Raw genomic sequence first — 57,030 nt, forward strand, 5'->3', positions numbered from 1 at the left:
CACTGTCACGCAAGTGTGCACTGGGTCGCATTCCACATGGAGTGCGCTGCAACGACACGGTTGCGTCCGCGACCTAGTTGCGCGGCATTGCGCAACGCGCGTGACAGGGTGCAAATCACCGTTGGCGGGCCTGCCCTGCGCATAGCGCGCAGCAAGACCTTGCCCGGCGCCTCAGCAATGCCTCGAACGCCCGCACCAGATCGAACAGCGGCAAATGTGGGGACATAAAAAACCCCGCCTTTCGGCGGGGTCCTTTGTGATGCAACAGCCAAGTGGCCTGGATCAGAAATCCATGCCGCCCATGCCGCCCATGCCACCGCCGGCCGGCATCGCCGGCTCGTCCTTCTTCGGTGCATCGGCCACCATGGCTTCGGTGGTGATCATCAGGCCGGCGATCGAGGCGGCGTTCTGCAGCGCCGAACGGGTGACCTTGGTCGGATCCAGGATGCCGAACTCGACCATGTCGCCGAACTCGCCGTTGGCCGCGTTGTAACCGTAGTTGCCGGTGCCTTCCTTGACCTTGTTCAGGATCACGGACGGCTCTTCGCCGGCATTGGCCACGATTTCGCGCAGCGGGGCTTCCATCGCGCGCAGGGCGATCTGGATGCCATGGGTCTGGTCTTCGTTGGCACCGGTCAGGTTGCCGACGGCCACCAGCGCACGCACCAGGGCCACACCGCCGCCCGGGACCACGCCTTCTTCGACGGCTGCACGGGTGGCGTGCAGGGCGTCTTCGACGCGCGCCTTCTTTTCCTTCATTTCGATTTCGGTCGATGCGCCGACCTTGATCACGGCAACGCCGCCGGCCAGCTTGGCCACGCGTTCCTGCAGCTTTTCACGGTCGTAATCGGACGAGGTGTCTTCGATCTGGGTCTTGATCTGGCCGACGCGCGACTCGATCGCGGCCGAATCGCCAGCACCGTCGATGATGGTGGTGTTCTCCTTGGAGACCTGCACCTTCTTCGCACGGCCCAGGTCCTTGATCGTGGCCTTCTCCAGCGCCAGACCCACTTCCTCGGAGATCACGGTGCCGCCGGTCAGCACGGCCATGTCTTCCAGCATCGCCTTGCGACGGTCGCCGAAGCCCGGTGCCTTGACGGCCACGACCTTGACGATGCCACGGATGGTGTTGACCACCAGGGTCGCCAGCGCTTCGCCTTCGACTTCTTCGGCGACGATCAGCAGCGGCTTGCCGGCCTTGGCCACGCCTTCCAGCACGGGCAGCAGGTCACGCACGTTGGAGATCTTCTTGTCGTGCAGCAGGATGAACGGGTCGTCCAGGTCGGCCGACTGGCTCTGCTGGTTGTTGATGAAGTACGGGGAGAGGTAGCCGCGATCGAACTGCATGCCCTCGACCACGTCCAGCTCGTTTTCCAGGCCCGAGCCTTCTTCAACGGTGATCACGCCTTCCTTGCCGACCTTCTGCATCGCTTCGGCAATGATGTTGCCGATCGATTCGTCCGAGTTGGCCGAGATGGTGCCGACCTGGGCGATCGCCTTGTCGTCGGTGGTGGGCTTGGAGATGTTCTTCAGCTCGATGACGGCGGCCTTGACGGCCTGGTCGATACCACGCTTGAGGTCCATCGGGTTCATGCCGGCGGCCACAGCCTTGGCGCCTTCGCGGATCAGGGCCTGGGCCAGCACGGTGGCGGTGGTGGTGCCGTCGCCAGCGTTGTCGTTGGTCTTGGAAGCGACTTCCTTGACCATCTGCGCGCCCATGTTCTCGAACTTGTCAGCCAGTTCGATTTCCTTGGCGACGGAGACGCCGTCCTTGGTGATGGTCGGCGCGCCGAAGCTCTTTTCGAGCACGACGTTGCGGCCCTTCGGGCCTAGGGTGGCCTTGACGGCATTGGCAAGCACGTTGACGCCACGAACCATGCGGGTACGTGCGTCTTCACCGAAACGAATGTCTTTAGCAGCCATTTGTATGTAACTCCGGAAATGGGGAATAGGGAATGGGGAATCGGTAGATCAACCGCGTGAATCGGGGCGGGGTGGGATGGCGAAGGGCGTTAGCCGCTTTGCCCATTCCCGATTCCCAACTCCCGATTCCCGGCGCATAGCGCCTGATCAGCCGATGACGGCCAGAATGTCGTCTTCGCGCAGCACCTTGTACTCGACGCCTTCGGACTTGTAGCTGCTGCCGGCGTACTGGCCGTAGATGACCTTGTCGCCAACCTTGACCACCGGCGCGCGCAGGCTGCCGTTGTCCAGCGGCTTGCCGGCGCCGATGGCGACGACTTCACCCTTGGTGGACTTTTCCTTGGCGGAGTCCGGGATCACGATGCCGCCGGCGGAAACTTCGTCGGCTTCGATCGGCTTGACTACAACGCGGTCGTGAAGCGGCTTGATGCTCATAGAGAAAGACCCTCTTAAGTGATTGATTGGTCTGGAAATTATCGGCGATGTTAGCACTCGCACATGACGACTGCCAGCACAGCGCGCGGAAAAAACCCGACAGAGCGGGTGCGGGCCAGAGATTGTGCTGGGCGGGCAGGTTTCAAGGGCCGGGCGCAAAAAATTTTCATCCGCTCGACACGCACGGGCCACCGTGCAACCGGGCAAGGCATGAAGAATCGGGCCGGGTGCATGCGCCGCGACGTGCCGGGCACAGCCACGCACGGGCGATCGCCTGGAGCGCGGCCGGCGCCGGTGATCGAGGCGGCTCGGCGCACTGCACCGATGTCGCGCCACGCACCGCACCCTGCCCTCCCGCGCGTTTATTGCCCTGAAAATGGAACCAGGTTCCATCGGCTGTCATGCACAGGCTCTACAGTCGCCAACGCATTCCCCGATCACAAGGAGCTGTCGATGAGGTTGCCGTTCCGTAGTCTTCCGCTGGCCTGCGCCGTTGCCCTGGCCGTCCCCACCGCCCACGCCGCGGTGTTCATCAACGAACTGCATTACGACGACGCGGGCGCCTCCGGCGACACCGGCGAAGGCGTGGAAGTGGTGGCCACCGCCGGCGAATCGCTGAGCGGCTACCGCATCCAGCTCTACAACGGCAGCACCCCGGGTGCGGCCACGGTCTACGCCACCACCGCGGTACCGGCCGGCAGCCTGGTCAGCTGCGGCAGCCAGGTGCGCGTGGCCACGGTCGGCTACGCCAGCAACGGCGTACAGAATGGGCCCAACGACGGCGTGGCGCTGGTCGACCCCAACGGCCAGCTGGTGCAGTTCCTCAGCTACGAAGGCGCCATCACCGGCAGCGGTGGCGCGGCGGCCGGTGTCACCAGCCAGAACCTGCCGGTCAGCGAGAGCAACAGCAGCGCGGTCGGCAGTTCGCTGCAACTCACCGGCACCGGCAGTGCGGCGGCCAACTTCAGCTGGGCGGGCTCGGCGGCGCAGACCTTTGGCGCCTGCAACCGCGGCCAGACCTTCAACGGCAGCGGCGGTGGCGGCACGACCGGTGCACCGACGATCACCAGCACCACGCCCACCCAGGGCGCGAGCGGCTTCCCGGCGGCCGGCGATCTGGCGGTGGGCTTCAGCGAGGCGGTGACGCTGAGCAGCGGCGCCTTTGCGCTGAGCTGCGCCGGCTCCGGCACGGTGGCGCTCAGCTATCCAACCAGCGGCACCCGCTTCACCCTGTCCACCAATACCGCACTGGTCGGCGGCGAGCGTTGCACCCTGGCGATCACCGCCAGCGCCATCCGCGATGCCAGCGGGCTGAGCCCGGCGGCCAATCAGTCGATCGCCTTCACCGTGGCCACCGCCAGCGGCGGCGGCACCGGCTACTACTCGCGGGTGAACACCACCAGTCCCAGCCAGCTGCGCTGCTCGCTCAACGCCACCATCCGCGGCCACACGGTCTACCCGTACAGCGGCACCGGCACCAGCACCTGGACCATCCTGGAGATGGCCGACGAAGACCCCAACAACAGCGGCCGCATCCTGGACGCCTACCGCAACCGCAGCTACGCCAAGGGTAGCGACCGGGCCGGCACCGGCAGCGGGCTGACCTACAACCGCGAACACACCTGGCCCAACTCGCTGGGCTTCGGCAGCGCCACCGGCGACCGCGGCCTGCCGTATGCGCCCTACACCGACACCCACATGCTGTATTTGACGGACACCACCTTCAACGCCGACCGCGGCAACAAGCCCTACGCCACCTGCACCAGCAGCTGCGGCGAACGGGTGACCGAGGTCAACGACGGCAGTGGCGGCGGCAGCGGGCGCTATCCGGGCAATTCCAACTGGGTGCGCACGCCAGACGGCAACGGCGGCACCTTCGAGGTGTGGGGCAAGCGCAAGGGCGACATGGCACGCGCGGTGATGTACATGGCGATCCGTTACGAAGGCGGGCTTGATGCGGCCACCGGCCAGTCCGAACCGGACCTGGAACTCACCGACGACCGCAGCCGGATCGTGCAGACCGCGTCCTCGCCCGCCTACATGGGGCTGCTGTCCACGCTGCTGGCCTGGCACCAGGCCGACCCGCCGGACGATGCCGAGCGCGCCCGCAACCAGGTGATCTTCAGCTTCCAGGGCAACCGCAACCCGTTCGTCGACCACCCCGAATGGGCCACCGCCGGCCTGTTCACCTCGGCCAAACCGGCCAGCTGCCAGCTGGCCAACTGAGCGATACCGGCCCGGCGCGGGATGCGTCGGGCCGGTGCGCTGTGTCTGCGGAGCTGTGCTTGCGATGACTACGCGCTGCCACGCCGGCAACGCATGCACCCGAGTCAACCACCGCAGGCTGATGACCTTCAGTTTCTGCCGGCCTTTCGCACCCCACTGGCACGCCAACCGCGGGCGAAATGGATGCCGCGTTCCGGAACCCGCGGTCGATCCCCCGCAGGCAGGGGATTACACTGCCGGGTCCGATGACTGCCTCTTCCCTCCATCTGTTGCTCAGCACCTGCCCGGATGCCGACAGCGCCGACCGCATCGCCCATGCCCTGCTGGACGAGCGCCTGGCCGCCTGCGTCACCCAGCTGCCCGGCGTGCAGTCGCTGTATCGCTGGAACGGGGTGATCGAGCGCAGCCAGGAAGTGCAGTTGCTGATCAAGACCTGGGAAGACCGCCTGCCGGACGCCATCGCGCGGCTGCAGGCGCTGCATCCGTATGAACTGCCGGAGGCGGTGGCGGTCCAAGCCAGCGCCGGGCTGCCGGCCTATCTCGATTGGGTCCGGGCCGAAACCCGCTAAGGAATCCTGACGTCCATGAAGTTTCTGTCCCGCTGGATCGCCCGCTGCGCACGGCTGTCCGCCCCTGTCATCGCCGCCTCGCTCGCCCTGGTGGCACCCGCCGCGCAAGCGGTCAGCGAAGCCGACCTGCTGCCGGTGGACCAGGCCTTCGTGCTGAGTGCGCAGGCCGAGGGCCGCGACAGCATTGCGCTGCAGTGGAAGATCGCGCCGGGCTATTACCTGTACCGCCACCGCATCAGCGTCAAATCCGGCCAGGGCTTCAGCGCCGGCGAACTGGCCCTGCCGGAGGGCGAGAGCAAGCACGACGAGTTCTTCGGCCAGGTGCAGACCTACCGCAAGCTGCTGCAGGCCACCCTGGCCGGCAAGGCCGAGCCGTCGCTGCAGACCGCGGTACTGCAGGTGCAGTACCAGGGATGCGCCGACGCCGGCGTGTGCTACCCGCCGCAGCGCCGCGAGATTCGCGTCACCCTGCCCGGCGCAGTAGCCGCCGATGCTGCCCCGCCGCGCGAGAACCTGGGCGCACTGGTGCCGCGCAACGCCTCCGGCCCACGGCTGTTCGGCGCCACCGGCCAGCCCGCCGGCATGGAGGCGCTGCCGCTGCCGGCCGAGCAGGCGTTCACTTTCGAGGCCATCGTCGGCGATGGCAACAGCCTGCTGCTGCGCTTCACCCCGGCGCCGGGCTACTACCTCTACCGCGACCGCACCTCGCTGGCGCTGGAAGGCAGCAGCGGCGTGCGTACCGGCCTGCCGCGCTGGCCGCAGGGCAAGACCCACCGCGACGAGCACTTCGGCGATGTGGTGGTGTATTTCGACCAGGCCGAAGTCACCCTGCCACTGCTGCGCGAGCGCGCCGACCCGGCGCGGGTGACCCTGGTGGCCACCTTCCAGGGCTGCCAGACCGATGGCATCTGCTATCCGCCGATGACCCGCCGCGTGGCGCTGGAGCTGCCCGCCGGCACGGTGTCGCCGCAAAACCAGGCGCAGGCCGCGCCGCTGATGATTTCGCCGCTGGCCGCCGGGCAGACGCCTGCCGAACCGGCTCCGGCCCAAGCCGCGCTGGGCGCCGCGCGCGCGACTGCCGACGCCTCGGCCGACAACCCGCAGCGCACCCAGCCGCCGCATACCGACAAGGGCCTGTTGGCGATGCTGGCGCTGGCCCTGCTCGGCGGGCTGGTGTTGAACCTGATGCCGTGCGTGCTGCCGATCCTGTCGCTGAAGGTGCTGGGCCTGGCCCATAGCGGCGAGAGCCGTAGCCACGCGCGCAGCCATGCCATCTGGTATTCGCTGGGCGTGCTGGTGTCCTTTGCCGCCATCGGCGGGCTGGTGATCGCCCTGCGTGCGGCCGGCCAGGCGGCCGGCTGGGGTTTCCAGCTGCAGCAGCCGTGGTTTGTGGCGGCACTGGCGTATCTGATGTTTGCGGTAGGCCTGAGCCTGTCGGGCGTGTTCACCCTGGGCAGCAACCTGGGCGGCATCGGCCAATCGCTGGCCGCGCGCAATGGCCCGTTGGGCGACTTTTTCACCGGCGTGCTGGCCTGTGTGGTCGCCAGCCCCTGCATCGCCCCGTTCATGGGCACCGCCCTGGCCTATGCGTTCACCGCGCCTGCACTGCTGGCGATGCTGGTGTTTCTGGCGCTGGGCCTGGGGCTGGCGCTGCCGTTCCTGCTGATCGGCTTCATCCCCTCGCTGGCGCGGCGTCTGCCCACGCCCGGCGCGTGGATGGAAACACTCAAGCAGGTGCTGGCATTCCCGATGTACCTCACCGCGATCTGGCTGCTGTGGGTGCTGGGCAAGCAGCGCGGCGTGGACGCCGTGGCGCTGATGCTGGTGGGCGCCACGCTGCTGGCGCTGGGCCTGTGGTGTTTCGAGCGCAGCCGCTGGAGCAGCAATCGCCCCGGCATGCGTCTGGCCGCGGTCATGCTGGTGCTGGCCATCGTGCCGGTGGTGGGCGTCACCCGCCTGCGCCTGCCAGCGGCCACCGCCGCCAGCGACGGCGTGGTCGCCTTCTCGCCGCAGTTGCTGGACCGCCTGCGCGCCGACAACCGCGTGGTGTTCGTCAACATGACCGCCGACTGGTGCGTGACCTGCAAGGCCAACGAAAAGAACGTGCTGGGCAGCGCCGACTTCCGCGACGCGCTGCGCCGGGTGGATGCGGTGTACATGAAAGGCGACTGGACCAATGTGGACCCGGCCATCAGCACCTTCCTGGACCAGCACCAAGCCGTGGGCGTGCCGCTGTACGTGGTCTATGGCCCCGGCGCCCCGCCGGCGATCCTGCCCACCGTGCTGACCGGCGCGATCACCGAGGATGCGTTGCTGCGCGCGGCGCGGTGAACGACCTCTTCGACGCCCGATGCATGCGTCTTGCGGGGGGCGCTGCACACGCATGAGGGTCGTGCCTGCAAGGCGATCTGAAGAACATGCGCGCCTTGCTGTCGCCGGCAGCCCGCCCCGCTCGCCGGCGCACGGCTGATGCTACAAGATGCCGACGACCATCATCCATCGCGATCGATCCCGGAAACGATTAACTCGGCCGCATCCGGTTATTTTTATTTTTGTATAGAGTCACTGCAGCGCGAACGGATTTTTCTCGGCGCACATTTCTCAACATTACTCACCACGCGGTCACAACGCGATATTCGACTTTATGCTGTCGCCCCCTCTCGGCGATGGCAATATGATGCCCCCCACGTCCAGCCTTTTCGGCGCAGCGTTGTTTCTTGCCGGCATTGCAGGTGCCCATGCAGCACCTGCGACACCCGGCATTACGGCTACCGCACCCACCGCCACCACCGCAGACCCGTATCTGTGGCTGGAGGATGTCACCGGCACAAAAGCGCTCGACTGGGTAAAGCAACAAGATGCACGCACCGAGAAACAACTGGCCGACACGGCCGAGTTCAAGCAGCTGGAAACACGGATCCGTGAAGTCATGGACTCGGATGCGAAGATTCCCGACGTGCAGAAGATCGGTGACAGCTATTACAACTTCTGGCAGGACAGACAGCACAAGCGCGGCATATGGCGACGGACCACGCCGGCCGAATACCGCAAGCCTGCGCCGAAGTGGGAAACCGTGCTGGATCTGGATGCCCTCAACCAGAGCGAGGGCAAGGATTGGGCATGGCAGCACGAGGACATCGACTGTCTGCGTCCGGCCTATCGCCGCTGCCTGATCACCCTGTCGCGCGGCGGTGCCGATGCCGACGTCACCCGCGAGTTCGACCTGGTCGACAAGCAGTGGGTGCAGGACGGCTTCGTCCGCCCCGAAGCCAAGGGCGAGCTCTCCTGGATCGACCAGGACACCGTCTATGTCAGTACCGATTTCGGCGCTGGCACCACGACCGACTCGGGCTACGCGCGCGTGGTCAAACAATGGAAACGCGGCACCGCCCTGGACACCGCCACGACCGTCTACGAGGGCAGCCCGCAGGATATGCGCGTGAGGGCCTTCCATGACGACACCCCGGGGTTCGCGCGGGACATCGTGATTCGCGAGTTGGGCATTCGCAACAAGCGCTGGTATCTGCGCGACCGCAGTGGACACCTGGCCCAGATCGAGGTGCCGGACTCGGCGACCAAGCAGTTGCATCGCCAATGGCTCACGCTGGAGTTGCGCGAGCCGTGGAGCGTCGGCGGCAAGACCTACGCAGCCGGCACGCTGCTGGCCACCCGGCTCGACGATTTCATGGCGGGCAAGCGCGCCTTCGAGGTGGTCTTCCAACCCACCGACACCGCCTCGCTCAGCAGTGCGGTCTGGACCCGCTCGCACCTGGTGCTCAACATCCTGGATGACGTCAAAACGCGGCTGAGCGTGCTGACGCCCGGTGCGCAGGCTTGGAAGCGCAGCGCGTTCGTCGGCGCACCCAGCTTCGGCGCTGCAGAGATCAAGGCGCTGGACAACGTCGATAGCGATGCGGTGTGGCTCACCGTCGCCGACGACCTCACTCCGCCCACGCTGTCGCTGGCGCAGATCGGCAAGCAACCGCAGCGCCTGAAAGCGCTGCCGGCGTTCTTCGATGCCAGCCGCTTCCTCATCGAGCAACACTTCGTCACCAGCAAGGACGGCACCCGCGTCCCGTATTTCCTGGTCCGCCCGAAGGCGCTGGCATTCGATGGCAGCGCACCGACCCAGCTCTATGGCTATGGCGGGTTCGAGATCCCGATGCTGCCGTACTACTCCGGCGTCATGGGACGAGCGTGGCTGGAGAAGGGCGGGGTGTTCGCGCTGTCCAACATGCGTGGCGGCGGTGAGTACGGCCCGCGCTGGCACCAGGCCGCACTCAAGCAGAACCGGCACAAGGCCTACGAGGACATGGCCGCCATCGCGCAGGACCTGATCGCGCGCAAGGTCACCTCGGCCAGGCATCTGGCCGTGCGCGGCGGCAGCAACGGCGGATTGATGGCCGGCAATATGCTGACCCAGTATCCGCAGCTGTTCGGGGCGGTCGTGATCGAAGCGCCGCTGCTGGATATGCGCCGCTATAACCACCTGCTGGCCGGCGCGTCATGGATGGACGAGTACGGCAACCCGGACACTGCAGACTGGTCGTTCATCCAGACCTTTTCCCCGTATCACCTGTTCGATCCGAACAAGACCTATCCGCCCACGATCTTCCTGACCTCCACCCGCGACGATCGCGTCCACCCCGGGCACGCACGCAAGATGGCCGCCAGGATGCTGGATGCCGGCAAGGACGCGGTGTTTTACGAAAGCATGGAGGGCGGCCACGCCAACCCTGGCGACAATGCCCAGGCCGCGCATCGTGCTGCGCTGATGTACACCTTCCTGTGGCGGCACCTCGGACGCGACACCGCGACAACCGAAGGCAGGTAGGGGCCATCGTCGGCGGGGCGCATGCTGCGCCGACGCTCGCCGGCGCGGGCATCCGGCTGGAAACGGCGTCCATCGTGCACGGTGGGTGCGCGCGGCCAGCGTGGATCCCGGTCACGGTGGCAGGCCGCTCCGGCAGCGCAGCCTGACCGATGGCGCCTCGCACGCGTGGGCGGGAACGGCCGAACTTGCTGCCGCGGGCACAGAACCCTGACGCGCGGCAGTGGAAGATGCACAGACCGGTCCCTGGACCGGCGCTGCACCACCGCCGCTGCCGGCGCCCCGGTGCGCACTGGGCGCGCGCCCGCCCGGTCAGCGGTCGGGAGGCTGCGGCCCGGCCCTGCAGGTTGCCGCAGCGGGCCGCCTGGGCAGACGTCCTGCGTACCTGACCGCGCCGACCATCGCCGCAAGAATTCAAGCACTTGTTTAAAACAGCTATAACTTCTGCTATCTGGACAGCATCGCCCACATCGCGCAGACTTCCGGCCTTTCCGCTCCGCTGGATCCCATGGCCCACCTGCTGCTGTTGCACGGCCCCAACCTCAACCTGCTCGGCACCCGCGAGCCAGAGGTCTACGGGCGCACCACGCTGGCGCAGATCGATGCGGCTCTGGTGGACCGCGCGCAGGCGGCCGGGCATGCGCTGAACTGCCTGCAGTCCAATGCCGAGCACGTGCTGGTGGAGCGCATCCACGCCGCCCGCGAGGACGGCACCGCCTACATCCTGATCAACCCGGCGGCCTTCACCCATACCTCGGTGGCGCTGCGCGACGCGCTACTGGGCGTGGGGCTGCCGTTCGTGGAGATCCATCTGTCCAACCCGCATGCGCGCGAGCCGTTCCGCCATCACAGCTATCTCAGCGACAAGGCCGATGGAGTGATCTGCGGCTTCGGCGCCGACAGCTACCGGTTGGCGCTGGAAGCGGTGATCGCGCGCCTGGAGCGCGACGCATGACAGGCGCCCTCCCCCCAGCGGCCACCGCGCCGAGGGTCTGACCCCATTCCGTCGGCATCCGCCGGCACTCTCCACCGATTCACCACAAGAGGCCCTTATGGATCTCCGCAAAATCAAGAAACTGATCGACCTGCTCGAAGAATCCAATCTCGCCGAAATCGAGATCAAGGAAGGCGAAGAAAGCGTGCGCCTGGCGCGCGTGCCCAAGGGCACCCAGGTGATGAGCGCGCCGGTGCAGCAGTACGCACCTGCGCCGGCCATGCAGGCGCAGGCCCCGGCGGCGGCCAGCATGCCGATGCATTCGCCCACCGAGGCCTCCACCGGTGGCGCCAAGCACGCCGCCGCGTTGCCGGAAGGCCACGTGCTGCGCGCCCCCATGGTGGGCACCTTCTACACCTCCCCGTCCCCGGACAAGCCGGCCTTCGTCAGCGTGGGCCAGGCCGTCAAGGCCGGCGACACCCTGGCGATCATCGAGGCGATGAAGATGTTCAACCCGATCGAAGCCGACGTCTCCGGCACCATCGTGGCCATCCTCGGCGAAACCGGCCAGCCGGTGGAATTCGATCAGCCGTTGTTTGTGATTGGCTGAGAGCCGGGAATCGGGAGTGGAGAATCGGGAATCGGCAAAGCGGCCTCATGAGCGTCTGGAGGCGTGGTGCGATTCCATGGAACTGGTGGAAATGATCTATCGGTTCACCGAGGGCTTTCCCGAGCACGAACGCTACGGCCTGATGGCGCAATTGCGCCGTGCGGCCGTCAGCGTCCCGTCGAATATCGCCGAGGGTGCAGCGCGGCGATCCACTCCCGATTACGCGCGGTTTCTCTCGATTGCGCGCGGCTCGCTCTCCGAGCTGGATACACAGGTTCAGATCGCCGTACGACTGGGCTACAGCAACATCGAAGACGAAGACATTGTCAGCCAGCAGGTCGACCAGGTCTTCGCCAAGCTCACTGCATTGATGAATGCCTTACGCAGACGTGGAGCCGCACCATGAGCCCGCATCTACCCATTCCCCATTCCCGACTCCCTATTCCCATGCTCGATAAAGTCGTCATCGCCAACCGAGGTGAAATCGCGCTGCGCATCCTGCGCGCGTGCCACACGCTCGGCATCCGCACGGTCGCGGTGCATTCCACGGTCGACCGCAACCTCAAGCACGTGGCCATGGCCGACGAGTCGGTGTGTATCGGCCCGGCCGCGTCCAGCGACAGTTACCTCAACATCCCGGCGCTGATCGCCGCGGCCGAGGTCACCGATGCGCAGGCCATCCATCCCGGTTACGGTTTTCTCTCGGAAAACGCCGATTTTGCCGAGCGGGTGGAAGAATCCGGCTTCATCTTCATCGGCCCCAAGGCCGACACCATTCGCCTGATGGGCGACAAGGTCGAAGCGATCCGCGCAATGAAGGCCGCCGGCGTGCCGTGCGTGCCCGGCTCGGGCGGCCCGCTGGGCGATGACATCGTGGCCAACACCAAGGTGGCGCGCGAGATCGGCTACCCGGTGATCATCAAGGCCGCCGGCGGCGGCGGTGGGCGCGGCATGCGCGTGGTGCATTCGGAAGCGGCGTTGAAGGCGGCGATCGAAACCACCAAGTCCGAAGCCAAGGCCGCTTTCAGCAACGATCAGGTCTACATGGAGAAGTTCCTGGAAAATCCGCGTCACGTGGAAATCCAGGTGCTGGCCGACGGCCAGGGCGGTGCGATCCATCTGGGCGAACGCGATTGCTCGATGCAACGTCGCCACCAGAAGGTGGTGGAAGAAGCGCCGGCGCCGGGCATCACCGAGGAGCTGCGCAACGAGATCGGCAAGGTCTGCGTGGATGCCTGCATCCGCATCGGCTACCGCGGCGCGGGCACGTTCGAATTCCTGTTCGAAGGTGGGCGCTTCTACTTCATCGAAATGAACACCCGCATCCAGGTGGAGCACCCGGTCACCGAGCGCATCACCGGCATCGACCTGGTGTGCGAACAGCTGCGCATCGCTGCCGGCCACAAGCTCAGCATCAAGCAGAGCGACATCGTGCTGCGCGGGCATGCGATCGAGTGCCGCATCAACGCCGAAGACCCGGAAACCTTCATGCCCAACCCGGGCCTGATCACCGCCTTCCATCCGCCGGGCGGCCCGGGCGTGCGCGTGGATACGCACATCTACAGCGGCTACAAGGTGCCACCGAACTACGACTCGATGATCGGCAAGCTGATCGTGCACGGCCCGGACCGCGAGACCGCCATTGCACGCATGCGCGTGGCCCTGAGCGAGATGGTGGTGGACGGCATCAAGACCAACATTCCGCTGCAGCAGCGCATCATGCGCGACAAGGGCTTCCAGGCCGGTGGGCAGAACATCCACTACCTGGAAAAGCGCCTGGCCGAACGCAAGAACAAGTCGATCGCGTTGACCTGATCGCAAGCGCCATGGCACGCAACAAAAAGCCCGGGAAACCGGGCTTTTTGTTGTCTCCGCGGTGCATCGCGCCGACACTGCGTCGCGCCGCCAGCCCTCTAGCCAGCCGCTCCATGCGCAGGGCTCTAAACATCGGGCCCGGTCGCGCCCGGGCGCGCTCCTACAGAGTCTGAGGGCTCAACGCCCGGATGGCGCAGCCAGCGCCGGATCCGATCTGCAGGCCCTCGGTCGTCTGCACAGTTGAGAATGGCGAAGCTGCAGCCCCACCTACCAGCCGTTGCCGCCTGCGCGACCGGAGACGCTGCGGCTGTGCCCCTGTCGGCACGCGACACGCTGCATCGCTCAACGCCGCGGCGCAGGCGCCTGCTGGCTGCCCGGCACCGGCACGATGCCGCTGGACGAGGAGGGATCGACCACAGTCATGGTTTCGATGGAACCATCCGGCCACACCACCTGGAAGGTAGAGCCCGCCGGCAGCGTGGAAAACGGCATCGCACTGCCTGCGCGATACACCGCAGCCACCTGGCTGGCGCCATGCCGTCGCTGCTGTTCGTCGGCGCCGACGGTGGTGGACCTGATCGACAAGGGCTGATAACGGTGATCGGCGGTATCGATCATCACGATGCCCACTGCCGCAGCCGAGTACGCCACGAACAATGCCACCCACAACCAGAACTTGGCGCCATGCGCCAACCGACGGTAATTCATGACTGCGCTCCCGGATCGGACACCAATCTATCGACCATCTCATCCACCCTGTCTGCTCCCTGCCGCGGTACCGCGGCATCGAATACGAACGACACAAAATCCTGTGCGCCTTCGCGCGAGCAGATGCCCGCGTTGGCGCAGTAACTGGTAACCAGCGTGCTGTCGGCGCTGCAGTCCAGGCCCAGGCGGCATGCGGCCACCTGCCAGGCAAGCTCGGCGAACTGGTCGCCAGCCACATACCCTTCCAGACTGTCGTCGCCGCTGGCGCGCGCGCCCATTGCAGGCGACAGCGCCAGATACGCCTCCGGGTCGCGCGAGGCCAGCACGCGCTGCACCAACGCGCGCTTGTAGGTGGGCGTTGCCTGCAGCGGTTCGCCCAGGGCCAGCAAGGCTGCCTCGGCGGCCAGGCTGCCGCCGCGCGCGGCGCTTAGCCGTTGTTGCGCGACCAGGCGTGGGCCTAGGCCATCGCTGGGGACAAAGCCGGCACATCGCTGCGCCACCCGATCGCGGGCGGCGTGCATGGCTGCCACGCCTGGCGTGGCGTGCGCGGCGATCCACCCGCTATCGGCGGCATAACCGGCCGGGCTGGCGGCGTACGGCGCGCAATAGTCGTACACCCGGCTCAAGCGCCACCCGGCCTGCGCATCGCCGGCGCGCACCTGCTGCTGCAACTGCTGCGCGTAGCGGTACAGATCCGGCTGCGCATCCACCGCATCGCGATAGTTCAGTTGCAGCGCGTTGCCGCGTTCGGAAGAGGGGTGCCGCACCGGTGTTGCCGCAGGCTGGTGCACGGCCCCGACGCTGGAGGGCACGGTAGTGGCGCGCGCTGCCGGCTGCGCGCGCAGATGCCACCACCCTGCCGTCGCGAGCGCGACGGGAGCGAGCAACAGCCAGAGATGGCGGGCACGGACAAGCGGCATCACAGCGGCGACCCAGCTGCGGAAGACGCCCGCAGCAACGGCGCGGAGTCTAGCACCCGGCCGTCCACGCGGCGGCCCGCAAGCGAGCGCTGCCGGTGCGCACTGCGCAGTTGGGCGATGCCTGCAGTGCCGGCGCAGATCGGGCGATAGGCGACCGCACGGTCACCAGGCAGGCGCGAGCGTTGCCAGGAGTCGGCATGTAGCACGCGAACGCCGCAGGCCACTGCAGTGCAGTGCAGTCGATCATCGTCGATACGGCGGTCGCCTGACAGTCGCTCGCCACGTGTTGTCAGCGCTGCTGTGCGATGCGCACTTCGCTTGGGGCGCTGCGTGTGCATGGTCGCATCGCATGGCGTCGCGGTGTGGGTGTGGGTGTGGGTGTGGGTGTGGGTGTGGGTGTGGGTGCGGGTGCGGGTGCGGGTGCGGGTGCGGGTGCGGGTGAAGCGTAGCCAGTGCATGTGGAGACCTCGCAATGCCGCCAAGCTCGCAGACGTCTGCCCGACACACGGAATACGCGGCGGTCTGCGCACGAGCACTCTGATCGCAATGGGCGTATCGCTTGTGCGATATGCGCCTGGTCGCATCGCGCTCCGGGTACTGTCTCCGGCGTAGGCCTTCCATGTGGAGACGGCGCGATGCGGGGACGCTCGCGGAGGTCTGCCTGACACACGGAATACGCGGCGGTCTGCGCACGAGCACTCTGATCGCAATGGGCGTATCGCTTGTGCGATATGCGCCTGGTCGCATCGCGCTCCGGGTACTGTCTCCGGCGTAGGCCTTCCATGTGGAGACGGCGCGATGCGGGGACGCTCGCGGAGGTCTGCCTGACACACGGAATACGCGGCGGTCTGCGCACGAGCACTCTGATCGCAATGGGCGTATCGCTTGTGCGATATGCGCCTGGTCGTATCGCGCTCCGGGTACTGTCTCCGGCGCAGGCCTTCCATGTGGAGACGGCGCGATGCCGGGACGCTCGCGGAGGTCCGCCTGACAGACGGAAGGGGGTCTGCGTCGGCGCGCGAGCGCTCCTGTGGGAGGCACCCTTCGCGTGCGTGCTTCGTGCGTCTGGCAGCTTCGCGCTCCGCGTCTGGATGCAGCGTGCGTCTGGCATGTCGACACGTCTCTTGCGCATCGGCGCTTGATCCCGCCCCCGGCATCTTCCACCACGCCATGCCCCCGGCCGGGCGCGATGCCTCAGCCCGCCGCCGCGAATGGTCTACGATGCACGCCTTGCTGATTGCCGACTGCCACGATGCCGTTTCTTGAACTGACCCTGCCCTGCTCCGATACCACCCAGCCCCGCTTCCAGACCGCGCTGGAGGAGGTCGGCGCGCTGGCGGTGACCCTGCTCGACGCCGATGCCGATACCAGCAACGAGCGCGCCATCCTGGAGCCTGGCGTGGGCGAAATGCCGTTATGGAATTCGCTGGTGCTGACTGCGCTGTTCGATGGCGAGAGCGATGCGCTGGCGGTGCTTGCGGCGCTGGAAGCGTTCGACCCGGAGCTGGACTGGAGCCAGGTGGCACTGCGCATGGTCGAAGACAGCGACTGGGAACGCGCCTGGATGGATCTGTTCAAGCCGATGCAGTTCGGCACGCGCACCTTCATCGTGCCGTGGAATCACGACCTGCCCGAGGCGGCCGACACGCCGCAGGCCGCCGTGGTGCGGCTGGATCCGGGCCTGGCGTTCGGGTCGGGGACGCACCAGACCACCGCGCTGTGCCTGCGCTGGCTGGACAGCCTGGCCGGCAGCGGCGAGCTGCAGGGCCGCAGCGTGCTCGACTTCGGGTGTGGCTCGGGCATTCTGGCGGTCGCCGCGCTGAAGCTGGGCGCCGCCAGCGCGGTGGGGGTGGACAACGACCCGCAGGCGCTGCTGGCAACGGCCGACAATGCCGAGCGCAACGCCGTGGCCGCGCAGCTGGCGGTCTATCTGCCGCAGGACGAGCCGGTGCAGACCTATCCGGTGGTGGTCGCCAACATCCTGGCCTCGGCACTGGATGCGCTGGCCGACACCCTGGCCGCACGCGTGGCCCCGGGCGGCCGCATTGCCCTGTCGGGCATCCTGCACGGGCAGGAGGACGAGTTGCTGGAACGCTACGCGCCCTGGTTCGAGCAGTTGCGTTGCGAGCGCGACGAAGACTGGATGCGCATCGACGGCGTTCGCCGCAGCTGATCGCCGGCTCGCTCACCGCTGCGGGCGGCTGGCGCGGATCTGCGCGGTGGTCACCGCATCGGCCACGCTGATCGCACGCAGGCGGGTCACCACCTGCCAGCCGGCATGCTGTAACGCCGCACTGCGCCAACGCCCGGCCTGCCGGGCCGCGCCCACACGCAATCCCAGCTCGGCCAGCAACAGCGCCACCCAGGCGCCCGCCGACCACGCCTGCGCGCCGGCCAGCGCCACGCCGGCAGCCAGCACCGCAAGCGCCGCCCCCATCCCCAGCAGCGGCCAATGCCGGTAGCGCAGCGCCCAGCCACGCGGTGCCAGCGCAGCTGACCAATGCATGCCCTCGGCGATGGCGTCCCACTCCTGATCGCGTCGCCAGACCTGGTAGCAGAGCGCTCCGCGAAAGTGCGCGACCGCCGGATCCAGCGGCGAATCGGCCGGCCACGGCGCGCTCGGCGGCGGTGTCTGGCCATGCGGTTGGTCAGGTTCTGGAGTGACAGGCTCGACCATGAACATCCTCCTTGAGTTCGCTGTGATCTCGTCATCAGTGACGTCGCGACAGTATCGCAAACATATGCCGATATGAAAGACATACGAACTATCCCCAAGCGCTGCTAGGGCTATATCTCCCGGCCCTGTCCGCCTCCCATCCGGTGCCGTGTGAGCAAGCTGTACGAACGAGTACGCGAAGCCCGCAGCTTCACCAAGCTGACCCAGGAAGCCCTGGCCGGCGAGTTGGGCGTCACCCGCAGCGCAGTGGCGCAATGGGAAATGGCCGAAGGCACCGCGCCATCGGTGGAGAACCTGATCGGCCTGGCCAAGCGCAGCGGCATGGCCTTCGAATACCTGGCCACCGGCCGCGGCGAACGCGTGTTCGGCCCGCCGGTGTCGGCCATTGCCGAAGAGCCGGCCCAGTACCGCCGCCTGGACGACCAGCAACGCGTGCTGCTGGCGCGCTTCGACAGCCTGGCGCCGCGACAACGCAGCGGGCTGCTGGATCTGTTGCAGGCCGAGGGGAAGACGCGGCGGCGACGGTGAGTTTCGGGATTCGGGATTCGGGATTCGGGATTCGGGATTCGGGATTCGGGAATCGGGAATCGGGAATCGGGAATCGGGAATCGTCAGGAGCGTGCGCCGGCAGGTTGGATGGTGCTGGCGGTGCGTCGGTCTCCGTGCCTAAAAAAAAAAGCCCTGTGCGGGAGTGATCTAGTCAGGGCGGCGAGCCGCGGGCTCGGAAGGACGACCTGCGCGGTGGCCGGCGTGTCTTCGGGTGTGCGGTATTTTGAAGTTGGCGCGCGGGGTTGCAGTGTTTTTTGCCGCATCGGCGCGAGGCAGCACCTCCTGGCAACGCTGCGCGCTGCACCAACGTGAGCTGCAACTGGTAGTCGAAGCACCGGATGCGATGAGGCGCGGCGCCGGGACGTGGACGTTCGCAGCTGCGGGCGCGCGTGGTTGAATAGGGTCTTCTCCGCTGCACGCCTGCCGATGTCCGAGACTCCGCCACCGCGCCGCCCCCTGGCCACGTTCCTGCGTGCCACGCCCGCTGCCCCTGCGCTGATTCCAACGCCGGCCGTGCCACCCACCGAGCCGCTGGAACAGGCGCCGCCCGCGCCGATGGCCGAGCTGCCCCCGGCACCTGCCCAGGAACCGATACCGGCACCGCTGGCGCCACTGGCCCCAGCACCCGGCACCGACATACCTGACACCACACACGATGATGGCACGCAAGGTGCGCCGGTAGCCGGCGTCGCCGCGGGTCCAGTCGCGGCGCAGCAGGCGATGGCCAACCCGCGCCGCACGACGACACCGCCGGCTACCCAGGCGCCCCCTGTGGCGCCAGCCATCAAGGCGTCGACTCCGGCTCCGACTGCAGACCCATCTGTAGCAACTGTGTCGCCTCTGGCTTCTGCTTCATCCCCCGCCTCGCCGTCGGCTTCTGCCGCATCCCTGACGTCTGCATCGCCAGCGGTGTCGGCCCAACCGCCCGCATCGGCCGAAGACGCCTCTACCGCAGACCTGCACGCCCCTGCGGCGACACCTGCCACCGGCCGTGCCGCCGCTGCGGCCGACGCTGATGCAGTCTGGGAACCGGATGCCGCTGCCATCCATGCCGGTACCCAAGCGCCGAGTGCCACGCCGCTGCTGCCGCTGCCCACGCCCAATGCCCCGGCGTTTGCGCGACGTGGTCTCAGCCGGCCGCGGCTGCGCGCCAGCGGCCGGCAGTGGGCACTGCTGGTCGGCCTGGTGGGCGTGCTGGCCCTGCAGATCGTCATTGCCGACCGCGCACACCTGGCCGGCGATGCCCGCTGGCGGCCGGTGGTGAGCGCCGCCTGCGCGGTGCTGCGCTGCAGCCTGCCAGCGTGGCGCGAACCGGCCGCGCTGACCCTGCTCAACCGAGAAGTACGGCCGATGCCCGGGATGCCCGGCGTGCTGCAGATCCAGGCCAGTTTCCGCAACGATGCCCGCTGGGCGCAGGCCTGGCCGTGGCTGCAGCTGTCGCTGTCCGACGCCGATGGCCGGGTGATCGGCACGCGCGTGCTGGGCCCGCAGGAGTATCTGGGGCAGGCGCCGGCCGAGCAGGACACGCTCGCACCCGGTCAGGCGGTGCAGGTGGCGTTTCGGGTGCGCGAACCGGCCGCAAGCACGGCTGCCTTCAGCTTCGATTTCCGCTAAGCGACCGCAACCTGCAACCGATGGCCACATGGGCGTGGCGAGCGCGGAGGTCACGCGCTAGACTCACTCCCCCTCGCCGGCCACGCGTCCCGGCTTCGTGACACTGGGAACTTCCTTTGAACGCAGCCCCCTCTCGTCCTGACAGCAGTCGTGGCGCCCCCAAGTCGCCGCTGCGCGAACACGTGGCGCAGTCCGTGCGCCGTTATCTGCGCGACCTGGACGGCAGCGATGCGGATGATGTCTACGAGATCGTGCTGCGCGAAATGGAGATCCCGTTGTTCGTCGAAGTGCTCAACCATTGCGAAGGCAACCAGAGCCGCGCCGCAGCGATGCTGGGCATCCATCGGGCGACGTTGCGCAAGAAGCTCAAAGAGTATGGGCTGACGTAGGACGGGAATCGGGAATCGGGAATCGGGAATCGTAAGAGCATGCCGTGGCGAGACGTGGCGTGCATCGGGTTCCCACTGCGATGGGTGAGTCGACGCGGCTCAACGTTGCGGTCGGCAAGACGCCGCTGTTGGCCGAGCGGTGGAGTACGGATCTAGATCTGCACATCGCCCCCTTCCCGCGGCGCGCGATGTACACACTGCGCTTTGCTGAGGATTGACTTTCAGCGCCCAGTTGGGCTGCAGTGCAAATGCTTACGCCCAGCCGTAGCGGATCAGATGGAAGAACACCGGGGCGGCGAAGCAGACCGAGTCCAGGCGATCGAGTACGCCGCCGTGGCCTTCGATCATGTGGCCCCAGTCCTTGATGCCGCGATCGCGTTTGATCGCCGACATCACCAGGCCGCCGAAGAAGCCCATCAGGTTGGCCACCAGCGCCAGCCCGAATGCATGCCAGGGTGCGAAGGGGGTGATCCACCACAGCGCCATGCCGAGCAGGCTGGCCGACAGCACGCCGCCGATGAAACCCTCCACCGTCTTGGACGGCGACAGCTTCGGCGCGATCAGATGCCGGCCGGCCAGCTTGCCCCAGACATACTGCAACACGTCCGAGGATTGCACCACGATCACCAGGAACGCGATCAGCAGCAGGTTGCGCCCGGCATAGCCGGGGATCTCAAGGTTCAACAAGGCCGGCACGTGCGAGATGCAGAACACGCAGATCATCAGGCCCCATTGCACCTTGGCGGTGCGCTCCAGATAGCGCGTGGTATCGCCGCCGATGGTGGCCAGGATCGGCAGCACCAGGAACGCGTAGACCGGAATCAGCAGCGTGTACATGCCGTACCAGCCGGTCCACACCAGCCCGTACTGCCAGGGCAGCACGATGTAGAACGCCGCCAGCAGTGCGTAGTAATCGCCGCGCCGGGTGGGCGTGAGCGTGATGAACTCGCGCAGCGCAAACAGCGACACCAAGGCGAACAAGCCGATCACTCCGGCGCGGCCGAAGACGAACGCGATACCGACCACCCCTGCCATGACCCACCACGCGCGAATGCGTGCGACCAGGTTGTCCAGCACTGCGCTCGGGCGTTCGCGTGCGCGCCAACGCAGCGTTTCGGAAATCAGCGTGGCAATGATCAGGACCAGCGCGATGCCGCTGAACAACCACAGTGTCTGCTGATGCATCGAAGACTGCTGCAGCTGACCGCTGTACAGATACAGGCTCATGCGCGCGCCTCCAGCTGGTCCGGCGACAACGCCAGCAGCGCCTCACGCGCACGCGCCAGAAACGCGTCCTTGTCTTCGTCGGCCTCCAGCCGCAACGGTGCACCGAAGGTGGTGGTGCACAACAGCGGCAGCGGCAGCCACTTACCCTTGGGCATCACCCGCTTGAGGTTGTCGATCCACACCGGCACGAACTCCAGTTCCGGGCGCTGCCGCGCCAGGTGATACAGCCCGCTCTTGAACGGCAGCACTCCTTCATCGGGATTGCGCGTGCCCTCGGGAAACAGGATAAGCGAATCGCCGGCGTCCACTGCATCGCACAGACATTCGATCGGGTCGCGGGTGCGACGCGCCGGATCGCGCTCAATCAGCACGCCATTGAACACCGCATGGATCAGATAACGCCGCAGCGCAGTGCGTTGCCAGTAATCGGCCGCGGCTACCGGACGCACTTCATGCCGCAGGCTGGCCGGCAACGACGACCAGATCAGCACGAAATCGCCGTGGCTGGCGTGGTTACCGTAATACACGCGGCGCTCGTTGGATGGCGCGCAACCACGCCACAACGCGCGTGCACCGGTGAGCGTGCGGATGGCGCCGCTGCAGGCGCGTGCGATCAAGCGGGCAATCATGTCTGCTCCAATGTGCGCACGATCGTGCGCAGCCGTAACACCACCGTCAGCAACGCACCGGCGATCAACACCGCTAAAGCGCCGCTCAGCAACCAGGCCGCACTGCGCGGCTGGCCCATCCATTGCAGCGGCACCGCCAGCAGGGCGGCGAGCGACAACCATTGCATGCGCTGCACGCGGCTCATCGGCCCCTGCCGCGGCTCCGGCGTGCCACAGGCCAGGCCCAGCATGCGCACATAGGCGGTGGCCACGCAGCACAGCGCCGCAGCCCATCCCAACTGCGCAGCCCACGGCAGGCCCGCCTGCAGCCCATACCCCAGGCCCACGCACACCAGCACGTCGGACAGGCGATCCGGCGCGTCGTTATAGACCTCTCCCGCGCGCGAGCACATGTGCGCCTGACGTGCCAGCACACCATCCATGCGATTGCACCACAGCCGCCCCTGCAGGCCGAGTATCGCCAGCAGCAGTGGCATCACGCCTTCGCGTGCGGGAGCACTCACGCCAACGTAGAACATCAGCCCTGCCATGGCGGCAAAGGCGATGCCCACCCACGACACGCCATTGGGCGTGGCCCCGCGCCCGCGCAAGGCGCGTGCCCACCGTCGCCGCCATTGCTGCTGTTGCTGTCCGCGCTGCATCAGTCGCCTCCTCCGCCGCAGCCACCGCAGCCGCCACCACCGTCGCCGCCCCCATCACCGCCGCTGTCGCCCCCAGCTCCACCGCCGCAACTGCTGCTGCCACTGTCACCACCGTGGCCATGCGGCGCACGCATGCTGTGGTAGTCCGCCCAGGGCGTGCCGATCAGCACCACCGTGCCGTACAGCGCCAATGCATCGCCAAAATTACCGGGATCCCCGCCAGTCTGCGCGGCATCGCGCGGCTGTGCCTGACGCAGCGCCTCCAGGCGCGCGTCGCCGGTCAGCGTGCGCCGCACGGGCACCAGCGCAAATCCCAGCACCAGCAGCGTGACCAGCACCATCAGGCAGAGCAGATACCCGATTGGGTGATGGCCCTGCACGCCGATGATCAGCTTGCCTAGACCAAGCAGCCACACCAGCGCCACCGGCACGGTGCACGCCAGGCGAACCTTGTACGACGCCCATCGACTCAGCCACAGGCCCTTGTCGATCAGGCGCTGCTGCAGCGGTGCGGCCAGCGCGCGTAATTCGCGCAGGGCCAGCACCGGGTCCTGCGTGCTGCGCAGGATCTGCAGCGGCGGTTCCAGCGCAGGCGGCACTGCCACCTGCGATTGACAGCACACCCGTTGACGGGCCGGTCGCGCTTCGTCGCGATCCAGAGACACGGCATTGCGCACCAACAACTCGGTGAACCACAGGTCGGCCACGCGATCGGCGCCGCCGCTCAGATAGGCCAGCTCGCCGGGCTCCAATGCTCCGGCGGTGCGACCGCGCCGCAGCACCCGCCGCAGCCATGCCGCCATTGACCAGGCCAGGCCAATCAGCGCGATGAATACCGGCAGGAAATAGGCGCCGCGCCAGTGCAGCAGTGACACGGCATTGCCATTGGCCGAGCGGCAGAACATCGCCACGATCACCGCGGCGATGGCCCACCCGATCACCGCACGCGGCGATCCGCGTCCTGATCGCCGCGGTGTGCCGCGCAAGGCCTGCAAGGTGGCTTCGGCGCTGTCGCCGCGCGCTGGAGCCGCAGCGGGCAGGCGCAGGCGTGCTGGCGGCCACCACTGCGCCGGTGGCTCGCCGAAGTGCTGGCGATAACGCTCCAGCGTCTGCTGGTATTGCGCCTGAAACTGCGCCTGGTCGCCCGCGCCTCCGCGACCGGGTTGATGATGCAGGGTGGTCTGCAGCACCTGCGGGCAGAACCGCTGCCAGTACTCGCGGGTGTCGGTCAGATGCGTGTGCCAGACCTGATCGACCAACGGGCTGGGCGTGACATCGTGGGTGTCGGTGCAGGCCAGAAAGCAGAACCGTCGGTACTCTTCCACCAGTTCCTGCGCCTGCGCCACGCTGCAATGCGCCTGCCTGGCCACGCGCCGGACGAAGGCCGGCAGCGCCTGTTCGTCCTCGCCAAAGCGGTCACTGCGCAGCCGTTGCCATAGCGCCAGCTGCGCCGGCGTGGCCTGCAGCGGCTCGCACTGCCCGGGGCCATGCATGCTGCTCATCGGAAGATCCTCACGGCCAACGCCGCCGCAAACAACAGCAATTGCGTCATCACACTTGCCAGCTGCCAGTGCAGCAGGCGACGCATGCCGTTCCAGCGCGATGCCCAGTCGCGACTGGATGGCGGTGTCGCCACCAGGCCAACGGCGTGCATCGCCGCATCGAGCTGCTGCGCGGCGTCCTGCTCGCTGCCGCCGCCGTGCCCGAGATGTGCGATCGTGCCCTCCAGCAGGTCCGCATCCAGGCCCACCCGAAACGCCCAGTAGCGCTGCACCACGCCGGCCATGGCGCTCAATGCGTAGCTGACCTGGATCAGCGGCGGTGCGTCGGACACGCCGAGCAGGGCGATCGCCGCAGCCAGCAGCACCAGCGAAAAGCGATCCAGCGTTGCGCCCTGGCGCAGCACGGCGCGCATGGTGACCAGCGTCATCAGGGAGGTGTTCATCGCGGTCTCCGCTCCGGCACAGTGTCGTCGCTGTCATGGCCGCCGCACGCCGCCACGATGGCCGTGCGATGGGCGCGCCCAAGCACGATCGTCGGGCGCACCGCGCGCAGCTGCGCAATGGCCGCATCCACATCCCGGGCGCGGCCGCTGCGTACCAGCCAGCTTGCAACGCTGGCCGCACTGCGCGAATAGCCCAGCGCGCAACACACCAGCACCGCGCCCTGGGTGCGTGCGGCTTCGATGGCATCTGCGGCTGCCGCCAGGCTGGCGGGCGGCGGCGGCACCAGATCCAGCATCGGAATGACCTGGTCGTGCGGGCGTGCCGCATGCAGCGGCAGTTCGGCGCTGAGATCCACCACTGCAGCAAACCCGGCGCGCTGTGCGGGCAGCGGAATGCGGCCCAGCCAGACGTCGTCGCAGACCACGCGCGGGAGCGGGTCGCGGCGCGTCCACGCCCGCGAGTTGCACCAGGCGGCCAGCAGATACGGCGCGAACAACCAGCGCGCGGCCAGGCTCAGGCGCCCGTCGCTGCGTTTTTGAAAGCCGAGCGGGCCAAGCGCTGCGTAGTTCAGCGCGACCAGGCCCAGCGACAGGCTCAGCCACAGCGCCCACCACCCGGCGCCGCCGCTCCATCGCGCCAGCGCCGTGCTGATGAGCGCGCCCGTCAGGTACGCCGCAGCCAGCTGCCATCGGCGTGCCTCGCGTGTCGGCCGCGCCTGTGCAAAGGGCGCGGCAATGCGTTCCGGCCATAGCCACACGCATAGCCAGCCTGCCGCCAGTCCGGTGGGGATGTCCAGGAAATGATGCTGATACGTGGTCAGCACCGATACCCCGATCAGCGCGAACCAGCCGTGCAACAGCCAGCGCCACATGCCGGGCAGATGCTGCGCATAGCGCACCCACAACACCACCAGCAGCACGATGTGCAGCGACGGCGCCTGGTTGAAGGGTTTATCGAAGCCCAGCAACACCGCGAACAACCAACCGAATACGCCGTCGGTTTCCGGCCGCACGAAGCTGTAGCGCAACGGCCACAGCACAAAGCAGGCGACGCAGACCAGCTGCGCACTGAGCAGGCGCAGCGCATGCGTATCCAGTTCGCGCCGGGTCCGGCAGACGAAGAACGAGGCCGCGTAGAACAGGTCGATCGACCAGTACGGCACGATGGTCCACGGCCAGAACGGCATGCCGTGTTCCCAGTCGAACACCACCGAAGGCACGCTGCCCGCGCGCCCGGCCAGCGTATTGGCCAGGCCATAGCTGAGGAAGAAGAACGGCCCCAGCAATGCCAGCCACAGCGCGGCACGGCCGGTCGGACGCGCGTCTGGCGTCATGCCTGGATCCGCTGCGCCAGCGACACGGTGAAGATGCCGAATGCATCGATCCGCTGCGCCACCTTGCGGAAGCCTGCCGCCTCCACCAGCTCATCCATCTCCTGCTGGCTGCGCCGGCGCATCACCCAGGCCACGCCATCGCGGTGACTGGTGAGGGCGCGCGCGATGAATTCCAGCTGCGGATGCCACGGCTGGCCGGTGTAGAGCAGATAGCCACCCGGCTGCACGGCGGCGGCCACGCCGGCGAGCGAACGCGCCACCTGGTCGTTGTCGGCAAACAGCTCGTACAGGCCCGACACCACCGCCAGGGTCGGCGCCGGCTGCACCGTCGCCAATGCCGCCGGGTCGAAGGCATCGCCTTGTTCGAAGCGGGCGATATCGTCCGCGCCCAGCGTGCGGATCAACGCACTGCCCTGGGTGACGTTGAGTGGGCTGAAATCGCGTAGCACGATGGCATCGGCGCGTTGCGCACCGCTACCCAGCGCTTGAAGCACATAACGGCCGTGGCCGGCGGCCACATCGAGCACGCGTACAGGCTGGCCGGCCTGGCGCAAGCGGCCCGCCGCATCGCGCAGCAATTCGCCCAGGTGCGCGCCGCGGATGCGAATGCCGCGCCAGCCGATCGCATCGAGATAATTGCGGTCGATCAGGCGCCCGAGCGGGCCGCGTCCGCGCGCCTGGTTGCGATAGATGTAATCCAGCGTGCTGCCGGAGTCGAAACCGGTCTGCAGGCCGAGCGCGATGCCCTCGGACAGCGTTCCTCCCAGGCGTAGACCCGCCCGCACGCCGCGCCAGCGCAGATCCTGCAGGCTGTTGCGTTGCGGCGGCCAGGCCAGCCGCTCGGCTTCATCGAAACTGGGTCCGGCGCGATGTGCGTCGCGTAGGTCGGCGCGCATCGGCGGCTGTTCAAAGCGTGCCTGCACGAACGCGCGAATCGGCGCGATCGCCAGCGCGCGGTCGCGCTCGCCCAGGGTGTCGTGGAAGAACCCGGGCAACCAGTGCCGTTGCTTGATCGGGGAGCGCAGGTTTTCGTAGAAGCGGTCCTGCGGGCCGCGATGCACCACGAAGTCTGCACCGGAGACCAGCAGCTGGGTCGGCACGGTGATCGCCTGCGCATCGGCCACCACGCGATCTGCCGCCGCGTACAGGCCCAGCAGCACGCGTACCGAGATCGGGCGAGTGATCAACGGATCGCTGCGGTAGCTTTCCACGCGCTGCGCGTCATGCGTCAACCACTGCGGCTTGACGTAGCTGTTGACGAAGAAATTGCCGCGCAGCGCATGCATCAGCTTCAGCCCTGCGCGTGCAAAGGGCACGTACAGCTTGACCTTGAACGCCGGCGAGGCCAGTACCAGCGCGCGCAGTGGCGGCGCGTAGTCGTGCACCCAGGTCGCCGCGACCACCGCGCCCACGCTTTGTGCAATCACTGCGATGTCCTGCACCGCGATGCCATGCGCGCTGCCGAGATGGGCGATGAAACTGTCCAGGTCGCGCACCAGCGCCTCGAAGCCGGGCGCATCGCCGCGCGCGCCCGGCGAGCGGCCATTGCCGCGCGCATCCCAGGCAAAGAACTGCGCATCGGGCAGATCCAGCTCCTCGGCCAGATGCATCACCCGGCCGGAATGCTCATGCCCGCGATGCAGCAGCACTACCGCCTTGGGCGCCGCTCCTCCCGCCGCTGCCGGCCAATGCCGATAAAACAGCGAGGCACCATCGAAACTGGCGAACTGCCGCTCTACAACCTCACGCATGGGATCATCCTGAAAGAAAACAGTGGTAATGCAGCGGTCGTGCCGGTGACGGCGCGGCCGGAGATTCGGTGGGCAACGACGGCGCGCTCAGCCGGCCGGCGCCTCTGCCAGCCCGGCATGCACCCGCCGCCCTACCGTGGCCAGGCAGGCGATGCACAGCGCCATGGCGACCCAGGTGACGCCACGCGGCCCCAGCAGGCCGCAGGCCAGGCCCAGCCCCACCACGCCGATGACGAAGGCACGGTCGCTCTTGCCCATCGGCCCGTCGTAGCGGCGACTGGCACCGACCATCAGCCCGAGCACGCCGGCGTATTCGGTCAGCGCCGCCAGCAGCGCAAACAGCCACAGCCAGTGCGCGCCCACGCCCGGCACACCGAGCAGGCTCAAGTACAGCGCTGCATCGGCCACCACGTCGCACAACTCGTTGAGGTAGGCGCCCAGCCGCGATTGCTGGCCGAACTCGCGCGCCAGCATGCCGTCGATGGCATTGAGGCCCATGCGCAGCAGCATCCACACCGGCAGCAGCAGGTAGAGCCAGGGCCAGCTGGCGCCGGCGCGGTAGACCACCGCTGCCACCAGCAGCGACACCGCCGCCGCGGTGAGTGTCACCTGGTTGGCGGTGATGCTGCCGCGGTGAAGCGCGCCCACCATGGGCCGCAGCAGCGCCTGGAAGCGTCCCTTCAATGCATAGATCGAGGCCATACGGGGGTGTTGAGTCCATTCGAGCGCTGGCGCAGCCTACAATATCGGCTGCTCCGCTTCGACATCCCCCACCGATGGCCACTGATTTCCTGCCCGTGCGCCGGGCCCTGCTCTCCGTTTCCGACAAGACCGGCCTGATCGACCTGGCCCGCGCGCTGGTGGCGCGCAACATCGAGCTGCTGTCCACCGGCGGCACCGCCAAGGCGATCCGCGAGGCCGGCCTGCCGGTGAAAGACGTCGCCGATCTCACCGGCTTCCCGGAAATGATGGACGGCCGGGTCAAGACCCTGCACCCGTTGGTGCACGGCGGCCTGCTCGGCCGCGCCGGCGTCGATGAGGCGGTGATGGCCGAACACGGCATCGCGCCGATCGACCTGCTGGTGCTGAACCTGTATCCGTTCGAGTCGGTGACGGTGAAGGCCGATTGCACCCTGGCCGACGCGGTGGAAAACATCGACATCGGCGGCCCGGCAATGCTGCGCAGCGCGGCCAAGAACTTCGCGCGCGTAGCCGTGGCCACCGATCCGGCGCAGTACGCCGACCTGCTGGCCGAATTGGAAGCCAACGGCGGCCAGCTGTCGGCGGCCAAGCGCTTTGCGCTGTCGGTGGCCGCGTTCAACCGCGTGGCGCAATACGACGCGGCGATCAGCAACTATCTCTCGGCAGTGGCCGACAGCGCCGAAACCGTGCCCACGCGCAGCCCGTTCCCGGCGCAGATCAATTCCAACTTCATCAAGGTCATGGACCTGCGCTACGGCGAAAACCCGCACCAGTCCGGCGCGTTCTACCGCGACCTGTATCCGGTGCCGGGCACGCTGGCCACCTTCCAGCAGTTGCAGGGCAAGGAGCTCAGCTACAACAACCTGGCCGATGCCGATGCGGCGTGGGAATGCGTGCGCCAGTTCGACGCGCCGGCCTGCGTGATCGTCAAGCACGCCAATCCGTGCGGCGTGGCGGTGGGCGCGGCCTGCGGCGATGCCTACGAGCTGGCCTATGCCACCGACCCCACCAGCGCGTTCGGCGGCATCCTGGCCTTCAACAAGACGCTGGATGCGGCCACCGCAAAAGCCATTCTGGATCGCCAGTTCGTCGAGGTCTTGATCGCCCCCGACTACGAAGCCGGCGCGCTGGAATACGCCACCAAGAAGGCCAATGTGCGCGTGCTCAAGATTCCGCACGGTAATGGCCTCAACAACTACGACACCAAGCGGATCGGCTCGGGCCTGTTGATGCAGTCGGCCGACAACCGCGGCATGTCGCTGGGCGAATTGAGCGTGGTCACCCAGCGCGCGCCCAGCGATGCGGAACTGGGCGATCTGTTGTTCGCCTGGCGCGTGGCCAAGTACGTCAAATCCAACGCAATTGTCTATGCCAAGGACAGCCGCACCATTGGCGTGGGCGCCGGGCAGATGAGCCGCGTGGTCAGCGCCAAGATCGCCGCGCTCAAGGCCGAAGAAGCCAAGCTCACGGTGGCCGGCTCGGTGATGGCATCGGATGCGTTCTTCCCGTTCCGCGACGGCATCGATGCCGCCGCGGCAGCCGGCATCAAGGCAGTGATCCAGCCCGGCGGCTCGATGCGCGATGGCGAAGTGATCGCTGCCGCCGACGAACACGGCATCGCGATGGTGTTCACCGGCGTGCGCCATTTCCGGCACTGAGCCCAACGACAAGGACCGCGCCATGCGCCGATTGCGCTGCTTCGCCGCCGCACTTGCTGTTGCCGGCCTGATCGCTGGATGCAGGCAGGAAACCGCGCCGGCACCGGCGCCCCCGGCGACGGCCAGCGCAGCCGCGGCGACCGAACCACAGCTGAGCCGCACCGCGCGGCTGGAAGCGTTCGTGCGGACGCGCTATGGCGCAACGGCCGGGTTGGCTACGGCCTGGAGCGGCGAGGCCGATGGCTTCAAGGCCGACAGCCAGGTCTGCGCCGAGCAACCGGTGGTGGTCGGCGAACAGGTGCAGCAGCTGCTGGCGGTGTGCCATCGCCTCAGCGACGGCGGCCACGGCAATCCCGGGCTGATCGACTTTTTCGTGCTGCGCAGCGACGGCGACAGCTTCAAGGTGGTGGCCGAAAAACTGTCCGAGACCTTCGGCAGTGATGGCAATCCCGGCAGCGTGGAGGTGTTGCGGCTGGGCAGCGATTTTTACGGTTTCATCGTGCACAGCTTCTGGATGGGCCAGGGCCTGGTCCTGGAATCGCAGGACCTGGTGGTGCCCGGCCCCAAGGGGGTGGTCAATGCCGGATCGCTGCGCGCGCACATCGACAACAGCGGCGCGCTGGCCTGCGACGACGATGCACGCGAGCCGGAGCAGACCCGCGAACAGTGCCTGGCCGACGCCTTCGATGTGGACTTCACCCTGGATGTGGACAGCAGCAACGCGCAGGCGCGCACCTGGCCGCTGCGCATCCACGAGCACGGCAGCGATTGCGGACAGACGCTGGACACCACCCACGTGTTCGCGCTCGACACCAAGCGCTGGAGCTACCCCTTCCCCAACGCCCTGCAGCGCGAAGGCTGCAAGTAGCGCCTCTTTCCCGTACTAGCGAGCAGCTCTCTTGAAAATTCTCGTCATCGGCTCCGGCGGCCGTGAACATGCCCTGGCCTGGAAGATCGCCCAATCCGCACGCGTGAGCGAGGTACTGGTGGCGCCGGGCAATGCCGGCACCGCCAGCGAGGCCAAGTGCCGCAATGTCGCGATCAAGGTCGATGACCTCGACGGCCTGCTGGCGCTGGCGCAGCGCGAGGCCGTCGCGCTCACCGTGGTCGGCCCGGAAGTGCCGCTGGTGCTGGGCGTGGTCGACCGCTTCCATGCCGCTGGCCTGCGTATCTTCGGGCCCACCGCCAAGGCCGCGCAGCTGGAAGGCAGCAAGGCTTTCGCCAAGGATTTCCTGGCCCGCCACGGCATTCCCACTGCGTATTACGCCGTGCACACCGAGGTGGACGCGGCACTGGCCTACGTGCGCGACAAAGGCGCGCCGATCGTGGTCAAGGCCGATGGCCTGGCCGCCGGCAAGGGCGTGATCGTGGCGATGACCCTGGCCGAGGCCGAAGACGCGGTGCGCGACATGCTCTCGGGCAATGCGTTCGGCGATGCCGGCGCACGCGTGGTCATCGAGGAATTCCTCGATGGCGAAGAAGCCAGCTTCATCTCCATGGTCGACGGCAGCCACGCCTTGCCGATGGCTACCAGCCAGGACCACAAGCGCGTCGGCGATGGCGACACCGGCCCCAATACCGGCGGCATGGGCGCGTACTCGCCAGCTCCGGTGGTCACGCCCGAGGTGCATGCACGGGTGATGCGCGAGGTGGTCGAGCCCACCGTGCAGGGCATGATCGCCGACGGCGTGCCGTTTACCGGGTTTCTGTATGCCGGGCTGATGATCGATGCGCACGGCGCGCCCAAGGTGATCGAATTCAACGTGCGCTTCGGCGACCCGGAGACCCAGCCGGTGATGCTGCGCCTGCAGTCGGACCTGGTGGATCTGGTCGAAGCGGCCATCGACGGCACGCTGGACCGCACGCAAGCGCAGTGGGATCCGCGTCCGTCGTTGGGTGTGGTGATCGCCGCCAGTCCCTATCCGGAAACCCCGGTCACCGGCGAGGTCATCACCGGCCTGGACCAGGTGCCGGCCAGCGCCAAGGTGTTCCATGCCGGCACCGTCTTGAATGGCGACGGCCAGGTGGTCAGCGCCGGTGGCCGCGTGCTATGCGTGGCCGCCCTGGGCGACAGCGTGCAGGACGCACAGCGCACCGCCTATGCCGGCCTGCAGCCGATCCATTGGCCCAGCGCCTTCCAGCGCAGCGATATCGGCTGGCGTGCCATCGCCCGCGAGCGGCAGGCGCAGGGCTAAGCCGCGCCCTTCCCCCGCCGGCGGGGAAGGTGCCCGAAGGGCGGATGGGGGCAAGCACGGACATCGGCCGGTTGTTGGCCGACGCCGGTTGTTGGCCGAATAGAGCAACAGCTCGCGGGTGGTCCCTGACGGCCAGGTGCTCAGCGCCTGTGGCCGCTTGCTGTGCGTGGCCGCGCTCGGCGACAGCGTGCAGGACGCACAGCGCACCGCCTATGCCGGCCTGCAGCCGATCCACTGGCCCAGCGCCTTCCAGCGCAGCGATATCGGCTGGCGTGCCATCGCCCGCGTGCGGCAGGCGCAGGCCTAAGCCGCGCCCTTCCCCCGCCGGCGGGGGAAGGTGCCCGAAGGGCGGATGGGGGCAAGCACGGACATCGGCCGCTTGTTGACCGACGCCGGTTGTTGGCCGAACAGAGCAACAGCTCGCGGGTGGTCGCCGACGGGCAGGTGCTCAGCTCCGGTGGCCGCGTGCTATGCGTGGCCGCGCTCGGCGACAGCGTGCAGGACGCACAGCGCACCGCCTATGCCGGCCTGCAGCCGATCCACTGGCCCAGCGCCTTCCAGCGCAGCGATATCGGCTAGCGTGCCATCGCCCGCGTGCGGCAGGCGCAGGCCTAAGCCGCGCCCTTCCCCCGCCGGCGGGGGAAGGTGCCCGAAGGGCGGATGGGGGCAAGCACGGACATCTGCCGGTTGTTGGCCGAACAGAGCAACAGCTCGCGGGTGGTCGCCGACAAGGCGGTGTTCAAGCTCGCAACCACAGATTGCAAGCTCGCCAGACGCGGTAGACGGCCGTGTCGGTGGCCTGACGCGCAGTTCGCGCCACTGCGCGCTGGCGCGTTCAGTGGGGCTGCGGCGCAATCGCGCACTGCGCTCCAGTCCGCACACCTCCCGGCTACTGACAAAGAACTAGCCCCTGTCCACACCGGCGGCGCGTGCCTGCGGCAATAATGCTGGGCACGCTTGCCCATCGACAGACCGTGGCCACCACTTCCTTCGAAACCCGCCTCAGCCGCTTGTGGGCCCATGAAAAGGCCAGCTACGGCCTGCGTGTGTTCATCGCACTGGCGGTGGCCCTGGGCGTGTGCTGGCACCGGCAGGAACTGACCGCGGTGCCGGCGCTGTTCCTGGGCATCATCGCCAGCGCCATTGCCGAGACCGACGACAACTGGCTGGGCCGCACGAAATCGGTGCTGCTGTCGTTGCTGTGTTTTGCCGCTGCCGCAGCGGCCGTGACGCTGCTGTTCCCCTACCCGCTGCCATTCGTAATCGGCATGGCGCTGGCCACGTTCTCGCTGACCCTGCTCGGCGCACTGGGCGAGCGCTATGCTTCGATCGCGCAGGCCACGGTGGCCTTGTCGATCTACGCCATGATCGGCATGGATCAACATGGCAGCCACGATCCGCGCATCGCCTGGCAGGGCGCAGCGTTGCTGATGATCGGGGCCGGCTGGTATGGCGTGCTGTCGATCCTGTGGACCGTTCTGTTCGCCAATCGCCCGGTGCGCGAGCGGCTGTCGCGGCTGTTCTTCGAGTTGGGCCTGTATCTGCGGCGCAAGGCCGATCTGTTCGAACCGGTGCGGCAAAGCGACCTGCATGCGCGCCGGCTCGCACTGGCCGAGCAGAATGCCCGCGTGGTGGCCGCGCTCAACGCTGCCAAGACCGCCATCATCAGCCGCTTCGGCCGTTCCGGCCGGCCGGGCGTGCAGTCGGGCCTGTATTTCCGGCTGTATTACATGGCGCAGGAATTCCACGAGCGCGCCAGTTCCTCGCATTACCCGTACGAGGCGCTGACCGACGCGTTCTTCCATAGCGATGTGCTGTACCGCTGCCAGCGCCTGCTCGCGCTACAGGGCAAGGCCTGCGCGGCGCTGGGCGAAGCCATCCGCCTGCGCCAGCCATTCGACTACGGCGACAACAGCCGCCTGGCCACCGAAGACCTGCGCCAGTCGCTGGATTACCTGCACGCGCGCGCCGACCCGGCGCTGGCGCGCCTGCTGGGCGCACTGGAGCTGCTGGTGACCAACCTGCAGACCATCGAACGGCGCCTGTCCGAAGCGGCGCAGTCCGATTCCACCAGCGACCAGATCGATACCCGCCTGCGCGATTCTTCGCCGCACACCCTGCGCGAAATGGCCGCGCGCCTGGGCCAGCAACTCACCCCGGGCTCGGTGCTGTTCCGGCACGGGCTGCGCATGGCCATCGCACTGGTGGTGGGCTATGCGGTGATGCAGTCCATCCATGCCGACAACGGTTACTGGATCCTGCTCACCACCGCGTTCGTCTGTCGCCCCAACTACGGCGCCACCCGCCTGCGGCTGGTGCAGCGCATTGCCGGCACCCTGATCGGCCTGGTCGCCACCTGGGCGCTGATGCAGTTGTTCCCCAGCACCGAAGTGCAGCTGCTGCTCGCATTGGTGGCCACGCTGGTGTTCTTCATCGCGCGCACCGACCGCTACATGCTGGCCACCGCCGGCATTACGGTGATGGCATTGTTCTGCTTCAACCTGCTCGGCAATGGGTTCGTGCTGATCTGGCCGCGCCTGATCGACACGGTGATAGGCTGTGCGATCGCCGCGGCGGCCTCGTTCCTGATCCTGCCTGACTGGCAGGGCCGCCGGCTCAACCAGGTGATGGCCACGGTGCTGGCCAGCTGCGCGCGTTACCTGGGCCAGGTGCTGGAGCAATATGCCAGCGGCATGCGTGACGACCTGCCCTACCGCATCGCACGCCGCGACATGCACAACGCCGATGCCGCGCTGTCGGTGGCGCTGTCCAACATGCTGCGCGAGCCGGGCCGCTACCGGCGCAACCTGGAAGCGGGGTTCCGCTTCCTGGCGCTGTCCAACACCTTGCTTGGCTATCTCTCCGCGCTGGGCGCGCACCGCGCCGCGCTGGAGGGCGGACACGATGCCACCATCGCCCAGGCCGGCGAGTATCTGCAGCGCGCGCTCGGTGCGCTCGCCACCGCATTGGGCCAGCGCCAACCGCTGCCGCTGCACGACGAAAGCGAAGAACTGGCCATGGCCGAAGCACTCGAACAGCACGCAGTGCAGCTGCCGCCCAAGCAGCGGCTGGTGCGCGACCAACTGGCGCTGACCCTGCGCCTGCTGCCCAAGCTGCGCGCTGCAGCGCTGGCGGTCACCGAGGCACCGGCCGACAACGCCGCTCCCAAGGCGTTGCAGCGCGCGTAGCCCGCGGCCCGAATGGCAGCGTTGGGGACCGCGCTGCCGGGCCGGCGCGCACCAGCGTCTTGGCACCGCCAGCACCTGGCTGAAGACTGCTGACGCTCCGTATTCACACTGCGCGGTCCGTTGCGTTGTCGGCACCTGCTGCAGACGTGGCTGCGCCGGATGGCTCACGCCGCAACGACCGCGCTAAACCGGTCATCGCGTGTCGACGCCGCCGCCACGCATCCGCGCCCCGGCAGGCATGCTGCAGCGTTGCTCATTTCCAGGTGCCCCGCGACACACTGAGCGCCACCCAGCCCAATGCCGCCAGCGCCAGCAGCGCGCCACCGACTACCACGCCCGGCCAGCCGGCCTGCGCGTAGGCCGCCGTGCTCAGCGTCGAGCCCACCGCACCGCCAATGAAGTAACAGGTGATATAGGCCGACGTGATGCGGTTGCGCGCCTGCGGATTGCGTTGATAGATCACGCTCTGGTTGGCGATATGCACGCCCTGCACCGCGATATCCAGCAGCAGCACGCCAACGATCAGCAGCGCCATCGACTGCGGCGCGAACGCCAGCAGCCCCCACGACAACAGCAGCATCACCAGCCCGCCCCAGCTGACGCGGTCGCCATGGCCGTGATCGGACCAGTGGCCGGAGCGGTTGGCGGCCAGCGCACCGGCGGCACCAATCAGGCCGAACAAGCCGATCACCACCGTGCCATAGCCGTACGCCGGCCCGGACAGCAGGAACGCCAGCGTGGTCCAGAACATGCTGAAGCCGGCAAAGATCAGCCCCCCCAGCACCGAGCGCGAACGCAGCACCGCATCGTCGCGCAGCAGCGTCAGCACCGAGCCCACCAGATGCGGGTAGGACAATTGCGCATTGCCTGGATGCCGCGGCAGCCCGCGCCACAGCAGTCCCGCGGTCACCAGCAGCAGCCCGGAGGCGATCCAGTACACCGTATGCCAGCCGCCCACGCCAGCCAGCAGGCCCGCCGCCGTGCGCGCCAGCAGGATGCCCAGCAACAGCCCGCTCATCACCGTGCCGATCACCCGTCCGCGCTCGTGCGGGGCGGCCAGGGTGGCGGCAAACGGCACCAGGATCTGCGCCGCCACCGAGCTGGCGCCGGTCACGATCGTGCCGGCCAGCAACATGCCGAAACTGTGCGAGGCGGCGCTGACCAGCAGGCCCAGCGCACTGAGCACGAACAGGCCGACGATCAGCCCGCGCCGCTCCAGTCGGTCGCCCAACGGCACCAGCAGCAACAGGCCGGCCGCGTACGCCAGCTGCGCGGCGGTCACCACCGCGCCGGCGCTACGGACCTGGATCGTGAAGGTCTGGGCCAGGGTTTCCAGCAACGGCTGCGCGTAATAGTTGCTGGCCACCGCCAGCCCGGTGGCGGTGGCCATCAGCAGCACCAGCCGGCGCGGAAGCGGTGGATGGGCAGTGGAGTCGACGGTCATGGCGAAGGCCTGCAGAAGGAATGGGCGCAGTGTGGGCAGCGCGCCGGCATCTTTCCAATGTATTGTTTTCACCGTCTCCATCGTGTTTTGAGATTGCATGCTGACCCTGCGCCAACTCGAATTTGCGGTGGCCGTGGCCGAAGAAGGCGGCTTTACCGCCGCCGCCCGCCGCTGCAACACCGTGCAATCGGCGCTCAGCCACCAGGTAGCCAAGATCGAGGAAGCGCTGGGCGCGCGGCTGTTCGAGCGCGGCCCACGCCAGGTCCGGCCCACCGCAGCCGGCGAGGTATTCCTGCACAACGCCCGCCAGACCCTGCGCGCAGCCGAGCGCCTGCACGAGGAAATGGCGCAGGCGCTGGGCACCGTGCGCGGGCAGCTGACGCTGGGGCAGATCTCCTCGCTGAGCACGGTGCGGGTGCCGGCATTACTGCGCCAGTTCCGCGCCGCGCACGCGCGCGTGGACGTGCATCTGCGCACCGCCATGAGCGAGGCCTTGCTGCACGATCTGGGCGAAGGCCGCCTGGACGTGGCCCTGGTCGGCGTAGGCCCGCAGGTGACGGTGCCGGCGCAGCGCCTGCTGCTGCATGAAGAACCGCTTGCGCTGATCGTGGCGCCCAGCCACCGCTTTGCCACACGCAAGCGGGTGGCACTGGCCGAGCTGGAAGACGAACCGATGGCCGGGCTGGTGGCCGGCGCCGGCGTGCGCGGCATCATCGATGTGGCCTTCGAACACGCCGGGCTGCGCCAACGCCGGCAGTACGAAGTCACCCACGCCGACCTGATGCGCGAGCTGGTCGCCGCCGACCTGGGCGTTGGAATCGTGCCGCAGACCATGGCCGCAGCCATGCGCGAGGTGGTGACCGTCGCCCTGAAGGAGCGCTTCGTGTTCCTGACCTATGCGGTATGGCGGCCGGACCCCACCCCGGCCGCGCGCGCCTTCGTGGCCTTGTTGCGCGCCGCCAGCACCACCTAGCGCGGCGGCGGTGCACGGGTACCGATAGCGCGAGCAGGGCCACTCCATGCGGTGCTATCGATCCCGGGCAGCGGGTACGCCGGCCGGCCGCGCGTGCAGACGTGTCGGCCACCGCTCCGGTCGCCCGGGCGGCGTGCGCACGGCCTCGGCCCGGACATCCCGGCGAGTGCATCGCCCATCCACCAGCACGCCGTGGAAGCCTGCTAGGCTGCGCGCGTTCGCAAAGGAAACTGCATGTCCGGTCACAGTCAGTTCGCCCTGCTCAGGCAGCGTCGCTTCTTGCCGTTCTTCGCCGTCCAGGCGCTGGGCGCGTTCAACGACAACGTGTATCGGCAGGCCATCATCGGCCTGCTGTTCTATCTGGGCATCGACGCGGCGCAGCGCACGCTCTATACCAACCTGGCGCCGGCACTGTTCATCCTGCCGTACTTCCTGTTCTCCGCGCTGGCCGGGCAGATCGCCGAGAAGCTGGAAAAACAAAAACTCATCGTGATCACCACCACGATGGAGATCGCCATCATGTCGCTGGCCGCGGTGGGCTTCATCACCGAGAACATGGTGATCCTGCTGGTTGCGCTGTTCTGCACCGGGCTGCAATCCACGCTGTTCGGGCCGGTGAAGTATTCGATCCTGCCCTCGGTGCTCAAGCCGGAGGAACTCACCGGCGGTAACGGCCTGGTCGAGATGGGCACCTCGATCTCGATCCTGTGCGGCATGATCTTCGGCGGCTTGATCTTCCAGATCGCCGGCAGCCACGGTCCGGAGGCCGCGGCCACTGCGGTGATCGCAATTGCCGTTACCGGCAACCTGGTGGCGCGGCTGGTACCGCGCGTCGACGCCGGCGCGCCCGAGCTGACCATCAACTGGAATCCCATCCCCGAATCGCGCGCCATCATGCGCCTGACCCGGCGCACGCCGGCCGTGCGCAACTCGGTGCTGGGCGTGTCGTGGTTCTGGTTCGTCGGCACTGTGCTCACCGCGCAGCTGCCCAGCTATGCGCAGCTCAACCTCGGCGGCCAGCAGGACCTGTACGTGTTCGCGCTGGCGCTGTTTTCGATCGGCACCGGCGTCGGCTCGCTGCTGTGCGAACGGCTGTCCGGGCGCACCGTGGAAATCGGCCTGGTGCCGTTGGGTGCCTTCGGCATCAGCGCGTTCCTGCTGGACTTGTACTTCGCCCGCCCCGGCGCGGCGCCGGTGACCGAGCTGTCGATCGGCCAGTTCGTGCAGCAGCCCGGCAGCGTGCGGCTGATCATCGATCTGGTCGGCATCGGCCTGTTCACCGGTCTGTTCGTGGTGCCGTTGTTTGCGCTGATCCAGAGCCGCACACCCAAGGCCGAGCTATCGCGCGTGATCGCCGGGCTCAACATCCAGAATTCGTTGTTCATCGTGGCCGCGGCGGTCATCGGCATCGCGCTGCAGCTGCCGCAGGTGGTGCTGTTCGGCCACCGCATTCCGATGCCGGGCCTGAGCATTCCGCAGGTATTCCTGGCGCTGGCGATCGCCAACACGCTGGTGGCGTTGTGGATCTTCACCCTGGTGCCCGAATTCCTGATGCGCTTCCTCAGCTGGGTGCTGGTGAGCGTGTTGTACCGGCTACGCGCACGCGACATCGACACCCATGTGCCCGACGACGGCGCCGCATTGCTGGTGTGCAACCACGTCAGCTACATGGACGCGCTGATCCTGTCGGCGGTGATCCCGCGCCCGGTGCGCTTTGTCATGTACTACAAGATCTTCCGCATCCCGGTGATGCGCTGGATCTTCCGCACCGCCAAGGCCATCCCGATCGCCGGCGCGCGCGAAGACCCGGCGTTGATGCAACAGGCCTTCGACCGCATCGATGCGGCGCTGGCCGATGGCGAGCTGGTGTGCATCTTCCCCGAAGGTGCGTTGACCAAGGACGGCGAGATTGCCGCGTTCAAATCCGGTGTCGAAAAGATCCTGAAGCGGCGCAACGTGCCGGTGATCCCGATGGCGCTGCGTGGCATGTGGTCGAGCATGTGGAGCCGGCGCGACACGCGCCTGGGTCGCATGCGGGTGCCGCGCCGGATGCGTGCGCAGATCGAGGTGGTCGCCGGCCCCGTCATTGCCGGCGACCAGGCCAGCGCCGCGCTGCTCGAACAACAGGTGCGTGCGCTGCGCCAGGACCACCCCTGAGCCGCCAGGTGCGGGGCTTTGCGTCCATCGCGCACCGCGAGTAGCCTGTGCGCCACTGCACGCTTTACCGCCGCGTTCGCCAAGCGGGCGCGGCAGGTCGTACCGGGGGACGTCGTTGTGCTCAACATCATCGCGCCTGAGGCGTCTGCCGTGATCGGCGCGCGTCACTCCTGCCAGCGGCTGGCTGTCATGCCGGCAGCGGCAGGCATGCGAATGCGTGCGCTTGCTGCGCGGCTGCGGAGCGTCAGGTCGATGGCGCGTGCAAACGTCCGGCCCGGTGCTGCGCGCCCGGCGTCCGCGGATGCCCACAGCTCAATCGCAGCGCACGCTCACCGCACTGTCGCTTCAGGCCCCTGCGGCCATCGCGAGCGTGCGACGTGCACGTCGCCGCTGCGCCCGGCACCCGGTAACCCACCCCACTCACCCATCAGTTCACTGTTGTTTACCACCCAAGGAGCTTCACCATGAATGCGTGCGCTTGCTGCGCGGCTGCGGAGCGTCAGGTCGATGGCGCGTGCAAACGTCCGGCCCGGTGCTGCGCGCCCGGCGTCCGCGGATGCCCACAGCTCAATCGCAGCGCACGCTCACCGCACTGTCGCTTCAGGCCCCTGCGGCCATCGCGAGCGTGCGACGTGCACGTCGCCGCTGCGCCCGGCACCCGGTAACCCACCCCACTCACCCATCAGTTCACTGTTGTTTACCACCCAAGGAGCTTCACCATGAGTGCCATCCCGCCGCCGATCCATCCCTCGTCCAGCGCCGCACCCGGCCCGGTGCCTAACCACCTGATCTGGGCGATCGTCTCCACCGTGCTCGGCTTCTGCCTGTGCTGCCCGGCCCTGATCACCGGCATCGTGGCGATCGTGTTCTCCAGCAAGGTCAATGGCCTGCTCAACATGGGCGACATCGACGGCGCGCGCCGCGCCTCCAATACCGCCAAGACCTGGTGCATCGTGACCAGTGTGCTGGCCGTGATCGGCCTGCTGATCAATATCGGCATGGTCGCCACCGGCGGCATGCAGGGCTACATGGACTACATGCAGCAGTTGCAGCACATGCAGTGATGGAACTGCGTCCACGCCACTGGCTTGGACTGGGGGCGGCCACCAGCGTGGCCGCCTTTGGCGTGTCGCTGCTGTACCGCTTCGATCCGAACGCAAGCAACAGCCCGTTCCCGCCCTGCATGTTCCGCGCCGTTACCGGCTGCTACTGCCCCGGCTGCGGCATGACCCGCGCATTGTATGCACTGGTGCATTTCGATCTCCCCGGCGCCTTCGCGATGAACCCGGCAGCGGTCCTCGGCCTGTTCACCCTGCCCGGCCTGATCGCCTGGAAAGCCGGCTGGCGCGCGCAATGGTTCGCCCCGGTAGTGACCGTGATGTCCGAGCCGAAATTCTGGCTATGGGCATTGCCCATGTACTGGATTGCACGGAATCTGCCCTGGTTTCCGTTTACGCTGCTGGCGCCGGGTTAGGGGCTACACGCAACTCGGTGGGGCCTGCCGCGGCTGGTGTTCGAGTCAGCGGCTGCAAGGCCCCTTCCAGGGTCAACTGCGGGTCGCCTGACATCGGGCGACGCTGACTCCACGTCCTGGACCGCTGCAAGTCCTACCGCACCCATCCCGCAATCACCAACAACGCCAGCACCACCATCCACAGCAGCAGCACGCGCCAGACCAGGCTCATTGCATCGCGCACTTCCGGCAGCCGGCGCCACACCGGCACCAGTCCCGAATCGGTGTAGTCGTGGGCTTCCTCGCGCAGGTCGGCACTGACGCTGGCACGCGCCACCGCGCCCAGGAAATGCGGCTCCAGCGTCCAGCGGTTGCCGTGTGCTTCGCGCCAGGCCCGAAACACCGTGTCGAAATTGCCCACCAGCGCCATCGACACCGTGATCAGCTGCGCCACCGGCCATTCCAGCACCGCCAGCAACCAACGCGCACCAGCGAGGTTGCGTGGCGGCAGCAGCACCGCCAGCGGGCTTTCCACCGCCAGGGCGGTCAGCCGATACAGCACCGCGCCGAACGGCCCCAGCAGCAGGAACCACCACAGCACGGCGAACCAGCGGCGCAGGCCGTTGACCACCACCGCCTCCACCAGCGACGGCGCATCCTCATGCACGCTGCCACCGGCCGCCTGCAGGTGCGAAATTGCCTCGCGTCGCGCGCCAGGCGCATCGGCGTCGATCACCGCTTCGACATCGCGATCCAGATCGCGCGGGCCCCAGGTCCAGGCCAGCACCGCCACGCCGAACAGCAGCGACAGGAAGCCGTGCCACACATCGTCCAGCGCCCATTGCAGCAGCGCGACCACGACCAGCACCGGCAATAGCGCCAGCAGCACGCCGTAGCGGTCTTGCCACGCACCGCGCCCAGCGGCGTAGCTGTCCAGCCGGCGCAGCCAGTGGCCGAACCATTCGAAACGCCGCAGCCTGGCCACCTGCGCCGGCACCAGATGGCCCAGCGTGAGTGCGACGACGACGGCAACCAGGGTGGTGAACATGGGTGTCCCTCCTCAGCCGAGTCTAGCCGAGCAGACGCAACCGGACTGCAACAACGCGTCTGCGCCGTTTGCAGGCGCGGCAGCGCGCTGCACGGCGAGCGGGCCGCAAGGGGCGACGCCGAGGCACTCAGCCATGGGTGCGATACCAGTGCTCGATCAGCGCGCGCGCAATCGAGATGGCCGGCGGCAAGCCGATGCCCTCGTCTCCCCCCTGCCCGGCCAGCGCTGCACCGACCTCGGCATGGCTGACCCAGCGTGCGTCTTCCAGCTCGCCGGTGACCTGCGGCACCTCGCTGGCGGCCGCATGCGCACTGAAGCCCAGCATCAACGCGCCGGGAAATGGCCACGGCTGCGCGCCCAGGTAGCTGCAGTGCTGGATCCGCACGCGGGTCTCCTCGTGCACTTCGCGCGCCACGGTCTGCTCCAGCGATTCGCCCGGCTCGACGAAGCCGGCAATCACCGAATAGCGCCGTGGCGCCCAGCTGGCCTGGCGGCCCAGCAGCAGCCGCTGCCCGTCACTGACCGCAACGATGATCGCCGGGTCCACGCGTGGGTAGTGCTCGGTCTGGCATTGCGTGCAATGCGCGATGAAGCCGGCACGGCGAAACACGATCGCCCCGCCGCAGACGCCGCAAAACCGCGTGCGCGCCTGCCAATGCAACATCGCCCGCGCATACGACACCGCAGTGGCAATGTCTGCCGGCCATTCGGCTGCCGCCTGGCGCAGGTCTACCCGTTGCGGCGCCTTCAGATCGAGCGGGTCGGCCGACAGGCAGAACCAGCCCTGGCCATCACGCACCCCCAGGAAGATCGCCGCCTCCGGCCCGTCGGCAAGCGCGGCGCCCTGCAGCAACAGCGGCTGCCCCTGCGCATCGGCCAGAGCAGTGCCCTTGGCATCGATCAACAGCACATGGCCCTGCATCCACAGCTGCGCCAGGGCAGCCGGGTCGTCACGCAGCGCATCGGCGCGATCCAGTGGCGCGTGGGTGAAGGCAAAACCGGACAACGGAAGAGTGGATTCTGACATCGGCGCAAGCCTGCCGATAATCGGCGACACCCGCAACCATGCCGCGCACAGTCGTCGCACACCCCACGCTGCACGTTCAGACGCTGACGCGATGGCTGCGAGCGATCGGTGCACTGCCAGCGGTTGCGGACATTGCGGCCCTGCTGCGCGCTGGCACAGCGGCGCGCACCCAGCCAACGCAAGCGTCCATCGGCGCAGCGCAGGCGATTGCTGGCAGCGCGGCCCCGCCGCAGCGCGCTTGTGCAGCGGCACCCAACCAGCCACCGCAAGCACGCTCCAGCCAGCAGTGTTGCCGAGTGAACTCAGCCGCTGGATCGATCACCACCGTGGACGCGTGCCACATGCATCCACGCCAGCACGCACGCCTTACACGCTGAAGCTGCTCCCGCACCCGCAGGTGGTCTTGGCATTGGGGTTGCGGATCACGAACTGCGCGCCGGTCAGGCTTTCGGTGTAGTCCACCTCGGCACCCATCAGGTACTGCAGGCTCAGCGGGTCGACCAGCAGCGTCACGCCGTCGGTGGCCACGGCCAGATCGTCTTCGGCGCGGTTCTCGTCGAACTCGAACCCGTACTGGAAGCCGGAACACCCGCCGCCCTGGATGTACACGCGCAACGCCAGGTCGGCGTTACCTTCTTCCTGGATCAGCTCGCGCACCTTGGCGGCGGCAGCGCCGGAGAAGTTCAACGGCCGGTCGATGGACTGGTAGTCCGGCGCCGGGGCGGCAGTGGGAAGCGAAACGAGCGTACTCATGCCGTCAGCATGGGGGCCGGGCGGCTTCACTTCAAGCCGAATGTGCCGGCCACACGCTCGCGCTTCAGCCGCAGCGAGGCTCAGGCGTCGGCAGTTTCGGGCTGCGCGGCCTTGGCCGACTCGGCGCGATGGCCTTCCGGGGCCGGCAGCGCCGCGGTGGCGCCTGCGGCGGCGGCATGGATCAGGCGTCCGGTGAGCTGCGCGCCGGCGCTCATCTCCACCACCTGGTAATGCACGTTGCCCTGCACGCGCGCATTTGCGGCCAGTTCGACCCGCTCGGCGGCGTGCACGTCGCCGGTCAACTGGCCGTTGATGATCACCACCGGCGCGCGCACTTCGCCCTCGATGCTGCCCTGCTCGGCCACGGTCAAGGTGGCGCTGGCGCCGTCTTCGGCAATCACCTTGCCCAGGATGCGGCCTTCCACATACAGGCCGCCGCTGAACATCAGGTCGCCGCGGATCACCACCTGCGGCCCGATCAAGGTATCGACCACGGTCTGCGCACCACGGTTGGATTTATTTCCGAACATGAGCTACTCCCCCGCGCCATTGCCGGCGACTTTCCAATCGAATGTCTGGTTGACCGGCGCCCCATCGCCGCTCAGGGAGATTTTGACACGTTGCGGGGTGAAATCCTTCGGCAGGATCACGCTGCCGTCCAGCTGCTGGAAATAGCGGAACGAATACGGCTGACCGGCGGCATCGGGCTTCTGGTGCAGCTCGTTCCAGCTCACCGTCACCAGCTTGCCGGCGCGCACGCCTTCCACCGCAAAGCGCAGCTGGCCCTGGCTGATCGCACCACGGTTGAGGTTCTGGGTCAGCACCACGCTGTAGTTCCAGGTGCCGCCGGCCTCGGCAGTGAACTGCACCGAATGCGCGTTGAGTCCCTTGCGCTGCGCGGTGGAGCCCACCAGCCGCTCGTAGAAGGCCACGTCGGCGCGCAGCGCGGCGATCTGCTCGTCGCGTTCGGCCAGCGAAGCCTGCACTTCGGTATTGGCGGCGCGGCTGATCTTGTCGGACATCGCCAGGTTGACCTGGCGCTGCTGCAACTGCTCAATCAGCTTGCGCTGCTGGGCCTGGCGGCGCTGTACCTGCTGCAACGCCGCCTCGGCCTGGGCCAGGCGGGGCGCTGCCGTCCGCGTGGCCATCCACCACACGCCGCCCAGCGATGCCAGCCACAGCAGGGCGATCACGCCCCACAGCCAGCGGCCGCTGGATGGACCACCGCCCGGCTCCCGTTGGACGATCTGAACGCGTGCGGCTGGTCTCATGGGCATCGGGTCCGGACGGGCCGGCGCTGTAGGCGGCGGCGTAGTGTGCCAGAGCCCCGGCGGCCGTCACGCTGGCGCTCGGCCGGCGGTTATCCGATAGTTCCGCATTGTTCGCAGGAAGCACCGCCATGAGCGAGGCCCATCTGTTCGTGATCGGCATCCTGCTGGCCTGGCTGGCCGGCATCCGCGTCTATCTCACCGTGTTCGGGGTCGGCCTGGCCGGCCTGCTCGGCTGGATCGAGCTGCCGCCCGCCCTGCATCCGGCGCAGTCGTGGTGGGTGCTGGGCACCTCCGGCGCGCTGGCGGTGGCCGAATTCTTCGCCGACAAGATTCCCGGCGTGGATTCGGGCTGGGATCTGTTGCAGACCCTGGCGCGGGTGCCGGCTGGCGCATTCCTGGCCGCCGCCACGCTGTCGCCCGACGGCGACCTGAGTACCGGCGTGCTGGCTGCCGGTGCAGGGGTGGCGCTGACCAGCCACACGCTCAAGGCCGGCAGCCGTGCCTTGCTCAACACCTCACCCGAGCCGGCCAGCAACTGGGTTGCCTCGCTGGCCGAGGACACCATCGCCACCACCGCATTGGCCTTGGCGCTGGCGCACCCGTGGCTGGCGTTGAGCCTGGCCGTGGGGTCCAGCGTGCTGGCCGCGCTGCTGGTGTGGTGGGTGTGGCGACTGCTGTGGCGTGGCATGCGCCGGCTGGTCGCGCCGGTGCGCGCGGCAAGCACGCCGGCTGCACGCCGCTCCCCGCTATCGTGAAGTTCATCGCATAATCATCGCGACTGCAGGGAGTATCGATGGCCGCCCGAGATCCGGTTCCTTTCACCACCCGTGACGACACCGCCACGCGTAATCGTCCGTTGCGCGCCGAGACGCCGCCGGCCGACTACTGGCGTCGCTGGGCCGACGAGGCCGCCAGCGCCGTCGAGAGCGCCGCGCCGGTGAGCGCCGCGATCATTCCCGCGCCTGCCGCGGCCACCGCGCCCAGCCAGGCGACGCCGCTCGCGCCGGTGCAGGCTGCGGCCGCCGTCGCCACCCCGCGCGCCTCGGCTGCACCGCCGCCTGCTGCGGCGCCTGCGACTACGTCCGACGGCGGCGACACCATCGCGGCCGATGCGCCGTATCGCGTACTGATCGTCGAAGACGACCGCTCGCAGGCCCTGTTCGCACAGAGCGTGCTGCATGGCGCCGGCATGCATGCGCAAGTCGAAATGACCGCCGCCAGCGTGCCGCAGGCGATCCAGGACTACCACCCGGACCTGATCCTGATGGATCTGCACATGCCCGAGCTGGACGGTATCCGCCTGACCACCCTGATTCGTCAGCAACCCGGCCAGCAGCTGCTGCCGATCGTATTCCTGACCGGCGACCCGGACCCGGAGCGCCAGTTCGAAGTGCTCGACAGCGGCGCCGACGACTTCCTGACCAAACCGATCCGCCCACGTCATCTCATCGCGGCGGTCTCCAACCGTATCCGCCGTGCGCGCCAGCAGGCACTGCAGCAGGCCGGCGAGCAGATCAGTGCGCGCAGCAATCCGGAAACCGGTTTGCCCACGCGCGGCCACGTGATGGACCTGCTCGGCGAAGCGCTGGAGCGCAAGCAGGCTGGCGGGCTGTTCTTCATCGAGATCGCCAGCGCGCTCGGCCTGCGCGAGCGTTACGGCTATGCCGCCTACGAGCGGTTGATGACCCAGGCCGGGCATCGCCTGGCCACCGCCGCACAGCCCTACCCGCTGGCCCGCCTGAACGACAACAGCTTCCTGCTGCTGGCCGTGGAGATGGACGAAGCCAGCCTGGAGCAGCGCGCGCTGGACATCCGCGAGCGGCTTTCCGCCAATGCCTTTGCGGTCCGCGAGGAAGAATCGGTGCACGTGCGCTGCGCCATCGGCGCCGCGCCGTTGAGCCTGGGCTTCGACGATACCGGCAGCGCGCTGGAGGCGGTCGAACGCACTGCGCTGCAGGCGCGCCTGCGCAGCGACGGCGTGCAGACCTATCTGGCCCCCAGCCAGGCCGAGCAGCAGGAACAACTGCGCCTGGTCGAAGGCCAGCTGGAACTGGCCTACCAGCCCATCGTGGCGGTGGCCGGCGGCGACACCGCGCAGTACCAGGTGCTGCTGCGGCTGCGCCAGGCCGATGGCACGCTGCTGTCGGCGGGCCAGGTCATCCCCGCCGCCGAGGCGGCCGGGCGCATCGCCGATCTCGACCAGCAGGTCATGGACCACGCGCTCGGGCTGCTGCACCTGTACCAGCACGCCAGCCCGCCGCTGCGGCTGTTCGTCTCGCAGTCCCCGCGCACCCTGGCGCGCGACGCGTTCGCCGACTGGCTGCTCAAGGCGCTGGCCGAACGCGGCGTGGCCGGGCAATCGTTGATCGTGGACCTGCGCCTGGACGATGCCTTGATCCACGCGGTCACGGTGCAGCAGTTCTGCGCCAAGCTGATGCCGGCCGGCGTGCAGTTCTGCCTCAGCCAGTTCGAACCGGGCGACGAAGCCAATGCCCTGCTCAGCCAATTGCCGCTGAGTTTCGTGCGCATGGCCAACCGCTTCGCCGATGCGCATGGCAATGCCGCCGTGCGCGACGAGCTGCGCGGCGTGATCGACATCGCCCACCAGCGCGGCCTGTTGATCATCGGCCAACGCATCGAAGATCCGCAGGCCGCCGCGGCCATGTGGATGAGCGGCGTGGATTTCATCCAGGGCAACCTGGTGCAGACCGTCGGCAAGGAACTGGACTTCGACTTCACGAACGCGGTGCTCTAAGTGACGGCGCAGGCAGGAGGCCTTCGCGCCTGGAGCAGTCTGGCCATCGTGGCGGCCATCGCCACCGCCACCGGCGCAGCCCTGCAGTGGAGCGCCGTGCAGGGGCCCTGGCGCAGCGTCATCGCCGCTGCCGCCACAGTGACCGTTGTGCTGGCAGTGTGCGCCGCCGTCGCCGCGCATCGCAGCCTCCGCGCTCAGCGGCAGCTGTTGCAGCGCCTGGACGAGACCGAACTGGCCCGCGAGCGCCTGCAACAGGAATTGCAACGCCACGGTGAGCTCGAACAGGAACTGTTACGCGCCAAGCAGGCCGCCGAAGCCGCCGCGCTGGCCAAGGGCGAGTTCCTGGCCACCATGAGCCACGAGATCCGCACTCCGCTCAACGGCATCATTCCGATGCTCGAGCTGATCTCGCGCGGCCAGCTCAGCCTGGACCAGCGCGACATGCTGCAGACCGCCACCGGCAGCTCGCTGCAGCTGCTGCGCATCGTCGACGACATCCTCGACTACTCCAAGCTCGAGGCCAACAAGCTCGAACTGGAAATCACCACCTTCAACCTGCGCGAGCTGCTCGACGGTGTGGTGCAGCTGCTGCAACGTACCGCCGAAAGCCGCCAGCTGCGCCTGGGCCTGGACATCGAGCCCTCGGTGCGGCTGCTGGTGCGCGGCGACCCGATCCGTCTGCGCCAGGTGCTGGGCAACCTGATCGGCAACGCGATCAAGTTCACCGAGCGCGGCAGCATCGATATCCAGCTGCGCCGCCTGGGCGAGACCCGCGCCCAGCACCTACTGCGCTTCCAGGTGCGCGACACCGGCATCGGCATCGCGCCCGACCAGCAGGCCCGCCTGTTCCGTTCCTTCGCCCAGGCCGATGCCTCCACCACGCGCCTGTACGGCGGCACCGGGCTGGGGTTGGCGATCTGCAAGCGCATCATCGACCTGATGGGCGGGCGCATCGGCGTGGAGTCCGAACCTGGGCGCGGTGCCACGTTCTGGTTCGAGATCCCGCTGCTCAAGGTCATCGGCGACCTGCAGCAGGCCACCGGCGTCGACGCCGCGCGGGTGATGGTCATCAGCTCCGATGCGCGCCTGCAGCAGCGCCTCAAGCGCCTGCTCGACGGCTGGGGCGTGGCGCATGTGCTGATGGAGACCACCCAGGAAGCGCTGGAGCGCGTGCGCCGCCACAGCGAGACCGAGGGCTTCCGCTGCGTCATCGCCGACCACGACACGCTGCGCTACAGCGCGCGCGCGGTGCATCGCGCACTGGCCCGTTCCGAGGACATGGGCGGTTCCCGGCTGGTCTGGCTCTACGGCGACGAACCGGTGCCCGGCGAGCTGCAGGAACATGCCACCCTGGTGCCGCGCCAGAGCCCGGACGAGGTCTTGCGCACGCTGGTGCTGCCGCCCGAAACCCGGCACGCGCATGCGCCGGCGCCTGCTTCGGCGATGATTCCCGAGCCGCTGCCGCCGCCAATGGCCAACGCACGCGAAGTGCGCATCCTGTTGGTCGAGGACAACCCGGTCAACCTGCTGGTCGCGCAGAAGCTGCTGGCAGTACTGGGCTTTGAAGCCGACACCGCCACCGACGGCGAAGCGGCGCTGAGCCGCATGGAATCCACCCGCTACGACATGGTCTTCATGGATTGCCAGATGCCGGTGCTGGACGGCTACGCCGCCACCCGCCGCTGGCGCGCGATGGAAACCGAAAGCGGCGGCCGCCCGATCCCGATCGTGGCGATGACCGCCAACGCCATGGCTGGCGACCGCGAACGCTGCCTGGCCGCCGGCATGGACGACTACCTTTCCAAGCCGGTCGCCCGCGAGCAACTCGACGCCTGCCTGCAGCGCTGGCTACCACGGCAGCCGTTGCTGCCCGGCTCGACCAGCGGCGCGACCCCGGCCGACCCCGAGAGCGCCAGCGCCGGCGCCCAGGCCCGCGCGCTGCCGATCCTGGACAGCAGCGTCATCGACGAGCTGTACGAGGTCGCTGGCGCAGACACCATCACCATCCTGCAGCTGTTCCTGGACGATGCCCCGGGCATCATCGAGCAACTGGAAGCGGCAGCGGCCAACCGCGACAGCATGCAGCTACGCGATCTGGCCCACACCCTCAAATCCTCCAGCGCCAACGTCGGCGCCCAGGCCGTTTCCAACGCCGCACGCCGGATCGAACTGGCCGCCCGCACCGGCACCATCGAGCGCCCCTCGGTGATGGTGGCGCTGGTGATCGCCGAATATGCCCGCGCCCGCCTGGCCCTGCTGGGCCAGGTGGCCCGCCTGCAGGCCGCCACCCGCGCAACCGGCTGAGCGATCACTCACCACTACCGGTCGCAGCCTGCCCGGCAATCCAGTCAGACTCACCTGCAATCTAGCCAGACTCACCTGCGATCCAATCAGATCCACCTGCAATCCAGAATGCTGCTGAAGTCAGATGTCGGAGGGGATGCATCTCTCTGGCAGGACACCAGCAGCCCAAGCCCGGGATCTCGGATTGGACATTCCGGAGGCAATCCCGGATCGAATCGCATCGAACCAGTCGGATCGCATCGAACCGGATCGAAGCTCGAAGCTCGAAGCTCGGATCTAGGATCAGAAGCGGAAGCGGAAGCGGAACATATCAGCCCCTCTCCCGCCGGGAGATGGGTTGGGGTGCGGGTACGGAGCGAAGCGATAAATAAAGTGTCCCGCGTCGCTGTGACGCTGTCCGCGCAACGCCATCTGCATCCAGCACGCACCATCAGACCCAGGTCTGAAAGCGCGTCAGATCACCAACACCTCATCACCGCACGCGCGTGCGGCCCACCCGAGCATCCATGCCCAACGCGCCGGGGCATTGAACGGCGCAGAAGCGTCCCACAGCAGAGGAAGCACACGCCCTACCTCCATCGCAGTGGAGATTGAAACCACGCTACCGGCAAACCCAACTGTGCTTCGCACGTCTAGCTGGATAGCCAGGGCCACACTCAGCGCCCGCACTTCCCCGATCCCAACCTGCCATCACCAACCTGCCTCGCTGCACCAGTAGCAGCGCAGCGCTGACCGCCCTCAGTCGTCCAGCTTGGTCAGCAGGTAATTCGGCTCGCCGATGCGCGCGACCAGATCCAGCTGGGTTTCCAGCCAGTCAATGTGCTCTTCTTCCGACTCCAGGATATCCACCAGCAACTGGCGGCTAACGTAGTCGTTGACGGTCTCCGCATAGGCCACCGCCTCGCGCAGCACCGCCACCGCCTCGCGCTCCAGCGCCAGATCGCAGCGGAACATCTCGGTGGGGTTTTCGCCAATGCGCAGCTTGCCCAGCGCCTGGAAATTCGGCAGCCCTTCGAGAAACAGGATGCGGTCGGACAACTTGTCCGCATGCTTCATTTCGTCGATGGACTCCTTGTACTCATGCTCGGCCAGTTCTTTCAGGCCCCAGTTCTTCAGCATCTTGGCGTGCAGGAAGTACTGGTTGATCGCAGTGAGTTCGTTGTAGAGCACCTTGTTGAGGTACTCGATGACCTTGGTATCGCCCTTCATGCGATGTCTCCGAGACAGTGAGCCGGCCGCACTTTAACGCGTTGGCGCGGCACATGAAGGAACGCGAATCGTGATCAGTTGCGTGATGCCTGGCGAGGCGACCCTGGTCGCAACCATCGACAGCCGGAACCGATCCACGATCTGCCGCAGTGAAAGGCCTGGCAGGATCGGCAGCGCGCGCCGCTCGACAACCGCGCAAGGCGTAAAAGCACCGGTCGAGCAAGATGAAGGGCGACCGGGCACCGGCAGTATCTCCACGGATGGTCTCCAGCGGCGACACGCAGGCCCAGCGAAGCTGCCGGTTGATCAAAGTTTCGGAATGTTGTCGCAGGCCGTTGTAACAGGCCACGCGCTGCCCATCTGACGGGCAGCGCGCCGTGCGCAGCAACTCAGGCGGCGCTGGCCAACCCCAGCAGCGGCAGCGGCAAAGCACGCGTTGCGTGTGCCTGGCTCAGCAGGTCGGCCGCCATGTCCAGGCAGGACCCGCAGTTGGAACCGCAACCGGTCCGCATGGTCAGCTCGGCCAGGCTGGCGCAGCCGTTCTCGGCCGCTTCGCGGATCTGGTGGTCGGTGACCCCATTACAGATGCAGACGTACACGGTATCGGTCGGGTGCTGGCGATCCGGAGAGGACCGGCACTGATTGCACCGCAAACGAGAATAGGTGTCAATTCCAAACGTTAATCATTATTAATCCGGGCCTGCCGAGGTCCGCCCCGCTTGCGTGGGCGCTTGCGCGGGCTGTCGTGACCGGCCGCGCTGCTGCCCGGCAACCACGCCTCCAGCGCACGCTGCGGCATCACTCCGACCGCAGCCGGCCCCGCCAGATTCTGCGCCAGCGGTGCCAGATGGCGGAGCGCACGCGCGTAGACGCCGCGCTTGAACATCACCACGTGCTCGACCGGATACCAGAAATCCACCCAGCGCCAGTGATCGAACTCGGGTGTATCGGTGTGGTCGAGCCTGAGATGGGATTCGTCGCCGGTGAACTGCAGCAGGAACCAGACCTGCTTCTGGCCAATACACACCTGCCGCTCGTTGCGGCGCACCGCCCGGCTCGGCAGGCGATAGCGTAGCCACCCGGGGGTGGCACCGAGCAATTCCACATGCTCGGGCAACAGCCCGGTTTCTTCGCGCAACTCGCGGTACATGGCTTCAACGGGGGTCTCGTCGGTGTTCATGCCACCTTGCGGGAACTGCCAGCCGTCCCTGCGCACACGACGTGCCCAGAACACCTGACCGTCCTTTCGCATCAGCACAATGCCGACGTTTGGCCGGAAACCGTCCGGATCGATCACGATGCGGACTCCTGAAAATCTACTGTCACCGACTCTGCCACGGCGACGGCCGGCTCACAAGCTGAAAACGAAATACTTGACAACACCCAGGCGCATCGCGAGAATTGCCGGCTCCCTAGGCTATGTAGCTCAGCCGGTTAGAGCACAGCACTCATAATGCTGGGGTCGGTGGTTCGAGTCCACCCATAGCCACCATGGTATTCAGGCCTGCACAGGCGTGCGATACTCTGGGACAACACGTTTTTATTGCCCCGTCGCCAAGCGGTAAGGCACCTGACTCTGACTCAGGCATTCGGTGGTTCGAATCCATCCGGGGCAGCCAGACACCAAAGGTCCGATCGAAAGATCGGGCCTTTTTTGTTGCCCACGATCCACCCTGGCTGGATCGAATCGCAGCGCGACAGCCATTCAGCGCCCAACCCATCCCCGACGAGACATGGCCAGGCACCGCGCGCGCCTGCAAACCGGATTGATCCCGCATCGGACAACCGGCGCACACCAGATTCCATCAATGGCGCACCCTGCACCCGCGGCAACGGCAACGGCACCGCCATGCGCGACGAGGCGCATCCACCGACAGCCCGCGTGATAAAGCCCGTGAGCGGTGCCGCTTCAGTGCAGCCCGCGCAGCCACTGCTGCCCACAAGCAATCGCATGACCCTGCCCGGATATGTCACCGATGGAGAACGGGCACGCGCATCGCGAGCCCCAGAACGACAAAAGCCCGGCAATGCCGGGCTTTTGCAGCGATTGCCCCCGGAGAACCAGAGCAATGCGAACGCGATGGATCAGCGCTTGGAGAACTGGGTGGCGCGACGGGCCTTGTGCAGACCGACCTTCTTACGCTCGACTTCACGAGCGTCGCGGGTCATGAAGCCAGCCTTGCGCAGCTCGGACTTCAGGGTTTCGTCGTACTCGACCAGCGCACGGGCGATGCCCAGACGGATCGCACCGGCCTGGCCGGTGGTGCCGCCGCCGGAAGCGGTGACCAGGATGTCGAAGCTTTCGGTGTTCTTGGTGAGCTCGAGCGGCTGACGCACGATCATGCGCGCGGTCTCACGGCCGAAGAACTCATCCAGCGGACGGTCGTTGACGGTGATCTTGCCAGTGCCCTTGCGCAGGAACACGCGAGCGGTGGAGGACTTGCGGCGGCCAGTGCCGTAGTTTTGCGTGATAGCCATGATTAGATATCCAGAACTTGCGGCTGCTGGGCGGCGTGCGGATGCTCGGCACCCGAATAGACCTTGAGCTTGCGGTACATGGTGCGGCCCAGAGGGCCCTTCGGCAGCATGCCCTTGACGGCGATTTCGATCACGCGCTCCGGGTGGCGCTGCAGCGCCTGCTCCAGGCTCTCGGTCTTCAAGTTACCGATGTAGCCGGTGAAGCGGTGATACTTCTTGTCTTTCAGCTTGTTACCCGTGACGACGATCTTCTCGGCGTTGATCACCACGAGGTAATCGCCGGTATCGACGTGAGGGGTATAAACCGGCTTGTGCTTGCCGCGCAGGCGGCGGGCCAGTTCGGTGGACAGACGGCCGAGCGTCTTGCCGGCGGCGTCGACGAGATACCAGTCGCGCTGGACGGTCTCGGACTTGGCGGTGAACGTAGTCATGAGAAAACTCTTGAGTGGTCGGGCGGATTGCAGCGGCAATGACCGCTGGAACTTTGCCACGCGTTGTGAAGGCGAAACAGAAGAGGCGGGATTGTACGGGACAGCCCGGGGCGGCGCAAGTTGACCAGCCAGGCAGCGGCTGGCGGTTGGCAGCGGCGCGGTCGAAGGCCAGAATCCGGACATGACCCAGACCTCCCCTATCCGACTGCAGAACCCACTCGACCGGCTGCTGATCGAAGCCCAGCGCGCGCTGGAAACGGTATTCGGCAACCCGCCCGCGCAGCGCCCCAACCCCGCTGCCGACACCCCGGACGCCGAATTGACGGCCCCGCAACGTGAGCATGCCGCCGGGCTGATGCGCATCAACCACGTTGGCGAGGTCTGCGCGCAGGGCCTGTACTTCGGCCAGGCCGCGGTCGCCCGCGACGCCCATACCCAGCAGCACCTGCTCGAAGCGGCGCAGGAAGAGACCGACCACCTGGCCTGGTGCGCCGACCGCCTGCATGAGCTGGACAGCCGCCCCAGCCTGTTCAACCCGCTCTGGTACGCCGGCAGCTACGCGCTCGGCGCACTGGCCGGACTGCGCGGCGACGACTGGAGCCTGGGCTTCGTGGTCGAAACCGAGCGTCAGGTGGAAGCCCACCTGGACGAGCATCTGGAAACCCTGCCGGAGATCGACCAGCGCAGCCGCGCCATCCTGCGCGTGATGAAGATCGACGAAGCTCGCCACGCCGACCACGCAGAACAGGCCGGCGCCCGCATCCTGCCCCCTCCGATCCCCAGTGCCATGGCCCTGGCCTCCAAGCTGATGAAGACGGTGGCGTACCGGCTCTAGGTCGGGAATCGGGAATCGGGAATCGGGAATTGGGAATGGGGAATGGGGAATGGGGAATGGGGTGCGGGGTGCGGGCTGCAGGAGCGCAGGCTCGGCAGCCAACCTGCAGACACAGCAGGATGGAACCCACCAAGGCGCAGGCCGAAAGTGACCGCACGCTACTCCCGATATCCAGGCAGACATCCGGAAACACCGCCTTACACGGCACAGCGCAAAAGGCGCCCAGGCAGCAGCGCAGGACAGCAGCACCCCACTCGGCCCACCATCACTCCCTGGAGCAGAGCCCCCTTTGTTAAGGGGGCGCTCCAAAGGCGCGGGGATAGGGAGCCGAGAAGTTGGGGCCCAAGGTCGCGTCGCAAATTTTGAGGGCACGCCCGTTTTGGCGGACGTGGCACGGCCAAAGGCGCGGAAGATAGGAAACTACGAAGTCGGGGCCCAAGGGTTACGTAGCAACCCTTGGGACGCAGGCCTGCGAAGCAGGGCTAGCTACGACTACGACACCAGCTTCAATCCAATCACACCCCCCACGATCAGCCCGATGCAGGCCAGCCGCGACCACGAGGCGCTGTCGCCGAACAGGGCGATGCCGGCGATGGTCACGCCCAGCGCGCCGATGCCGGTCCAGATCGCATAGCCGGTGCCGACTGAAATGGTCTTCAGTGCCTGGGTCAGGAACCACAGGCTGATGCCGGCCATGCCGATCGTCAGCACGGTGGGCCACAGTCGCGTAAAGCCGTCGCTGTATTTCAGGCCCATGGCGAAGCCGATTTCGAACAGGCCGGCCAGTACGAGATAGATCCAGGGCATTGCGGTACTCCTCAACAGAAAAAACGGACAAAAAAAAAGCGACCCAGTGTCTGCACACTGGGCCGCCGTCGGCTGTGGAACGCGAGGTCATCGCGTGGCGGGCCGTCCCGCCTTGCATCTTGAGCCTACCTGCAAGCAGGTAGGCCGGCACGTCGTTCGCTGCGCTTATTCGCTCAGGTTGCGTCCGTGGAACAGCTCTTCGATCTCGCGCTTGAGCAGCGTCTCGATCTTCATGCGCTCCTTGAACGACAGGTTCTTGGCACGCTCCTCGAACAAATATTGGTCCAGATCGAAGTCCTTCAAGTGCATCTTGGTGTGGAAGATGTTTTCCTGATAGACGTTCACGTCGAACATCTCGTAGCGCGACTTCACGTTCTTGGCGAGGAAGTGCTGGATCGAGTTGATCTTGTGGTCGATGTAGTGCTTCTTGCCCTTCACATCGCGGGTGAAGCCACGGACGCGGTAGTCCATGATCACGATGTCCGACTCCAGACTCTCGATCAGGTAGTTCAGCGCCTTCAGCGGCGAGATGACGCCACAGGTGGCAACGTCGATGTCGGCACGGAAGGTGGCGATGCCTTCCTGCGGATGCGTCTCCGGGTATGTATGGACAGT

General features: G+C 67.4%; 50 protein-coding genes, 2 tRNA genes and 3 pseudogenes (1 of these 55 cut by a window edge). 29 read left to right on the forward strand and 26 right to left on the reverse strand.

Annotated elements, in window-relative coordinates; genetic code table 11:
• Nucleotides 1-282: 282 nt before the first annotated feature.
• Together groL and A7D17_RS01680 are read right to left on the reverse strand one after the other, a co-directional pair.
• Nucleotides 283-1,923 (reverse strand): chaperonin GroEL, encoded by a 1,641-nt coding sequence (gene groL, locus A7D17_RS01675; RefSeq protein WP_039421754.1) that lies wholly within the window; start codon nt 1,921-1,923, stop codon nt 283-285.
• A 147-nt stretch (nt 1,924-2,070) separates the two neighbouring features.
• A complete protein-coding gene (locus A7D17_RS01680; protein ID WP_003483210.1) occupies nt 2,071-2,358 on the reverse strand; it encodes a co-chaperone GroES in 288 nt (95 codons plus the stop codon).
• Between the two features lie 453 nt (nt 2,359-2,811).
• Here A7D17_RS01680 and A7D17_RS01685 point away from each other — a divergent pair, with 453 nt between their 5' ends.
• The 8 genes from A7D17_RS01685 to accC all read left to right on the forward strand — a co-directional run bounded on the left by A7D17_RS01685 (nt 2,812) and on the right by accC (nt 13,343).
• The gene (locus tag A7D17_RS01685; RefSeq protein ID WP_064507515.1) at nt 2,812-4,584 is read left to right on the forward strand and encodes an endonuclease; all 1,773 of its coding nucleotides are present in this window, start codon (nt 2,812-2,814) and stop codon (nt 4,582-4,584) included.
• A gap of 245 nt (nt 4,585-4,829) precedes the next feature.
• Entirely contained in the window at nt 4,830-5,153 is a 324-nt protein-coding gene (gene cutA / locus A7D17_RS01690) for a divalent-cation tolerance protein CutA (RefSeq protein WP_064507516.1), read from the forward strand.
• A gap of 15 nt (nt 5,154-5,168) precedes the next feature.
• Nucleotides 5,169-7,484: a protein-disulfide reductase DsbD family protein gene (locus A7D17_RS01695; RefSeq protein WP_064507517.1), complete on the forward strand. Its 2,316-nt coding sequence runs from the start codon at nt 5,169-5,171 to the stop codon at nt 7,482-7,484.
• Between the two features lie 343 nt (nt 7,485-7,827).
• Nucleotides 7,828-9,987: a prolyl oligopeptidase family serine peptidase gene (locus tag A7D17_RS01700; RefSeq protein ID WP_425479554.1), complete on the forward strand. Its 2,160-nt coding sequence runs from the start codon at nt 7,828-7,830 to the stop codon at nt 9,985-9,987.
• A gap of 505 nt (nt 9,988-10,492) precedes the next feature.
• Nucleotides 10,493-10,939, forward strand: a complete 447-nt coding sequence (gene aroQ / locus A7D17_RS01705) for a type II 3-dehydroquinate dehydratase (protein WP_064507518.1) — start codon at nt 10,493-10,495, stop codon at nt 10,937-10,939.
• Between the two features lie 97 nt (nt 10,940-11,036).
• Entirely contained in the window at nt 11,037-11,528 is a 492-nt protein-coding gene (gene accB / locus A7D17_RS01710; RefSeq protein WP_064507519.1) for an acetyl-CoA carboxylase biotin carboxyl carrier protein, read from the forward strand.
• A 76-nt stretch (nt 11,529-11,604) separates the two neighbouring features.
• Nucleotides 11,605-11,934, forward strand: a complete 330-nt coding sequence (locus tag A7D17_RS01715) for a four helix bundle protein (protein WP_239692119.1) — start codon at nt 11,605-11,607, stop codon at nt 11,932-11,934.
• Nucleotides 11,935-11,975: 41 nt separating this feature from the next.
• Nucleotides 11,976-13,343: an acetyl-CoA carboxylase biotin carboxylase subunit gene (accC, locus tag A7D17_RS01720; protein WP_064507521.1), complete on the forward strand. Its 1,368-nt coding sequence runs from the start codon at nt 11,976-11,978 to the stop codon at nt 13,341-13,343.
• A gap of 342 nt (nt 13,344-13,685) precedes the next feature.
• On the opposite strand, the gene A7D17_RS01725 is transcribed toward accC, so the two are convergent.
• Both A7D17_RS01725 and A7D17_RS01730 read right to left on the reverse strand, forming a co-directional pair.
• Entirely contained in the window at nt 13,686-14,051 is a 366-nt protein-coding gene (locus tag A7D17_RS01725) for a hypothetical protein (RefSeq protein ID WP_064507522.1), read from the reverse strand.
• Nucleotides 14,048-14,971: a hypothetical protein gene (locus A7D17_RS01730; protein WP_064507523.1), complete on the reverse strand. Its 924-nt coding sequence runs from the start codon at nt 14,969-14,971 to the stop codon at nt 14,048-14,050. The genes A7D17_RS01725 and A7D17_RS01730 overlap by 4 nt, the downstream gene beginning before the upstream one ends.
• 1,252 nt (nt 14,972-16,223) lie before the next feature.
• Between A7D17_RS01730 and prmA the strand changes: the two genes are divergently transcribed.
• Nucleotides 16,224-17,144 (forward strand): 50S ribosomal protein L11 methyltransferase, encoded by a 921-nt coding sequence (gene prmA / locus A7D17_RS01740; RefSeq protein WP_064507525.1) that lies wholly within the window; start codon nt 16,224-16,226, stop codon nt 17,142-17,144.
• A 12-nt stretch (nt 17,145-17,156) separates the two neighbouring features.
• Here prmA and A7D17_RS01745 read toward each other — a convergent pair whose 3' ends face one another.
• On the reverse strand, nt 17,157-17,654 hold the full coding sequence (locus A7D17_RS01745; RefSeq protein WP_064507526.1) for a hypothetical protein: 498 nt from the start codon (nt 17,652-17,654) through the stop codon (nt 17,157-17,159).
• A 144-nt stretch (nt 17,655-17,798) separates the two neighbouring features.
• Between A7D17_RS01745 and A7D17_RS01750 the strand changes: the two genes are divergently transcribed.
• The 3 genes from A7D17_RS01750 (at nt 17,799) to fis (ending at nt 20,200) form a co-directional block, all read left to right on the forward strand.
• A complete protein-coding gene (locus A7D17_RS01750; protein ID WP_064507527.1) occupies nt 17,799-18,176 on the forward strand; it encodes a helix-turn-helix domain-containing protein in 378 nt (125 codons plus the stop codon).
• 447 nt (nt 18,177-18,623) lie between these two features.
• Nucleotides 18,624-19,811 (forward strand): DUF3426 domain-containing protein, encoded by a 1,188-nt coding sequence (locus A7D17_RS25150; RefSeq protein WP_082861650.1) that lies wholly within the window; start codon nt 18,624-18,626, stop codon nt 19,809-19,811.
• Nucleotides 19,812-19,927: 116 nt separating this feature from the next.
• Nucleotides 19,928-20,200: a DNA-binding transcriptional regulator Fis gene (gene fis, locus A7D17_RS01760; protein ID WP_011035757.1), complete on the forward strand. Its 273-nt coding sequence runs from the start codon at nt 19,928-19,930 to the stop codon at nt 20,198-20,200.
• Nucleotides 20,201-20,452: 252 nt separating this feature from the next.
• Here fis and A7D17_RS01765 read toward each other — a convergent pair whose 3' ends face one another.
• The 8 genes from A7D17_RS01765 to A7D17_RS01800 all read right to left on the reverse strand — a co-directional run bounded on the left by A7D17_RS01765 (nt 20,453) and on the right by A7D17_RS01800 (nt 28,429).
• On the reverse strand, nt 20,453-21,427 hold the full coding sequence (locus A7D17_RS01765) for a phosphatidate cytidylyltransferase (RefSeq protein ID WP_064507528.1): 975 nt from the start codon (nt 21,425-21,427) through the stop codon (nt 20,453-20,455).
• Entirely contained in the window at nt 21,424-22,056 is a 633-nt protein-coding gene (locus A7D17_RS01770; RefSeq protein WP_064507529.1) for a lysophospholipid acyltransferase family protein, read from the reverse strand. The genes A7D17_RS01765 and A7D17_RS01770 overlap by 4 nt, the downstream gene beginning before the upstream one ends.
• Nucleotides 22,053-22,697, reverse strand: coding sequence for a CDP-alcohol phosphatidyltransferase family protein (locus tag A7D17_RS01775; protein ID WP_064507530.1), 645 nt, complete (start codon nt 22,695-22,697; stop codon nt 22,053-22,055). Before A7D17_RS01775 ends, A7D17_RS01770 begins: the two co-directional genes overlap by 4 nt.
• Nucleotides 22,697-24,199: a TIGR04222 domain-containing membrane protein gene (locus A7D17_RS01780; RefSeq protein ID WP_064507531.1), complete on the reverse strand. Its 1,503-nt coding sequence runs from the start codon at nt 24,197-24,199 to the stop codon at nt 22,697-22,699. Before A7D17_RS01780 ends, A7D17_RS01775 begins: the two co-directional genes overlap by 1 nt.
• Nucleotides 24,196-24,642, reverse strand: a complete 447-nt coding sequence (locus A7D17_RS01785; protein WP_064507532.1) for a hypothetical protein — start codon at nt 24,640-24,642, stop codon at nt 24,196-24,198. Before A7D17_RS01785 ends, A7D17_RS01780 begins: the two co-directional genes overlap by 4 nt.
• On the reverse strand, nt 24,639-25,976 hold the full coding sequence (locus A7D17_RS01790) for a phosphatase PAP2/dual specificity phosphatase family protein (RefSeq protein WP_064507533.1): 1,338 nt from the start codon (nt 25,974-25,976) through the stop codon (nt 24,639-24,641). Before A7D17_RS01790 ends, A7D17_RS01785 begins: the two co-directional genes overlap by 4 nt.
• Nucleotides 25,973-27,727: a bifunctional alpha/beta hydrolase/class I SAM-dependent methyltransferase gene (locus A7D17_RS01795; protein ID WP_064507534.1), complete on the reverse strand. Its 1,755-nt coding sequence runs from the start codon at nt 27,725-27,727 to the stop codon at nt 25,973-25,975. The genes A7D17_RS01790 and A7D17_RS01795 overlap by 4 nt, the downstream gene beginning before the upstream one ends.
• Nucleotides 27,728-27,814: 87 nt before the next feature.
• Complete coding sequence (locus A7D17_RS01800) at nt 27,815-28,429, reverse strand: CDP-alcohol phosphatidyltransferase family protein (RefSeq protein ID WP_064507535.1); 615 nt, start codon at nt 28,427-28,429, stop codon at nt 27,815-27,817.
• Between the two features lie 74 nt (nt 28,430-28,503).
• On the opposite strand from A7D17_RS01800, the gene purH reads away from it, so the two are divergent.
• The 7 genes and pseudogenes from purH (at nt 28,504) to yccS (ending at nt 35,470) form a co-directional block, all read left to right on the forward strand.
• A complete protein-coding gene (gene purH, locus A7D17_RS01805) occupies nt 28,504-30,087 on the forward strand; it encodes a bifunctional phosphoribosylaminoimidazolecarboxamide formyltransferase/IMP cyclohydrolase (RefSeq protein ID WP_064507536.1) in 1,584 nt (527 codons plus the stop codon).
• A gap of 22 nt (nt 30,088-30,109) precedes the next feature.
• Nucleotides 30,110-30,955, forward strand: coding sequence for a hypothetical protein (locus tag A7D17_RS01810; RefSeq protein ID WP_064507537.1), 846 nt, complete (start codon nt 30,110-30,112; stop codon nt 30,953-30,955).
• Nucleotides 30,956-30,986: 31 nt separating this feature from the next.
• Complete coding sequence (gene purD / locus A7D17_RS01815) at nt 30,987-32,282, forward strand: phosphoribosylamine--glycine ligase (protein ID WP_064507538.1); 1,296 nt, start codon at nt 30,987-30,989, stop codon at nt 32,280-32,282.
• Between the two features lie 130 nt (nt 32,283-32,412).
• Nucleotides 32,413-32,589 (forward strand): annotated as a pseudogene (locus A7D17_RS23845) (phosphoribosylglycinamide synthetase C domain-containing protein); the annotation flags it as partial.
• 125 nt (nt 32,590-32,714) lie between these two features.
• Nucleotides 32,715-32,861: pseudogene (locus A7D17_RS23850) on the forward strand (phosphoribosylglycinamide synthetase C domain-containing protein); the annotation flags it as partial.
• Between the two features lie 138 nt (nt 32,862-32,999).
• Nucleotides 33,000-33,189: pseudogene (locus A7D17_RS24555) on the forward strand (hypothetical protein).
• Between the two features lie 67 nt (nt 33,190-33,256).
• Nucleotides 33,257-35,470: a YccS family putative transporter gene (gene yccS, locus A7D17_RS01835; protein ID WP_064507593.1), complete on the forward strand. Its 2,214-nt coding sequence runs from the start codon at nt 33,257-33,259 to the stop codon at nt 35,468-35,470.
• A 253-nt stretch (nt 35,471-35,723) separates the two neighbouring features.
• Here yccS and A7D17_RS01840 read toward each other — a convergent pair whose 3' ends face one another.
• Complete coding sequence (locus A7D17_RS01840) at nt 35,724-36,914, reverse strand: MFS transporter (protein WP_064507541.1); 1,191 nt, start codon at nt 36,912-36,914, stop codon at nt 35,724-35,726.
• Nucleotides 36,915-37,011: 97 nt separating this feature from the next.
• Between A7D17_RS01840 and A7D17_RS01845 the strand changes: the two genes are divergently transcribed.
• From A7D17_RS01845 to A7D17_RS01860, 4 genes are all read left to right on the forward strand, one after another.
• Nucleotides 37,012-37,887 (forward strand): LysR family transcriptional regulator, encoded by an 876-nt coding sequence (locus tag A7D17_RS01845; RefSeq protein WP_064507542.1) that lies wholly within the window; start codon nt 37,012-37,014, stop codon nt 37,885-37,887.
• 234 nt (nt 37,888-38,121) lie between these two features.
• A complete protein-coding gene (locus A7D17_RS01850; protein WP_064507543.1) occupies nt 38,122-40,044 on the forward strand; it encodes an MFS transporter in 1,923 nt (640 codons plus the stop codon).
• Between the two features lie 719 nt (nt 40,045-40,763).
• Complete coding sequence (locus A7D17_RS01855; protein ID WP_064507544.1) at nt 40,764-41,108, forward strand: CD225/dispanin family protein; 345 nt, start codon at nt 40,764-40,766, stop codon at nt 41,106-41,108.
• A complete protein-coding gene (locus tag A7D17_RS01860) occupies nt 41,108-41,518 on the forward strand; it encodes a DUF2752 domain-containing protein (RefSeq protein ID WP_064507545.1) in 411 nt (136 codons plus the stop codon). The genes A7D17_RS01855 and A7D17_RS01860 overlap by 1 nt, the downstream gene beginning before the upstream one ends.
• Nucleotides 41,519-41,651: 133 nt before the next feature.
• Here the strand turns inward: A7D17_RS01860 and ampE are convergent, their stop codons facing one another.
• The 5 genes from ampE to A7D17_RS01885 form a co-directional block, all read right to left on the reverse strand.
• Nucleotides 41,652-42,545, reverse strand: a complete 894-nt coding sequence (gene ampE / locus A7D17_RS01865) for a regulatory signaling modulator protein AmpE (RefSeq protein WP_064507546.1) — start codon at nt 42,543-42,545, stop codon at nt 41,652-41,654.
• Between the two features lie 127 nt (nt 42,546-42,672).
• Nucleotides 42,673-43,572, reverse strand: coding sequence for an NAD(+) diphosphatase (gene nudC, locus A7D17_RS01870; RefSeq protein ID WP_064507547.1), 900 nt, complete (start codon nt 43,570-43,572; stop codon nt 42,673-42,675).
• 366 nt (nt 43,573-43,938) lie between these two features.
• Nucleotides 43,939-44,325, reverse strand: a complete 387-nt coding sequence (gene erpA / locus A7D17_RS01875; RefSeq protein WP_064507548.1) for an iron-sulfur cluster insertion protein ErpA — start codon at nt 44,323-44,325, stop codon at nt 43,939-43,941.
• Between the two features lie 80 nt (nt 44,326-44,405).
• Nucleotides 44,406-44,855, reverse strand: coding sequence for a bactofilin family protein (locus A7D17_RS01880; protein WP_064507549.1), 450 nt, complete (start codon nt 44,853-44,855; stop codon nt 44,406-44,408).
• A 3-nt stretch (nt 44,856-44,858) separates the two neighbouring features.
• The gene (locus tag A7D17_RS01885) at nt 44,859-45,596 is read right to left on the reverse strand and encodes a DUF6776 family protein (protein ID WP_064507550.1); all 738 of its coding nucleotides are present in this window, start codon (nt 45,594-45,596) and stop codon (nt 44,859-44,861) included.
• 128 nt (nt 45,597-45,724) lie between these two features.
• Here A7D17_RS01885 and A7D17_RS01890 point away from each other — a divergent pair, with 128 nt between their 5' ends.
• Genes A7D17_RS01890 through A7D17_RS01900 form a run of 3 tightly spaced genes read left to right on the forward strand, consistent with a single transcriptional unit; the run spans nt 45,725 to nt 50,655 of the window.
• Complete coding sequence (locus tag A7D17_RS01890) at nt 45,725-46,351, forward strand: DUF4126 domain-containing protein (RefSeq protein WP_064507551.1); 627 nt, start codon at nt 45,725-45,727, stop codon at nt 46,349-46,351.
• Between the two features lie 38 nt (nt 46,352-46,389).
• A complete protein-coding gene (locus A7D17_RS01895; RefSeq protein WP_064507552.1) occupies nt 46,390-48,351 on the forward strand; it encodes an EAL domain-containing protein in 1,962 nt (653 codons plus the stop codon).
• A 39-nt stretch (nt 48,352-48,390) separates the two neighbouring features.
• Entirely contained in the window at nt 48,391-50,655 is a 2,265-nt protein-coding gene (locus A7D17_RS01900) for an ATP-binding protein (protein WP_064507594.1), read from the forward strand.
• 738 nt (nt 50,656-51,393) lie between these two features.
• Here the strand turns inward: A7D17_RS01900 and bfr are convergent.
• The 3 genes from bfr to A7D17_RS01915 form a co-directional block, all read right to left on the reverse strand.
• Nucleotides 51,394-51,864, reverse strand: coding sequence for a bacterioferritin (gene bfr, locus A7D17_RS01905; RefSeq protein WP_005990707.1), 471 nt, complete (start codon nt 51,862-51,864; stop codon nt 51,394-51,396).
• Nucleotides 51,865-52,253: 389 nt separating this feature from the next.
• A complete protein-coding gene (locus tag A7D17_RS01910; protein WP_064507553.1) occupies nt 52,254-52,463 on the reverse strand; it encodes a (2Fe-2S)-binding protein in 210 nt (69 codons plus the stop codon).
• 80 nt (nt 52,464-52,543) lie between these two features.
• On the reverse strand, nt 52,544-53,161 hold the full coding sequence (locus A7D17_RS01915; protein ID WP_029218614.1) for an RNA pyrophosphohydrolase: 618 nt from the start codon (nt 53,159-53,161) through the stop codon (nt 52,544-52,546).
• A 118-nt stretch (nt 53,162-53,279) separates the two neighbouring features.
• On the opposite strand from A7D17_RS01915, the gene A7D17_RS01920 reads away from it, so the two are divergent.
• Both A7D17_RS01920 and A7D17_RS01925 read left to right on the forward strand, forming a co-directional pair.
• A tRNA-Met gene (locus A7D17_RS01920) sits at nt 53,280-53,356 on the forward strand.
• Nucleotides 53,357-53,408: 52 nt separating this feature from the next.
• Nucleotides 53,409-53,483: transfer RNA gene (locus A7D17_RS01925), tRNA-Gln, on the forward strand.
• A 466-nt stretch (nt 53,484-53,949) separates the two neighbouring features.
• On the opposite strand, the gene rpsI is transcribed toward A7D17_RS01925, so the two are convergent.
• Both rpsI and rplM read right to left on the reverse strand, forming a co-directional pair.
• Nucleotides 53,950-54,342, reverse strand: a complete 393-nt coding sequence (gene rpsI, locus A7D17_RS01930) for a 30S ribosomal protein S9 (protein WP_005990700.1) — start codon at nt 54,340-54,342, stop codon at nt 53,950-53,952.
• 2 nt (nt 54,343-54,344) lie between these two features.
• On the reverse strand, nt 54,345-54,773 hold the full coding sequence (gene rplM, locus A7D17_RS01935; protein ID WP_003483082.1) for a 50S ribosomal protein L13: 429 nt from the start codon (nt 54,771-54,773) through the stop codon (nt 54,345-54,347).
• 181 nt (nt 54,774-54,954) lie between these two features.
• Between rplM and coq7 the strand changes: the two genes are divergently transcribed.
• Entirely contained in the window at nt 54,955-55,608 is a 654-nt protein-coding gene (gene coq7, locus A7D17_RS01940) for a 2-polyprenyl-3-methyl-6-methoxy-1,4-benzoquinone monooxygenase (RefSeq protein WP_064507554.1), read from the forward strand.
• A gap of 492 nt (nt 55,609-56,100) precedes the next feature.
• Here the strand turns inward: coq7 and A7D17_RS01945 are convergent, their stop codons facing one another.
• Nucleotides 56,101-56,415 carry a DMT family transporter gene (locus tag A7D17_RS01945; protein WP_064507555.1) on the reverse strand — a complete coding sequence of 105 codons (315 nt, stop codon included), beginning with the start codon at nt 56,413-56,415 and terminating at the stop codon, nt 56,101-56,103.
• Nucleotides 56,416-56,580: 165 nt separating this feature from the next.
• A protein-coding gene (gene speD / locus A7D17_RS01950; RefSeq protein ID WP_005990692.1) for an adenosylmethionine decarboxylase crosses the window boundary here: on the reverse strand, nt 56,581-57,030 show its 3' portion. It continues 345 nt past the right edge of the window; only the last 450 of its 795 coding nucleotides appear in the window; its start codon lies beyond the right edge, outside the window; its stop codon occupies nt 56,581-56,583.

Origin of the sequence: Xanthomonas floridensis, assembly GCF_001642575.1 — a bacterium.
In the GTDB taxonomy this organism is placed as follows: Bacteria; Pseudomonadota; Gammaproteobacteria; order Xanthomonadales; family Xanthomonadaceae; genus Xanthomonas; species Xanthomonas floridensis.

Coding starts and splice junctions, on each gene's coding strand:
- A7D17_RS01810 (WP_064507537.1), top strand. CDS start 30,110: ATGCGCCGATTGCGCTGCTTCGCCGCCGCACTTGCTGTTGCCGGCCTG.
- A7D17_RS01730 (WP_064507523.1), bottom strand. CDS start 14,971: ATGCCGCTTGTCCGTGCCCGCCATCTCTGGCTGTTGCTCGCTCCCGTC.
- A7D17_RS01770 (WP_064507529.1), bottom strand. CDS start 22,056: ATGATTGCCCGCTTGATCGCACGCGCCTGCAGCGGCGCCATCCGCACG.
- A7D17_RS01895 (WP_064507552.1), top strand. CDS start 46,390: ATGGCCGCCCGAGATCCGGTTCCTTTCACCACCCGTGACGACACCGCC.
- A7D17_RS01890 (WP_064507551.1), top strand. CDS start 45,725: ATGAGCGAGGCCCATCTGTTCGTGATCGGCATCCTGCTGGCCTGGCTG.
- cutA (WP_064507516.1), top strand. CDS start 4,830: ATGACTGCCTCTTCCCTCCATCTGTTGCTCAGCACCTGCCCGGATGCC.
- accB (WP_064507519.1), top strand. CDS start 11,037: ATGGATCTCCGCAAAATCAAGAAACTGATCGACCTGCTCGAAGAATCC.
- rplM (WP_003483082.1), bottom strand. CDS start 54,773: ATGACTACGTTCACCGCCAAGTCCGAGACCGTCCAGCGCGACTGGTAT.
- A7D17_RS01745 (WP_064507526.1), bottom strand. CDS start 17,654: ATGTTCATGGTCGAGCCTGTCACTCCAGAACCTGACCAACCGCATGGC.
- prmA (WP_064507525.1), top strand. CDS start 16,224: ATGCCGTTTCTTGAACTGACCCTGCCCTGCTCCGATACCACCCAGCCC.
- A7D17_RS01880 (WP_064507549.1), bottom strand. CDS start 44,855: ATGTTCGGAAATAAATCCAACCGTGGTGCGCAGACCGTGGTCGATACC.
- A7D17_RS01800 (WP_064507535.1), bottom strand. CDS start 28,429: ATGGCCTCGATCTATGCATTGAAGGGACGCTTCCAGGCGCTGCTGCGG.
- A7D17_RS01945 (WP_064507555.1), bottom strand. CDS start 56,415: ATGCCCTGGATCTATCTCGTACTGGCCGGCCTGTTCGAAATCGGCTTC.
- A7D17_RS01685 (WP_064507515.1), top strand. CDS start 2,812: ATGAGGTTGCCGTTCCGTAGTCTTCCGCTGGCCTGCGCCGTTGCCCTG.
- A7D17_RS01855 (WP_064507544.1), top strand. CDS start 40,764: ATGAGTGCCATCCCGCCGCCGATCCATCCCTCGTCCAGCGCCGCACCC.
- A7D17_RS01790 (WP_064507533.1), bottom strand. CDS start 25,976: ATGACGCCAGACGCGCGTCCGACCGGCCGTGCCGCGCTGTGGCTGGCA.
- A7D17_RS01780 (WP_064507531.1), bottom strand. CDS start 24,199: ATGAGCAGCATGCATGGCCCCGGGCAGTGCGAGCCGCTGCAGGCCACG.
- A7D17_RS01725 (WP_064507522.1), bottom strand. CDS start 14,051: ATGAATTACCGTCGGTTGGCGCATGGCGCCAAGTTCTGGTTGTGGGTG.
- A7D17_RS01695 (WP_064507517.1), top strand. CDS start 5,169: ATGAAGTTTCTGTCCCGCTGGATCGCCCGCTGCGCACGGCTGTCCGCC.
- groL (WP_039421754.1), bottom strand. CDS start 1,923: ATGGCTGCTAAAGACATTCGTTTCGGTGAAGACGCACGTACCCGCATG.
- nudC (WP_064507547.1), bottom strand. CDS start 43,572: ATGTCAGAATCCACTCTTCCGTTGTCCGGTTTTGCCTTCACCCACGCG.
- A7D17_RS01680 (WP_003483210.1), bottom strand. CDS start 2,358: ATGAGCATCAAGCCGCTTCACGACCGCGTTGTAGTCAAGCCGATCGAA.
- accC (WP_064507521.1), top strand. CDS start 11,976: ATGCTCGATAAAGTCGTCATCGCCAACCGAGGTGAAATCGCGCTGCGC.
- aroQ (WP_064507518.1), top strand. CDS start 10,493: ATGGCCCACCTGCTGCTGTTGCACGGCCCCAACCTCAACCTGCTCGGC.
- A7D17_RS01845 (WP_064507542.1), top strand. CDS start 37,012: ATGCTGACCCTGCGCCAACTCGAATTTGCGGTGGCCGTGGCCGAAGAA.
- A7D17_RS01785 (WP_064507532.1), bottom strand. CDS start 24,642: ATGAACACCTCCCTGATGACGCTGGTCACCATGCGCGCCGTGCTGCGC.
- ampE (WP_064507546.1), bottom strand. CDS start 42,545: ATGTTCACCACCCTGGTTGCCGTCGTCGTCGCACTCACGCTGGGCCAT.
- A7D17_RS01885 (WP_064507550.1), bottom strand. CDS start 45,596: ATGAGACCAGCCGCACGCGTTCAGATCGTCCAACGGGAGCCGGGCGGT.
- A7D17_RS01850 (WP_064507543.1), top strand. CDS start 38,122: ATGTCCGGTCACAGTCAGTTCGCCCTGCTCAGGCAGCGTCGCTTCTTG.
- rpsI (WP_005990700.1), bottom strand. CDS start 54,342: ATGGCTATCACGCAAAACTACGGCACTGGCCGCCGCAAGTCCTCCACC.
- A7D17_RS01700 (WP_425479554.1), top strand. CDS start 7,828: ATGATGCCCCCCACGTCCAGCCTTTTCGGCGCAGCGTTGTTTCTTGCC.
- A7D17_RS01860 (WP_064507545.1), top strand. CDS start 41,108: ATGGAACTGCGTCCACGCCACTGGCTTGGACTGGGGGCGGCCACCAGC.
- coq7 (WP_064507554.1), top strand. CDS start 54,955: ATGACCCAGACCTCCCCTATCCGACTGCAGAACCCACTCGACCGGCTG.
- A7D17_RS01795 (WP_064507534.1), bottom strand. CDS start 27,727: ATGCGTGAGGTTGTAGAGCGGCAGTTCGCCAGTTTCGATGGTGCCTCG.
- A7D17_RS01765 (WP_064507528.1), bottom strand. CDS start 21,427: ATGAGCCTGTATCTGTACAGCGGTCAGCTGCAGCAGTCTTCGATGCAT.
- purH (WP_064507536.1), top strand. CDS start 28,504: ATGGCCACTGATTTCCTGCCCGTGCGCCGGGCCCTGCTCTCCGTTTCC.
- A7D17_RS01715 (WP_239692119.1), top strand. CDS start 11,605: ATGGAACTGGTGGAAATGATCTATCGGTTCACCGAGGGCTTTCCCGAG.
- bfr (WP_005990707.1), bottom strand. CDS start 51,864: ATGAAGGGCGATACCAAGGTCATCGAGTACCTCAACAAGGTGCTCTAC.
- A7D17_RS01840 (WP_064507541.1), bottom strand. CDS start 36,914: ATGACCGTCGACTCCACTGCCCATCCACCGCTTCCGCGCCGGCTGGTG.
- A7D17_RS01775 (WP_064507530.1), bottom strand. CDS start 22,697: ATGCAGCGCGGACAGCAACAGCAGCAATGGCGGCGACGGTGGGCACGC.
- erpA (WP_064507548.1), bottom strand. CDS start 44,325: ATGAGTACGCTCGTTTCGCTTCCCACTGCCGCCCCGGCGCCGGACTAC.
- A7D17_RS25150 (WP_082861650.1), top strand. CDS start 18,624: ATGTCCGAGACTCCGCCACCGCGCCGCCCCCTGGCCACGTTCCTGCGT.